We start from the raw sequence: 41629 nt of genomic DNA on the forward strand, positions 1-41629 counted from the left end.
AACTTTTTATAAAGTGCGCAGGTTCGTGCATCAACATGCTGTTGAAATACGTCCAATTCTAACACTGATTGGCTTACTCGTTTTCCTGCTGTTTTTCTAAGCTTAAAAACTTGAACATCGAGTAAAAGATTATCCGGCTTGGGTCATTAATCCCTGAAATTATCGTATTGCAGCGGCATTTCCAGTTTTTCATCTTTTAGCATTTGAATAACCTCTTGCAGGTCATCGCGTTTTTTTCCGGTCACTCTGACTTTATCGCCTTGAATGGCCGCTTGCACTTTGAGTTTTTTATCTTTAATTAATTTAACTATTTTTTTTGCCAGCACGCTCTCAAGGCCTTGCTTTAAGGTGATTTCCTGGCGCATCATTTTGCCGCTGCCCTTGGCATCACCAACGTCCATACAGCCCACGTCAACGCCGCGTCGACTGAGTTTTGTACAGACTACACTGAATATTTGTTGTAACTGAAAGGTTGATTCAGAAATCATGATCAGCTTGTCATCAGTCAGTTCAATGGATGAATTTGTGCCTTTAAAATCAAAACGGGTGGCAACTTCTTTATTGGCCTGGTCGATAGCGTTTTTAACTTCGTGGGTATCAAATTCGGAAATAATATCAAAGGAAGGCATGGCGTTCAGTTCAAGGTTGGTTAAAAGTTACAGGTATTTTACAGTGCTTTAAATGTATTGATAACCTCGGCAACGACTTTAATGCGTAAACGACGAATTGCTGTGCCGATTTGTGGGCCTTTAAGTTCACTGTTTAAAATAGCCGAGGTGTCTACAGAGGCAGCTGATTTCGCGGCCAGCTTTATCAGTTCTGCCTGAGGGTAGGGAGTTTGTTCAAGTCCGGTTCTGCCTTTGGCATCAGCTTCGCAAGCCAGTAAAAATTCATTTAGCGTATTGTTGGATTTAAACGCGCCTAATATATTTAAAACATCAGTTAAGGTTGCTGCGCGTATTTCAAATACTTTATGGCAATGGGTATGATATTGCATGACGTGCATGGCTAATGCTTTAAACGCATTAGGTACACGTAAGCGGCCACATAGTTTTTCCAGAATGGGCAAGCCAATTTTTTCATGACCATAATGATGTGGCCAGTTTTCCGGTGGCGTGATGCCTTTGCCCAGATCGTGGACCAAAGCTGCAAATCTGACTTCAGGACTGGTTGACAATTGAACGGCCTGTTCCAGACACAGCATACTGTGGAGACCGGTATCAATTTCAGGATGATATTTTTCCGGTTGTGGTACACCAAACAGGCAACTTATTTCCGGGAAGATTATTGCCAATGCCGTACAGCTTTTTAAGGTATAAAAAAATGCCGAGGGCGATTGTTCTTTGAGTACCTTATATAATTCAGCCCAAACCCGTTCAGGCACAAGGTAATCGACTTCACCTGCTGCGACCATAGCTTGCATAAGTTCTCTGGTTTCTTCAGCGAGCGTAAAACCCAGATGTCCGTAGCGTGCTGCAAAACGTGCGACACGGAGGATGCGCACAGGATCTTCAGCGAAAGCGGGTGAAATATGTCGAAAAATTTTATTTTTGATATCTTGTTGGCCTCCGTAAGGATCAATAAGTTCGCCTTTTGGCGTCATTGCTATGGCATTGATAGTCAGGTCACGACGGATTAAATCCTGTTCCAGGCTGACTTCAGGGGAGGCATGCACGGCAAAACCTTTATAACCGGGTGCGGTTTTTCGTTCTGTTCTGGCCAACGCATATTCATCATGACTTTGCGGGTGTAAAAATACCGGAAAATCTTTTCCAACCGGTTTAAATCCTTGTTTTATCATTGATGCTGGCGTTTCACCAATCACTACCCAGTCTCTTTCTGTGACTGGAAGCCCAAGTAACTGATCGCGAACTGCACCGCCAACAAGGTATGTTTCCATGAATTTATTATAAGTTGTTTGTCTATTCAACCTAGAATAGCACAAGCTTACCCAAAAAAGTTTCATAAGTAAGGCTAAACGGCAGGTTACTCAATGAATAGAGTTTGATATTGGTTATTAATAAGTCAGGTGCATTGTGATAGAAATTTTTTTGGTAAGTATTTTATTAGGTATGGTCACAGGATTATTGGCTGGATTATTTGGTATCGGGGGGGGCTTGGTTATTGTACCGGTTCTGATTATTTTGTTTACGGCTCAAGGTTTTCCGGCAGAGTTGATAATGTTGATGGCGGTAGCTACTTCTTTAGCGTCCATTATTTTAACGGCAATTGCCTCTATTTCAGCCCATCATCGCTTGGGATCAGTGGTGTGGGTTAAAGTGTTCTCTTTAAGCCCCGGGATTATTATCGGTGCAGCGGTTGGAGCCGTCATTGCCAAACATATAAATACTGACACTTTACGGATTATTTTGGTGGTTTTTTTATTATATGTTGCGATACAAATGGCTTTTCAAATAAAGCCAAAATCTGATCAGATAAAGCAATCCAGGATTTTGGATTTTTTGGTGGCAAACGCTATTGGTTTATTGTCGTCCATTGTTGGTATCGGTGGTGGTACGTTAACTGTACCGTATCTGGTGCGAGGTCAAATGCTTATGCGTAATGCCGTGGCAGTATCGAGTGCCTGTGGATTACCGATAGCGATCGCCGGCACGGTCAGTTACGCAATTTTGGGCTGGAATACCTTGGATCTACCCGAATGGAGTTTAGGCTATGTGTATTTACCTGTTTTTGTCGGTACCGGGTTAAGCAGTATCGCTACAGCACCCATAGGAGCCAAGTTGGCTCACAAGTTGCCGGCAGCAAAATTAAAACGTTACTTTTCATTACTCCTTTTTGTCATGGCGGCAAAGTTAATGTGGTATTAAAAAACTAAAAATAGTTGATAGTGGTCATGTCGTTCAACTTTTGGCGATGCTGTTGTCATCGCGTACAATGAACGCTTTGCATCGTAGGGGGACATGTATAACCATGACAGATAAAAAACACACCAATAATGATGAGTGGGCGGATAAGTTAACGCCGGAACAATTTAGTATTTGTCGCTTAAAAGGCACCGAGGCACCTTTTACAGGAAAATATAACGATTGTAAAAAGATCGGTATTTATCATTGTATTTGTTGCGGTAGTCCCTTGTTTGATTCGGAGGCAAAATTTGACTCAGGTTCAGGTTGGCCAAGTTTCTGGACCGATTTACCGGAAGGTAGTGTGACCGAACATGTTGATGTCAGTCATGGGATGCGTCGGGTTGAAGTGATCTGTAAAGTCTGTCATGCGCATTTGGGGCATGTGTTTGAAGATGGTCCTGAGCCCACTGGTCTACGTTATTGCATTAATTCCGCGTCGCTTGATTTAAAAGAAAAAACGTGAGCGCCCGGCAACAGGTACAAAACTTACTGGATTTTATTGATGCCAGTCCCAGTCCCTGGCATGCGGTTAAAAGTGTGGAAACTCAACTTTTGGCTTTTCAGTTTGTAAAACTCAATGAAACCGTCAAGTGGCAATTACAGCCAGGCGGACGATATTATGTTATCCGTGATGATTCCTCGATTATTATTTTTGTGCAAGGCCAAAGACCGTTGGTTGACACGGGATTTAAAATAATCGGCGCACATACTGATTCCCCGGGTTTAAGAATAAAACCGAATGCTGCCAGTGGTCTGGATGGTTTATTACGGTTGGGAGTTGAAGTTTATGGTGGGCCCATTATTGCCACATTTACCGATCGGGATTTGAGTCTTGCCGGACGGATCAGTTATAAAAATAATCAAAATGTTATTGTTAGTTTATTGGTAAATTTTGAAAGGCCTTTGTTACGCTTACCCAATCTGGCCATTCATATGAACAGGGCGGTTAATGAAGAAGGCTTAAAGCTGCATAAGCAGAATGAACTACCTTTAATCTTATCAACATTGGCTGAAGAATGCTTGCCCCAAGCTTATTTCTCAGAGCTCATCCAGCAGCAATCAGGTTGTGATGCCGAGCGTATTTTATCCTGGGATCTGGCGGCGTATGATACGCAAAAAGGCGTCTTTTGGGGTGCCGAAAACGAGTTTTATGCCGATAGCCAACTGGATAATTTGGCCTCTTGTCATGCTGCTTTGCAAGCATTGCTGGATGATTCGGTGTTGGATAATGATAACACCCTGGTTTGTGCGTTCTTTGATCATGAAGAAATTGGCAGTGAAAGTAATAAAGGTGCCGATGGCAGCTTTCTTGCTGATGTGCTTGAGCGTATTGCTTTAGGGTCTGAAAATAATAGAGAAGATTTTGCCAGAGCCTTGGCGAAAAGTTTTATGGTTAGTGCCGATATGGCACATGGCTATCACCCTAATTTCCCTTTAGCCTACGATCCTGATCATAAAGTAACCGTCAATAAAGGACCGGTCATTAAAGTTAACGTTAATCATCGGTACAGCACCGAAAATATTTCACAAGCCATGTTTGCTGATTGGTGTGAGCAAGCAGGCGTACCTTATCAAAAATACTCTCATCGTAACGATTTGGCTTGTGGCAGTACTATTGGGCCGATAACATCAGCCAGATTGGGTATTCGTTCAGTCGATGTTGGTAATCCACTATGGGCCATGCACAGTATCCGGGAAAGCGCCGGGGTATTGGATCATGGTTATATGATAAAAGTGATGAGAAAGTTTTTTGATGATGTTAATTTGGCCAATTTAGATTAAAATCAGCATTTTCAATAATTCAACACAAAGGCAACAGAATTAATTTACCACTCCCTACTTTTAACAAGCTAAGTAAACTTAAGCAATGACAGTTATCAGAGTATTTTTTGCTTTGGTTTGTATAGCGTTTTTGCCGGTACTTTTGGCAGACGATGCTGTGGTTGAATATAAGGTAAGGGCCGGTTATTTGTACAACTTTACCAAATTTATAACTTGGACTGTCGATAATTCCAAAACGTTTAATCTGTGTGTTTTGGGGGACGATCCTTTCGCTGAACTAATTGATCCCATTGAAAAATTATCAGTAATGGAGCGAGTTATTAAAGTATTTAGATTTGATAGCTTTAAAAGTATGGATAAGCAGCCGCACTGCCATATTCTTTATATAAGTTCCTCTATTAAAGAGGGCCTCCATCTCCGAAATTTCAATGACACCTTGGTAGTGGGCGAAAGTGAACAGTTTATAGATCAAGGCGGAATGATTGGCTTTGTTAACCGGCAGGGTAAAATAAAATTACAAATTAATTTGGAAATGATAACCCGAAGCGGCTTGAAAATCAGCGCAAAATTATTAGAGGTCGCTGATGTCGTCAAGGGGGCTGAATGATTAAATCTATTGAGAATCTGTCGATAAGACGCAAGTTATTGCTGACGTTGGTTTTTCCTAGCGTTATCTCGTTATTATTTGCCAGTTTATTCTTGGTGTTGCTTGAAATTTCAGAATTTCAAAAAAATACCCGTGATGATTTGTTAACGCTGGCAACCATTATAGGTAACCGTAGTACCGCTGCATTGCTGTTTCATGACACAGATTTGGCCAAAGAGAATTTGGGCGTACTTAATAGCTTACCCTATGTGCAAGTTGCCTGTCTTTATGATGGGCGAGGCAGTGTTTTTGTCAAGGTATCGAAAAATAACGATGAAAACTTTAAATGTCCGCTATTTATTGAAAGTGAAAAGTCTCGCTTTAATGCCGCTAATTTATCTATAGTCCAGCCGATTAAAGATAATACCGAAATACTGGGTACTGTTTATATTTATGCTAATTTGGTTGAGCCATATTGGCGAAAAATACAATTTACCGGATTGCTGTTTTTTGTCTTGGTTAGTGTAACAACATTGACCTTCTTTTTAACAACACCGTTGTTACGGCTTATTTCAATACCCATCAAAAAACTGCTGGATACCGTCACAGAAATCAGTGATAGCAAAGATTATTCGTTGCGTGCTGTTAAAGTCAATAATGATGAAGTGGGTGTTTTGGTTGATGCCTTCAATGCTTTGATTGGTACCGTTGAAGCCCAAAATCAGTCTCTGACATGGGCTAAAGATCGTTATCTGGCTCTTTATGATGATAACCCTACGATGTTATTTAATATCTCCAAATCCGGCCTTATCTTATCGGTTAACCGTACCGGTGCCAAACAGCTGGGTTTGATTGTTGATGATTTGCATGGTCGTTCGATTTTTCATTTTATGCATTCAGATGATTTACCAATAATGCACGCTTTGGTTGAAGATTGCCTGATGAATCCCTTATCCATACATAAACAGGAATTTAAGCTGGTTTGTTACGATAAACGCTTTATTTGGGTTAAGGCAACCGCCAAGCTGGTTGACAATGAAAATCAGCAATGTAGTTTATTGGTGGTTTTTGAAGATGTAACCGAAGCTCACGATTTGACTGAGACAATTATTTTTCAGGCCAGTCATGATGCCTTGACCGGGCTGGCAAATCGCAGTGAATTTGATAAACGTATCAATCAATTGGTTGCCTTGCGTGCCGACGGTTCTGAAAATGTTTTGTGTTATCTGGATCTGGATCAATTTAAAGTCGTTAACGATACCTGTGGGCATCTTGCCGGTGATGAGTTGCTCAGGCAATTAGGCGACGTGTTAAGAAAGAATTTACGTAAAAATGATTTTATAGCGCGTTTGGGTGGTGATGAGTTTGGTTTATTAATGTATCAATGTTCGTTGGGACAAGCGTTTCAAGCCTGCGAAAAAATACGCGATATAATTAACGATTTTCAATTTTGTTGGGAAGACAGAAGTTTTAAAGTCGGTGTCAGTATTGGTATTTCATCGATTAACGCCACGAGTAGTAATGCTGTAGATCTTCTTAAAGAGGCCGATTCTGCCTGTTATGCCGCAAAAGACAGAGGCAGAAATCGGGTGCATATTTTCTTGCCTGATGATGAAGAATTAGCGCAACGGCATGGGGAAATGCAATGGGTATCAAAAATACAGCGGGGCCTCGAAAAAAACAGCTTTTGTCTTTATGGGCAACCGATAGTTTCAATTGCCGATAATGAAGAAAAGATGCACTTTGAAACGTTGGTTCGTTATCGCGATGATAACGGCTTTATTATTCCGCCTGGCGCATTTTTGCCGGCTGCCGAACGTTATAATATGGCCTCTGCACTGGATCGATGGGTTATTAGTCATCTATTTGAGTGGCTCGCCAACAAGCCTGATTTTTTGGAAAATTTGTCGCTTTGCTCGGTTAATTTGTCTGGTGTCTCGCTATCGGATGATATCATGCTGAAGTTTATTACCGAACAATTTAGCTTGTGGGCCATACCAACTCATAAAATCTGTTTTGAGATAACAGAAACCGCTGCCATTGCCAATTTATCAAGTGCCACTAACTTTATCAATCATTTAAGGGAGGGGGGATCTTTATTCTCACTGGATGATTTTGGTAGCGGTTTGTCTTCGTTTGCTTATTTAAAAAACCTGCCGGTCGATTTTCTTAAAATTGACGGTTTATTTGTTAAAGATATTGTCGACGATGAAGTTGATTTGGCCATGGTGAGAGCCATTAATGAAGTCGGACATATTATGGGTAAAAAGACCATTGCTGAATTTGTCGAAAATGAAAAAATCTTCAACCTGCTTAAGGAACTGGGTGTTGATTATGCCCAAGGCTATGGTATCAGTAAGCCGGTGCCTCTGGATGAACTTATTTTGATAAAGCCTTTTACACCGGTATGAGTATGAAGGTTAAAATTATTTTTTATATGAAACGCCTGGCTTTTATTAGCTACCTGAGTTCAGGTATAGCCGCTGCTGCTGAAGAGAGTGTGGAGGATTTTTTTGCTATGTCGCCGGCACAACTGGCGGCAACGCCGGTGACTATTGCTACCGGCACACCAACACCGGTTTTTCAATCTGCGGCATCGACCAGTGTGGTGACCGCCGAGCAAATTAAATCCATGGGTGCAACCGAACTGCATGAGGTGTTGGAAACCATCCCCGGCGTCCATGCCAGTCTCCAACCCAATTCCTATGATTATAACTACAGCATACGTGGTATCGCCAATTCGACCAACTCGGAGGTTTTGATACTGTTAAACGGTACCCGGATTACTACGCCTTCCGGTGGTACATTAATGACCGGTACGGAGATGCCTCTTGAGGCTATTCAGCGCGTGGAAGTGATTAGGGGGCCAGGCTCTGCTTTGTATGGCGCAGATGCTTTTGCCGGTGTTATCAATATCATTACCAAAAAAGCCAAAGATATCAACGGCTCGGTATTGGGAGTACGTGCCGGCGATCATGGTACTCAGAGCGGCTGGGGGCAGCAGAGCGCTGAATGGGCCGGTTGGGATATTGCCACCAGTCTGCAATATCAGCGTAACGATGGCGATCAGGGACGCATTGTGACTGCCGATGCTCAAACCGGTTTTGATAATGCGTTTGGAACTCATGCCTCTTTGGCTCCGGGGCCTATGAATACCAATTATGAAACCTACAACGGACATCTTAATTTACAGCGCAAACATTGGGATATCGGTTTTTGGGCATTTAATACCAATGGCGGTACTCGTGCAGGGCTTGTCGGTGCCTTGGATCCGAATGGTAACGCCAACGGTCAACAATTTTTAGGTGATGTGCGGTTTTCGACTGAAGACTGGCTGGATAACTGGGAACTGACGGCTCATGCCAGCTATCAGCAAGCTGATTTTCAGGCTCAAACACACGCTTTCCCAAATAATGCCGAGTTACCTATAGGCTCTAACGGTAATATTAATGCCTCTGGTAGCAGTGCATTGGTTGTATTTCCTAATGGTGTTAATACTGATCTAGGACGAAAAGAGACAATTCCCTCGCTGGAATTGGGCTCAATTTACAAAGGACTGGACAAGCATATCCTGCGTTTTAGCACCGCATTTCGATATGAAAAAATGGCTACAAATCAAAGTAGTAATTTCGGATATGGTGTTCAGAATGGTATTGGTGGTGCATTAGTCAATGTAACCGGTACGCCCTATGTTTATTTGCCGGATACACATCGGACTATCGGCTCTTTGGTCGCGCAGGATGAATGGCAGCTTGCCGCTGATTGGCAGTTGACCGCAGGTCTGCGTTATGATCATTATTCCGATTTTGGCGGAACTTTTAACCCGCGTGCCGCTTTGGTTTGGGACATTAACAAACAACTCACCAGTAAGTTGATGTATGGCAAAGCCTTTAGAGCGCCCACTTTTTTAGAGCTCTATACCCAGAATAGCCCGGTTGTGGCAGGTAACCCCGATTTAAAACCAGAAACCATCAATACTTATGAATGGGCTTTAAATTACCGTCCAATATCATCACTGAGCACTTCAGCCAATGTTTATTATTATCAGATTAGTAATCTGATAGCACAAGTAGCTAATTTAGGTACAGTTGCAAGCAACTATCAGAATAGTGGTAATCAAAACGGCTATGGATCAGAGGTTGAAGCTAATTGGCAATGGAATGAGCAATGGAATGTAAAAGGTAATTATGCCTGGCAACATGCCATTAACGAGACAACCAAAAGTAGTGTGATTGGCGTGCCTGCACAGCATCTTTATGTGGCGCTGGTTTGGAAATTTTTGCCCCAGTGGCAATTACAACCCCAGCTTAACTGGATCGGTAGTAGAACGGGCAATGTCAATCAGCAGTTGAGCGATTATGAAACCATCGACTTCACGTTGCGAGGTCAAAAGCTGTTTGGCCATCTCAATCTGGCGGCGTCTTTACGTAATGCGCTCGATGCGCAATATTATGAACCAACATTTATATCATTGCCTGCAACGCTGCCGATGCAGGGAAGAAGCTTTTATCTCGAAGCGTCAATTAATTTTGATGCCTTCTGATCTTGTTGCTTTAATTTGAGTTTTCCTGACCTTTGCTCATGCATTTTCAATCATAGCCAATATGTGAGTGATACGATAAAAGCCTGATTAGTTCGTGTTGATCTACGTTAAAGAATGAACAGCTTAAGCAGTATAAAAAATTTGCAAGGACGGCTAAAGTATGTCGCTTCCCAAGCCTAATTTGCAGCAATTCTCATTATGGAAAATACTTTTAAATCATAATGTTATGATTTAAATTTACAAACTTTTTTTAAATCCTACAGAATCCTGTTTTTCACCGATGCTGTAAAGCCTTATAAAACAGGGATGCTAATATTATTACCAATTCGGCTCTTCGATTACTTTGCAAGTATTGCGGTAGAATACACACGTACTTTCAAAGCCTAACCGCTATCTATTTGATTTTATTTATCTTTCCATAATGAGAATTGCTGGCCTAATTTGGCTAATTGATTAATTAGTATTGCTGTGAGTTATAATGCTTGGCTTGTAAAAAAGCGCCGTTATTCGTGAGTAAGTGCCATATATCCGGATTTTTTTTAGCGACGGAATCAATCATATCGGTTACTTTTATTATAGCCGGCCAGCGTTCGCCATGATAATCCACCAGTGGACCAATTTTTTTAAAATTGATGCCTAGTGCTGACACTAGACGAAACCACGGCGGCTCCATAGAGCCATATGAATAGTGAATTTGGTTTTCATAGCTTGCTTTTACGGTGCAAGCAATTAAAGCGACACTAATCAGGGAGAAAGTACGTCTCTCGTCGAGCGAAAAAAAATCCTGCGGATCAGAATCATTAGTGACTAAAGCCTGCGGATCATTTTTTCTTTTTCTAAATGCTTTAGACACACAAAGCCGCGATACTTCTCCCAGATGCTGTCTATCAATAAGTTGCATCATGGCAATATTATCAATTTCACAATGGATTTCTAGAGGAAATAGTTTGTCCGGGTTATTGGCATCAGGAAGGATAAGCCGTACGGTTGCGGCGTATTCGCCAGACTTGCGGTGACGAATCAGGTAATGAACCGAGTGCTCGTCAAATTCGTCAAATTCCAGGTTATCAGGATAATCATCAGGATTTTCAAAGCTATTTTCAATGCAATATACTTGATAACGCAGTTTATACACTTCATGTTTAAGTGCATCAGAAAGCGCTGGCACCATCTCAAAATAGCCATTAAAAGCCTCAATACTATTATTAGCTAAAGGCTCGTCTCTTAATTGAAGCGGGGGAATGCTATAAGTATCTAATTTCACAGATTTTTGGGATAGTTTAGAAAAAGTGTTGATGACAGTATACGATTTAAAAATTACCAATAGAAGTAATCAATAAGCGAGATGATAAAAAGACTAATCAGCCAGATTTTTTGTACAAAAAAATTATGATGCTATCGATAATAAATTATTACGCCAGCTTGTTCAGATAAGAAAAATATCACAGTAAACCCATAAACAAAAACAAAGAATTGTTTGCTGAGATATACTCTACAGTCTTGTTAAAGCTTGTTACTGCTGGTAGACAGGTTTTAAAGCAATCGTTATACGATACATAAATGGCTAAGGATAAAAATGTCACAACCCAAAGGTTATGTCGATCCGGAATTTCTCCGTGTCATTGGCAATCATCTCAATGACATTAAGCAAAATTCCTATACTTTGATGCAAATCGAGTTGGGTCATAAAGTGCTGGATTTGGGCTGTGGGCCCGGTACTGACACAATACCGTTAGCACCCTTGGTGGGTGCTAACGGTATTGTCATCGGTGCGGATTACGATGCGGCTATGATAGACGAAGCTGAGCAACGCGCTGAGCAAGCAGGTGTTAGTGCTTGGGTTAGCCATCAATGTATTAATGCCATATCGCTGCCGTTTGCAAAGGATTATTTCGATTCTTGCCGTAGCGAGCGGTTGTTTCAGCATTTACATTATCCTGAGCAAGCGCTATCTGAAATGGTCAGGGTAACAAAACCCGGTGGATGGGTGGTGGTTTTGGATACCGATTGGGGGAGCTTATCTACGGATACTGATGACACCGATATTGAACGTCGCCTGACTCGATTTACGGCCGAGTCCTTTTTGCATAATGGTTACTCAGGGCGAAAATTATACCGCTTGTTTAAACAACAAAATCTGGTGGATATTTCCTTTGAAGTATTTCCTGTTGCGACACCCAGTTATACGGTGGCGCGTCACGGAATGCAGGCAGAAAGAATTGAACAGGCAGCGCTTAAGGCAGGCGTTATTACCGCTGAAGAACTTAAACACTGGCAGACTGGTCTTGAACAAGCGGATTCAGACGATACCTATTTTAGTAGTGTAAACATCATGATGCTTGCCGGGCGTAAGTCTTGAATTTACTATTATTGACGATAGATATAATTTTCTTAAAAGTTAAAAATAATTAACAACATTATGAAAAACCTTGCCCCTTTTGATGGCGAGCTTTATCTGTTTAAACAGTTTTATTCGTTGCCGGAATCTGATCAGTTATTTACAGCATTTGAAACCGGTTTGGCTTGGCAGGAAGAAACTATTTTTATTTTTGGAAAACGGGTTAAAGTTCCCCGTTTGATGTGCTGGTATGGTGATCCCGATGCTTGCTATCAGTATTCAGGGGTTAATCATCAACCCAAGCCTTGGAATGAAGCATTACAGTCAGTCAGGGCAAAATTAGGGCAGCAATGCGGGTGTGCTTTTAATAGCGTTTTGGCCAATCTGTACCGCAATGGTAAAGACTCGATGGGGTGTCATGCCGACGATGAAAAGGAGCTGGGACACAATCCGCTGATTGCCTCGTTAAGCCTGGGTGATGGGCGCTTGTTTAAATTGCATCATAAAAAAAGTAAAGAAACCGTCGATATTATTCTGGGTCATGGCGATTTGTTGGTGATGGCGGGTACTCTTCAGCATCACTGGGTGCATTCGCTGCCTAAAACCCGAAAATTTAAAACACCACGAATCAACTTGACGTTTCGCAACATTCTGGTTGATTAAGTATTTTTTATTGTCTACGAAAAGTACGAAAGACACGAAAAATATAAGTAAAAATTTTCGTACTTTTCGTGTCTTTCGTGGAACTTGTTATTAGTCTTTTATCGCTTTAAAGCCAATATCTGTGCGGTAATAGATGTCATTCCAGTGGATTTTATTGGCAAGCTCATAGGCTTTGGTTTGCGCTTCTTTAATATCCTGTCCCAGCGCACAGGCGCATAAAACACGTCCGCCAGCGGTAACGATATCATCGCCACTTTGCCGAGTGCCGGCATGAAATATTTTGCTGTCTTCCTGTTCTTCTGTGGGTAATCCCGAAATAACGGCACCTTTTTGATAATCATCCGGGTAGCCACCGGCAGCCAGAACCACGCCCAATGCGACACGTTCATCCCATTCAGTCGTCGTTTTATCGAGTTCTCCGGCCAAGGCGGCCTCACAAAGTTCGACCAGATCGCTTTTCATGCGCATCATAATCGGTTGTGTTTCAGGATCACCAAAGCGGCAGTTATATTCCAGTACTTTAATCGTGCCATCGGCTGAAATCATTAAACCGGCGTAAAGAAAGCCGGTGTAAGGCAGGCCATCGTCAACCATGCCTTTTAAAGTCGGCTCAATGACATCACGCATAACCCGGTCATAAATTTCGGGGGTAACAACCGGCGCTGGCGAGTATGCGCCCATACCGCCGGTATTAGGGCCTTTATCACCATTGTCACGGGCTTTGTGATCTTGCGATGTCGCCATAGGCAAGGCGTGTTTGCCATCGGCAATAACAATAAAGCTGGCTTCTTCACCAGTCAGAAATTCTTCAATGACCACCCGGTTGCCCGCTTCGCCATAGACATTTCCGGAGAGCATGTCTTCAACCGCACCGATAGCCTCTTGCTCGGTTTGTGCGACAATAACACCTTTACCTGCCGCCAAACCATCGGCCTTAACGACAATCGGTGCGCCTTGTTGCCGGATGTAGGCAATCGCCAGGTCTTTATTGGTAAATGATTGGTAACTGGCCGTCGGGATATGATGACGAATCATAAAATCTTTGCAAAAAGTCTTGGAACCTTCTAATTGCGCAGCTTTGGCAGAGGGTCCAAAACAGCGTAAACCGGCTTGTTGAAAGCTGTCAACGACACCCAGCACCAAAGGAATTTCCGGGCCGATAATCGTCAAGTCGATCTGTTCTTTTTGGGCAAAGGCCAGTAATCCTGAAATATCGTCGACGGCGATAGCGACGTTTTCAATAGCCGGTTCAAGCGCGCTTCCCGGATTACCGGGTGCAACAAATACTTTTTTAACTTTAGGTGATTGTTCGGCTTTCCACGCGAGAGCGTGTTCACGACCACCGCTACCGACGATGAGGATTTTCATAATATAGTTTCCGTATTGTAGATGTAAGGTAAATTGTAAAAATCCCCCTTTCACAGTTGGGATTAACAACTTAAGGTGATATCCGAGAATTAATATACCCAAGTGGCACAGGATTTTTGTTTATTTACAACGCAGTAAATGAATAAAAAGACCAGTAAGCTGGGTATATTATTCTCAGGAAATCACCTAAGTCGGGGCAGATACCATCCCTTCAAGGGATGTTATCTGTAAGATCCTCTTACTTTAAATTGGGTAGCCACAGTTGCCATAGATTCACAGGCTATAAATAATATTTAGTCTCGCCTGTGTTTCAGCTTAAGCGGCAATACATGGGTTTATTCTGTGAATTTGTGGCGGTTTATATTTTGCGAGTTTAGAGCCTTAAATTAATTAAGTACGCAGGGCGTCACTGCCATTAAGTTAAGCACAATACCACCGTAGGAGCGGGTCATGCCCGCGATATTTGGGCTGCAATATTTGGTTTTAGCTTCTTCATCGCGGGCATGGCTCGCTCCTACAACGCTTAATTTAATGCCGAAAATGGCGCATACCCGTAAATACCATGGCTATATTGTGTTCATCTGCGGCAGCAATCACTTCGTTGTCACGCATCGAACCACCGGGCTGAATAATAGCGGTTATACCGGCTTCTGCGGCGGCATCTATGCCATCTCTAAAAGGAAAGAAGGCGTCTGAAGCCATTGCAGAACCTTGAACAACCAAGCCTTCGTCAGCGGCTTTAATACCGGCAATTCTTGCCGAATAAACCCTGCTCATTTGACCTGCACCGACACCGATGGTCTGGCCACTTTTGCAATAAACGATGGCATTGGATTTGACGAACTTGGCAACTTTCCAGGCAAATAACAAATCGGCAAGCTCTTGTTCAGTCGGAACGCGTTGACTGACAATTTTAATATCGGCACTGGTGATTGTGCCAAAATCCTTGTCCTGAACCAATAAACCACTGGCAACACGTTTAAAATCAAGGGCAGACTGGATAGTGCCACCCCATTCGCCACAGGCCAATACCCGAATATTTTGTTTGCCGGCCAGAACCGCTATTGCCGCCGGATTAATGGTGGGTGCAATAATTACTTCGACAAATTGACGCTTGATAATTTCAGCGGCTGTTTGCTCATCCAGTTCCCGGTTAAAAGCGATAATGCCGCCAAATGCAGACGTTGGATCTGTTGCATAAGCTTTATCATAGGCAGTAAAAATATCATCAGCTTCAGCTACGCCACAGGGGTTTGCATGTTTAACGATAACGCAAGTCGGTTTATCCGTGAAGGATTTAACACATTCCAGCGCTGCATCGGCATCAGCAATATTGTTGTAGGATAATTCCTTGCCTTGAAGTTGCCTGGCTGCAGCAATCGTACCTGATGCTGGGGATTTTTCCCGGTAAAAAGCCGCTTTTTGATGAGGATTTTCTCCATAACGCATGGTTTGGTTATGATAAAACTGTAAATTAAGTGTTTCCGGAAATTGGCTGCCGTTGATGTTAGCTAAATAAGTGGCAATTGCCGTGTCGTAACGTGCGGTATGCTCAAAGCTTTTTAGCGCCAGATTAAAACGAGTCTGGTCAGACAGGCTGTTATCAGTACTTTTAAGTTCAGCGATAGTTGCCGCGTAGTCGGATGGATGAACAATGATGGCAACGTCGGCATGGTTTTTAGCTGCGGCGCGGATCATGGTAGGACCGCCGATATCGATGTTTTCGATAGCCTTTTCCAGATCACAATCCGGGTTGGCTACCGTTTGTTCAAACGGGTATAGATTGACGACGACCATATCAATAGGGTTAATGCCGTTAGCTGCCATAATCGCATCATCGATTCCCCGACGGCCTAAAATTCCACCATGAACTTTGGGATGCAAGGTTTTAACACGACCATCCATCATTTCCGGAAAACCCGTGTAATCAGAGACTTCAGTAACCGGTATTTTATGTTCAGCCAACGTTTTGGCAGTACCGCCAGTGGACAGGATTTCAATGCCCATTTGGCTTAATTCGCGACAAAAATCGACGATACCGGATTTATCAGAAACGCTGATCAGGGCGCGAGTGATTTTTTTGTTCATGCAGACCTTTTTGTGGTGGATGTGTTGGTGAGAAAGTGCCAGGATAAAGCCAAGCCGAATCCGACCGGGCTTTAGGATATACCGTACTGATCCAGTTTTTTGCGTAAGGTACTACGGCTTAGGCCGAGTGCTTTTGCGGCTTTGGTTTGGTTATATCCTGAATGTTCCAGGGTTGCTTCCAATAAGGGTTTTTCAACTTCGCTGATGACCATGGCATGTAAACCTACGGCATCATGACCACTTAATTGTGAAAGGTATAACTCTACTGTTTGTTTGACATACGCAGACAAGGGCAATAGCACTATTTTTTTGCTGTCTATATTAATTATTTCAGCACTATTTTGAGAGGCGGTCATATTATGCAGCACTACCTGTTGATAAAAGATTAAATGCTGAATTAATCAGTACTAGTTGTTGGGATGGGCATTGAGCCTGGTTGATGTTGTTTTTTGTCTCCTGGCTTATGGTGCCAAGATGTTTAAAATACCAACCGATATGTTTCCGAGCTATTCTAACACCGGAGGCATTACCATAGAAGCTATATAGTTGTTCCAAATGACTGAGAAGCGTGTTGTGAATAGTCGAATTCATTGGTTTTTCAAGGGATTTTCCGGTTTTAAGAAAATGACTGATTTGATTAAATAACCATGGATTTCCCTGAGCCGCACGTCCGATCATGATTGCATCAGCACCGGTGGCATCAAGCACATAACGGGCTTTTTCCGCCGAATCAATATCGCCGTTGGCAATAATGGGCATACTGACTGCTTGTTTAACTTGTTTAATCGTTTCATATTCAGCTTGCCCGTTAAATTTACAGGCACGCGTTCTGCCATGCAGGGTTAAGGCAGCAATACCTGACTGTTCTGCTATTTTGGCGATTTCAACGGCATTACGGCTATCCAAATCCCAGCCGGTACGGATTTTTAGTGTGACAGGAATATTAACGGCATTAACAACTGCATCCAATATTTTCTTCACCAGTACCTCGTCTCTTAATAATGCCGAACCTGCTGCTACGGAACAGACTTTTTTGGCCGGACAACCCATATTTATATCAATAATTTGGGCACCGCGCTGCGCATTAAATCTTGCTGCATCAGCCATTTGCTGAGGATCTGTACCGACAATCTGCACGGAACGAAAGCCTGTTTCGCCATTGTGATCTGCTTTTAATAGTGTTCGTTTATTGTGACGTAAAGCCGGATTGGATGCCACCATCTCCGATACAGCCAAGCCTGCACCGAATTGCTTACATAATTCCCTGAAGGGACGGTCACTGACCCCGGCCATAGGTGCCAGAATTAGATTGTTTTTAAGTTGATAGGGGCCGATGTGCATAAGGCAGGTTCAAGGTTAAAGATGCAAGGTTAAAGGTATATCGGTGAGATGGCTGGTTTTTACTTTATCCCTTGAGTCTGAGTTATTTCTCGTAGGATCATTTCAGATGTGATTGTGCCGATCTTCTTGTTTTTGTTGCCGGTCGGGGTTTGCAACCCCGACCGAAACGTTTGAAGGCTTAAGTAGATTTCAAAACGTGAGTAACGGGTTACAAGCCCCGTCACGCGCTTTTTTTACCTTGAACCTTTGCCCTTGAGCCTGAGTTATTTATCGGCAGCATCATTCCAGATTGGATTATCCCGATCTTCCGGATCCAGTTTGGCTACATCTTCGGGATAAATATGCCAGAATGACTGATCAATCTTGGCATTGCTATAGCCTTCTTTTTTCTCATGGGTGAACGGACACCACCAGTTCTCAACGATTTTGACCAAATAAGCATGCCATTCAAAAAGTGCAACACTGACCGGACAATACCAGGTGCAATTTAATATCCAGTACAACTTTGATTGTGCCAAGCTGAATTTGAATGAACCATCCATGGTAATCTGGTTTTTCAGATTATAGCGATGTGAGCTTCTTTCAGGCAGAAAATCAGCCAGGGTTTTAATATTTTCCCCACCGATCATTCGTAAATGATAGTAAGTCAGATAGGCGCTGAGAAATACAAACGGTAATGTCAGTATCGGCAGATAAACAAGAAACAGGCCTATCGATCTTTGCAGGATAGGGACTTTTTTATGATTTTTACCGATTTCAGCCCGGCCAGAACATGAATCGCATGCTTTCATTTTTTAGGTATCCTTATTGGTTTGGTGGTGTTTGTTCAGTCGATATTATTAATTGGTATTCATTAAGAAGCTGATAAATGCTGAGACAACCGGTGCAGCAAAACCGTAGCAGGCCATTGGTTGTATTTAAGTTAAGGCTTTCAATTACCGCTCGTTGTCCACAAAGAGTACATGATTTTTCATATTCTATAATGGGCATTCAGATGTCTCAATGAATTTATAAGCTGGATGAAACCGAGCAAAAGAAGGTTTTTAAATAATCAGTCTCAGGCGCTGCAGGATCTATTGGGTGATCAGGTCCTTGGCCACCACTGGCAAAAAATACCAGATGTCGATCTATATGTCGTCCTGATCCGCGTAAGATCTCATGCAGATTTTCACGAGTCAGGTGATAAGAGCAAGAGGCTGATACCAGGATACCGTTCTTTGATAAAACCTGAAGGGCAAGATGATTTAATCGGCGATAAGCTTCATAACCTTGTTTAAAATCTTTTTTTCGTTTAACCAATGCCGGTGGATCGAGGACAATAATATCATAAAGTTGGTTTTCCAGACGGGCCTGCTTTAAAAACTCAAAAACATCACTGCGAACAAAATGCATTTTATCATCGACCTGATTAAGTTCGGCATTTTCTTTTGCCAGTGCCAATGCGCCTTCAGAGGCATCAACGCAAGTCACTTCAGAAGCTCCGGCCATGGCAGCAGGAATTCCCCAAGCTCCAGTGTAGGAGAATAAATCCAGTACCCGCTGATTTTTGGCAACCGTTGTCAATAAAGCGCGACTGCTTCGATGATCATAAAACCAACCGGTTTTTTGGCCACCCAAAATATCTACTTTAAATTGTGCGCCATTTTCTTCAATGATTAAGGTATCAGGAAGTTCACCGTAGGCGATTTCAGATTCCAGACTTAAACCTTCGAGTTCTCGTTGGCTGTTGTCATTTTTTAAAATGATGGCAACGGGATTTAATAATTCAACCAGTGCGGCAAGCAATACTTCTTTACGTTGTTCAATGCCGGCAGTCGTTATCTGTACCGATAATACCGCGCCAAAACGATCAATGACCAGGCCGGGCAAGCCATCACTTTCACCAAAAACCAGGCGATAGAAAGGTTTGTCAAAAAGTTTTTCCCGTAACGACAGGGCAGTAGTCAGGCGCTCTTTAAAAAAATTGATGCCACATTTCAGATTGGGTTTTCTTGATAGTAGTCGAGCACAAATCAGGGTTTGTGGATTGATGTAAGCAGTACCCATGATTTTGCCATCATCACTTTTAACCTGTACCAGGTCACCAGCGGAAAACTGTTCGAGTGCCGTTTTTTTTGTGTCAACTTCATTACTAAAAACCCACATATGCCCTTTGCGCAGGCGTTTGTCTTCGTTCTTTTTTAAATAAATTTCAGGTAGTGACATATTGATGTGATGTTTTTAGGGTAAAGGTTGATGTGAGTAAAATATTAGCGCTTGATGCCGTCCAGTCTGATCCAGTCTTCTTGCTGTACCAAAGGCTTAAAGATTATGTAGGGTTGGTAAGCGCTGATGACGGCTTCGGCTTGTTCGTACAAAATCCCCGATAATACCAGTTGGCCACCGGAAACAAGCAAAGCACAAATCTGCTCTGACATATCGATTAAGGGTTTTGCCAGAATATTAGCCAATACAATATCCGCTTGTAAAGGGGTAAATTGTTCAGGTAAATAACAGTTAATTTTATCCTGAACCTTATTTTTTAAGGCATTACTTTGTGTGGCAGTAATGGCCTGTGGATCAATATCTACCGCATGGGCAACTTTGGCATCGAGTAATATCGCGGCAACTGCCAGAATCCCAGAACCACAGCCGTAATCAATGACTGTCTTATCGACCAAGTTATGACTGGCCAGCCATTCCAGACACAGGGCCGTAGTTGGATGCGTGCCGGTGCCAAAGGCAAGGCCGGGGTCCAGTGTCAGACAAACCGTGCCGGGTTCAACTTGTTCCTGATCGGTTGGGCAGACCCAGAGTTTGTCTGCAAACTTCATGGGTTTATAATATTCCATCCAGGCACGTTCCCATTCCTGATCGGCAACGGCTTCATACAGCCAGTTTTGTAAGTTATCTTCTTTAAATTGCTGAAAAACCAACGTTTTTATCAGTTCTGGATCAGCATCCAGTTCATAAAGCGCGATAACTTGCGTGTTACTCCATATCTTGGTTTCGCCGATAGCCGGTTCGTAAACCGGTTCGTCTTCAGCATCCATATACGTGACGGATACGGCACCCAGATTACTGAAAAAATCAGCAAGTTGTGGAGCGATGTTTTCAGTGGTAATAACAGAAATTTGATGCCAGGCCATAATGTAGATGATTTATTTAAAAGGATGATTTATAGGTTGGGTTAGGCGACTAATTTACAACCAAGACGATAGCTGTCACGCTACAAGCAGAATGAATCTTGCGTATTTATTTTTGCTTCAAAAAATAGGTACCGTCAAATTTATAGTTGATAAATTTATCGGTAACTCTTCCTCCGTTATTAAAATTCTGATCCTTGAGGACGACAGGTATTTTGACTGTTTTCGTTTCGTTATCGTAAAGAATAAGTTTTATCGGCCTTTCTTTTCTATCCATAACCGAGCCAAAATCATATTCAAAACCAAGTGAGTTTGTCAGGCCGGATTTTGTTTTGATTAATTTTATCTGGTCGTTCAGCGAATTGCCTTCGATTCCCAATAAATTTATTGACTCATAACAAAGTGCACCAGACAAAACTGAAGTAAAACGAGCCAGATAAATTTTTCCGTTCTTGGTGTCAAGATCAAAAATATCGGAAATGAATGCGCCAGAGTCGCCTTCTTGCAAAGTGTTGCTTTTTGAATAAACTTTGCCGTCCTTATCTTGAAACTGATAAATATTATCAAAAAAGTGCATGCTTCCTCCTATTTCGGTATCCCAGGAATATATGCGCAATTTCCCGTCTTCAGAGGTTGTGAGATGCAAATAACTATTTAATTCGCTGAATGGATAATTTAGCGTTGAATCAATTTTTGTATATCCCAATAGTTTTTTCTTGAAAAGTTCGTTTTCTTTTACAAGCAAATCTTCATTGAAATCACTTTCGTAACTCGACCATTTTTTAATATTTTTGATATGCCCGACAAGCTCTTGTTCAATTTCTGCATTGGTTTGTCCAAATGCAGAAAAAGCTAAAGCCAATAAAAAAAACGTAATAAAACAGGATGATTTGATTGTTTTCATAATTTAAACGTTTGCCAAGCTTGCGTTTAGGCATGTGTACGATTTAACTCGACAAAGCTAATACTTCGATAAGGCTGACACTAACTATATCTATGCTTTAAGTCGAGTAGGGTACGCATTGCGTACCATTTTAAATATCACTTCAATTCCAATAAAGGTACGCGATGCGGACCCTACCTGACTTTGGCTTTTTCTTCGTGTCCTTCGTGCCTTCGTGGTGATATATCCTTAAGTTGTTTCGCCTTAATGAATACCCAGTTTCTTTTCCAGATAATGGATGTTTTGTTCGCCAATAGCAAAAGCGCTATCATTGATAATATCTTGCTGTAGCGGGATATTGGTCTTAATGCCATCTATGATTATTTCGCTTAAGGCTGTATTCATACGGGCAATAGCACTTTTTCGGTCATCGCCGTGAGCAATCAATTTGCCTATCATTGAATCATAATAAGGTGGTACTTTATAACCATTATAAATATGTGTCTCGCAACGAATGCCGGGGCCGCCAGGCATGTGAAACTGGTCAATGGTGCCGGGGCAAGGCATAAAAGTCTTGGGGTCTTCGGCATTTAAACGGCACTCAATGGCATGGCCGGTTATTTTGACTTGATCTTGGGTGATAGAGAGTGGTTCTCCTGCTGCGATGCGCAGTTGCTCTTTAACGATATCAAAGCCTGTTACCATTTCTGTTACGGGATGTTCGACCTGGACGCGAGTGTTCATTTCAATGAAAAAGAATTCACCTTTTTCAAATAAAAATTCAAAAGTACCGGCACCCAGGTAGCCAATATCAATACAGGCTTTTGCACAACGTTCACCGATGGTTTTGCGCTGCAATTCTGTAATGCCCGGTGCGGGCGCTTCTTCAACCACTTTTTGATGGCGACGTTGCATGGAGCAGTCGCGCTCACCCAAATGGATGGCGTGGCCGTAGGCATCGGCCATTACTTGAAACTCAATGTGGCGAGGATCTTCAAGGAATTTTTCCATATAAACCGTCGGATTACCGAAAGCGCTTCCTGCCTCGGCTTTGGTTAGCGTAATGGCATTGATCAGTGCTGATTCTGTATGCACGGTGCGCATACCTCTACCACCGCCTCCGCCAGCCGCTTTGATAATAACCGGATAACCAATTTCGCGGGCTATTCTGAGGTTTTTCTTGTCATCGTCCGATAAGGGGTCGTTATTGCCGGGAACGCAAGGAATTCCAGCTGCCAACATCGCTTTTTTGGCAGAAATCTTGTCCCCCATCATGCGGATGGTTTCTGCATTCGGACCAATAAAAACAAAGCCGCTTTGTTTTACTTTTTCAGAAAAATCAGCATTTTCAGACAGGAAGCCATAACCAGGATGAATAGCTTCTGCATCGGTGACTTCTGCCGCACTGATAATGGCGGGAATATTTAAGTAGCTGTCAGCCGATGCCGCAGGACCAATACATACTGATTCGTCAGCCAGTCGGACATGCTTAAGATCGCGGTCTGCTTCAGAATGGACAGCGACCACTTTAACGCCTAATTCCCGACAGGCGCGTAAAATACGTAATGCGATTTCGCCACGATTAGCGATGACTATTTTGTCAAACATGATTGTCGCCCGTTTTCCGTGTTATTCAATGATGAATAAGGGTTGGCCATATTCGACCGGTTCAGCATTTTCAACCAGAATTTGAGTAACAATACCGCTTTTATCGGCCTCAATCTGATTAAGGATTTTCATTGCTTCGATAATACACAATGTATCTCCGGCCAAAACGGCTTGACCTATCTCTACGAAAACTTTAGTACCGGGTGAGGCTGAACGGTAAAACGTACCTACCATAGGTGACTTGACCACATGGCCGGTTATTTTTTCTTCGGCTGGTGTCGTGGTAACTGCTGCCGCAGCTTGCAGAGCAGGAGCCGGTGCATAAGCTATCTGTGTGGGAGCTGCAGAATAACGGCTAATGCGGATAGACTCTTCGCCCTCTTTGATTTCCAGTTCGGCGATGTCGGATTCTTCGATAATTTCGATGAGTTTTTTTATTTTTCTAATATCCATTGCTTATGGTCTCTCGGTTAATATCTGATGAGCGGCCTGTAGGGCCAGTTCGTATCCTGTGGCTCCTAATCCACAGATAACGCCGATGGCAATATCTGAAAAATAGGAATGTTTTCTAAAAGGCTCACGTGCGTGGACGTTTGATAAATGAACCTCTATAAACGGGATTTTGGTTGCCAGTAGGGCATCTCTTATGGCGACACTGGTATGGGTAAACGCAGCCGGATTAATAATGATAAAATCAACCTCGCTTTCGTAACCTTTATGTATCAACTCAATAATTTCATGTTCTGCATTATTTTGATGAAAATCGAGTTGATGGTTTAACTCAGCGGCTTTTTTTTCAAGTAATTGCCGTATGTCAGTAAGCGTTTTTTTTCCGTAATGCCCTGGCTCGCGAATACCTAATAAATTTAAATTCGGGCCGTTTAAAACAGAAATAGTTGCCATCTATGAATGTTACAGTAAGGTTAACGTTACAATAACCGCTAATTTTACCGTGTTTACCTGTTTTGTCCAGAGTTTATGCTTTTAACAAAAGATAGCTACAGGATGTCAGTTGTTAAGAGTGGGTTCTTAACTTATACGCTATTTTAAAGTTTATTGATCAACTTGAAAATGTTAGCGAATTATGGTTATTAATTTTGTACGAGATACCTAAAAGCACTGGCAATCAGCAAATTGGGCTTTGCGGGGACATGGCAGCATTGAGAGCGCCGGAACTGAAATCAAGCAGGGACGACGATGTTAACAATGCACCAGCAGAATTTAATGTAGCACTACACGGTAAATCTTATCATGGTAAAGTGATAAATACCGGGCCAAAATAAGACCGGATGTTACGGTGTTTTTTATTTTACCGCACTAATGGACCTGACGATTTGGTGAATCCTGATGAAGTTATTACTGTTACCTAATTTAAAAATTGCAACATGAAACCTATTTTTGCAGATGCCGCTGCTATTGAGAATGCGGTCAAGTTATTGCGGCAGGGCCGTCTGGTCGCCTTTCCAACCGAGACGGTTTACGGTTTGGGTGCTGATGCTGCCAATCCTGATGCCGTTCGGCGAATTTTCCAAGCTAAAGGTCGCCCTACCGACCATCCACTGATTGTTCATATTGCCAGTGTTGACAGTCTTACCGATTGGGCGCAGGCAGTACCTGATGCGGCGCTAAAATTGGCGGCTCATTTCTGGCCCGGGCCTCTGGCATTGATATTGAATAAAAAGCCCGATGTTTCCCCGGTGGTTACTGGTGGCCAGAATACCGTTGGCTTGCGTGTGCCTGATCATCCGGTGGCCTTGAGTTTATTACGGGCATTTGGTGGTGGTATTGCCGCTCCGTCAGCTAACCGTTTTTGTCGTATTAGTCCGACGCAAGCTCGGCATGTTGAAGAAGAATTAGGTAGTGCTGTCGATCTTATTCTTGATGGCGGCGCTTGCCAGGTTGGGGTTGAATCAACCATTGTTGATTTGAGTGGAACCCGGCCAAAGCTGTTACGACCAGGCTATATTACCCAGTTCGATATTGAAGCTGTTTTACAAACCGAACTGCTCGTTGTTTCTTCTCAAACGGAGCCAACCAATCCATCAGAACTGCGTGCGCCTGGCATGATGGCTGTTCACTATGCGCCAATAACAGTGGCTATGCTATGTCCTACAGACCGTTTGCCGGAAATAATTCAGACGTTGAATTTTCGGAATAAAAAAGTGGGTATATTGGCGTATAGTTTAAAGCAGGCAGAAAACAGTTTAACCCTTTTGATCCATATGCCGAAGCAAGCAGATGACTATGCACAGGCTTTATACGCTTCATTACGGGATCTGGATAGTTTGCAGTTGGATATTATTCTGGTGGAGCAGCCACCTGAAACAGCAGCATGGCGGGCGATAAATGACCGCCTTGGCAAAGCCACCTCAGCAAGCCAATAAAAAATAATCCTGTGCAGACACTCTCAGCTTTTGTTGGCTGATGTTGCGCAGTGGTTCGTCGTAATCCCGTTGAGCTCGTTGCCAAGTTCCGGCTTGGGAATGCCATTTTCTTTGGTCGGACAAAGAAAAGATGTGTGTAACCCAAACAACAAAACCCGGCGCGATAAGGATACTAAAGCTGACTATCTAATTATCTGCGTAACACCAATTGTTAACTTAAATTACATCGTTAAACGCACGCCAATCCAGCCAGCTCTTGGAGCACCGGATGATACAAAACGGCCATCGTTATAGCCGGGTAATACTTCAGACGCATTTCCATAAACACCAAAAGAATTATAGTGCGTATCAAATACGTTATTAAGCTTGCCAAACACGGCGAAATTTTTGGTTACTTTATATTCTGCGGTACTGTTAAATACCCAGTAACCACTTAATTGAGCGGTATTATTGGCTTCATCACCTCTAAAATACTTATCGCCACTGTATATTCCGTCAAACCCCAATAATACTTTTTTCCATAAATCAACGTTAATAGCCGCTTTATAGATATGTTCAGGAATGCCGGGAATTCTGTCGCCTTTGGTAACTCCGGCAATTTGGTCATGATTTAACGGGTCTTGAGTATCAAAACCATCCATAAATCGGGCGTTTAAATAGGTATAGTTGGTTGTAAAATGCCAGTCATCAATCTGGCTGAATACTTGCGGATAACTGGCTATTGTTCCGGCTTCTATACCATAACGTTGGGTTTTTCCTACATTACTGAAATAGCCTTGATTGGTAAGGCCACCGGAACGGGTAAAAATAATATCGTCATTATTCATGGTGTGGAAATAGCCCAGATTCCATTTAAGATCACCTTTGCCTAACAATTTATTCAAATCCCCTCTAAAGCCACCTTCCCAGGTTTTAGCAACGACCTGTTCCAAGGGTGGATCAGACACAAAAGAATTAGGTAATTTACAAGGTGCATCCGGATTGGCGCAACTTAATTCCATCGGTGACGGTGCCCGCGCTGATTCGCTGTAACTACCGTACACATTCAGATTATCAAGAATTTGGTAGGTTAAGCCTCCGGAAGGATTAAGCCGCTCAAAGGTGTGCGAGCCATCTAAGGTATTTCCAGGGTCGTTTTTATACATGTCGTTCATGTTGACATGAATATAGTTATAACGCCCTGCAACGGTCGCTGTTAAATCCTTGGTAATGGAAAAGCTGTCGGTTAAAAATACGCCCACTGTCGAGGTATCGGTATGCAGGCGTACTTTGGATTCATCGACAAAAATACCACTTTGCGTGGTACCACGGGTATCGGTTAGCGAGCCCAGTTCGGTATCTGAATTAAAATGGGTTTCGGCATAATCATAACTGGTACCGACCGTCAGATTATTTTCATGCTTGAATAAATCTTGGGCAAACGCTGACTGCAAGGTGCCGCCACGACTGCGCATATTAGTTTGACTGGAATTATTGGTGGCACCTTCGACTGCATCGTGGGCCTCGACATCGTGACCATTGGTATCTTCAACTATTTGCTCATTGATGCCCGGGTTTTCACACAGCAATGTCGGGTCAGTTAAACAGGCTTCATAGTCACTGTTATCGCCATTAAATGTGCCAATCCGGTTTTGCCTGAAATAGCCGTTACCACTGACTTCAATAGCATCCGTTACATCATAACTACCTGCTAATTCAGAAAAGAACATACGGGTGATGGTTTGGTCAGGATGGGTAAATACGGCGGCTCTGTTTTGTTCCTGTAACTGGATAGGTGCGGCACCGTTACCCTTCATTTTATTATCATTGCCGCCCAGTGTCAGATCCAGAGAGCCTTTGTCGCCACGCCAGCTCAAGGTGCCGAAGGCTTGATCGGCCTTGGTGGGTGAAAAATCCCGCCAACCTTGCTCAGCAAAATGATGCAGATCGATAAAATAACCCCAGGTGCCGTTATTCCAGCCGCTACTTAGTTCTTGCGATTGTCTGTCCCAAGAACCGCCGTAAGCTTCAAACTCATGCCCTGGAGCTGAAAATCCGGTTTTGGTTTTAATTGATATGGCGCCGCCCAAGGTATTTAAACCATAGACCGGATTAGAGCCCGGAAATAAAGCCATGGTATCAATCGCTCCTTGGGGAATTAAGTCCCAATTAACCGTGTCACCAAATGGTTCATTAAAGCGGACACCGTTAACATAAGTTGATAAGCCTTGCGGCAATCCCAGTAGCGGAGAAGCGACAAAACCACGGTAATAAATGTCCGGCTGCAACGGATTGTTTTGTGCTTCATTAATGCTGACGCTACCTAAATAACGATTGATATACTCTGCCAATGACAGGCTTTGGCTATCTTCCAGTTGCTTTGCAGATACCGTTTGAATATTTGCCGGTATTTTTAAGGCAGCAACGCCGTTATTTTGTAAAGGGGTCACACCGACAATGTCGATGATACCCAAGTCCAACGGTTTATCTTTTTCCTGCACTGCACCTATCGCTGAAAGGCTAACTAGCCCAAGCATCCCACACAACACCTTTTTCATCTTTTATCCAAGACTTTATTATAAATCGCAGCATCATAGCGAAATCATTAATAAACGCCTAGATGCGCACCATGAAAAGGAAATATTCCTAAGCGTACATTTCAATTGTTGTGGTTTTCAAGGGTTTTTGACAGAAATCTGTCCGGACTTATTTATTGACGCTCTGGAGTGTTTTCTTCAAGAATGACCAAAAGAAAATCAGTATTCTTTTTGCGGTTGGTTGTTTGAATTGTGTTGACAGTAATTCGACTAACCTATATACAGAAGTCAACTTTATCAATCTGAATTATCGGCTTCTATTCATGCGTGTACTTTTTCTTAATTTCAGCATTTTTCTGGCATTGTTGTTTGTCCCTGTTAGCGGATATGCAGATGGCAACTTTGGCGAGCTCTCAATTATTGCTACCAGTCTTGGCTTTAAGCAGGCGGATCAGAAAAAACTGTTAGCCGGAAAAATCATAACGGCCGATTTACCTGAAACGACAGATAATATGCTGGCACAATCGTTTGCCATCTATGCGCCAATTTATACCTATAAACTTGCCGATCTGGTGCTGTCTGCCCGGATCTTTGAGGCTGATGCCAATGTGATTGCTTCAGGGCGTATTGATCCGCTTAAGATTGATGCCAGTTTGGCTAAAGCAAAATTTACCTCAGCAGATGCTGCTGAACTTAAGAAACTGAAAAATTTTACCGGAGGCAACACGTTTAATCTGTCCACCAAAGAAATTGCCACGCTGAGAGCATCCGGGCAAACGTCAACCCAGGGAGTATCTAAAGTTTATCGTGACATTTTGGCTGGACGAATAAAAGCCTATCTTAAATCAGGCATTAATGGCGTTGCTGATTATGATAGGGGGAAAGGGGGCAAAGCCAGTGCAAAAAACGATTTAGTCGAAATGACCAAGGCTTCTACGATGCTGGCTAAAGATGTTCCTGGAGTCTATCGAAGTTTTCTGGAGTATCCTAAAAATCAATCATTACATATTGAACATGGTTTTTTTTGGGTTAAGAGAAAAGTTCAAAATCGTCCGACTTTTGTGCTGGAGCATCGTATTTTAGAACAAGATCCTGCCAGTCTGACCATACTAAGGCGCGAGTTTTTTGTGGGACATTCCTATAATGCCGCTCAAGCCGTCTCAGGGGCTTTCACTGTATCCAATAAGGGTACTCTTGTCTTTTCGACTATCCGAAGCTCAAGCGATCAGGTCGCAGGATTTATGAGTAGCACGCGTCATGCTGTAGGCAGGAAAATGATGCGAGATGAAATTGTCACGCGTTTTAAAAATTTGCGTAAACGCTTTGCCAAATGAGTTGCCTTTATGTCATGTTACTCTGCGCCGAAAATAACCTCTGTTGTAACTGAAACTTCTTGTTCGCCTGCTTGTATTGGTGTGGAATTGTCAGTTGAGGTCGCTTTTCTCATAACGCTCATTTCTGCATAAGGCACCGACATTGGTTGCATACTATTGCCTTCGCTGATATGCATGACACGACCTAAAGTAAGCCCTGCCAATTTGGCATATTGTTCGGCTTTGGCATGTGCGTTGGCGTAAGCTTTTTCACGGGCTTGTGCCAGCGCGGCTTCCGGATTATCAATGGCAAAATTTATAGCTTGTAAGCGGACTGCATTACCACCCGCTGTTACCGCAGAATCAATGATGGTACTAACCTTACTGATGTCACGTACGCAGATCGTTACGCGATTGGCGAGTTGATAGCCGTTGATTTTATTGGCAGCATCTTGCTTGTAGATCGGATACAAGGAAACTTGGCGGGTTTGAATATCCTTATCTGCAACGTTTGACTCTTTTATTGCTTTTATAAGTGCTGTCATTGTTGCTCCCGCTTGATCGCGTGCAATCTCGGCGCTTTTTGCCTGTATTTCGATGGCCAAGATTAAGTCAGCTTTGTCTGGTGCAATCAAGACAATACCCATGCCGTTTACCTGAATGGAATGTGGATGGTTATGATCGCTATTTTCAGCGTGTACGGAGGAGATAAGGCCAATAACTATCAACGTGTTGGTCATTAAAGCGACAAGTCGTGAAGGGGTAAAATAGAACATAAATAACCTTTTTGGTTTAAAGCGTTAAGGAATGATTAGTGCTGTTGGCGAAAAGCGATCAACACAATGATCTTAACTCAAAAATGGTTGGTACTATACATTTTACCGTATCAAAACAGGTCTCTGCTGTTCATTGGCTGAGGGATTTACACAGGTGGCTGTGCCTTTTTATGGAGGAATCGTAAGATTGATTCCTCTCATGATTTAACTATAATTTTATTGATTACATTCGTGACTTTAGATGGGTTCTTGTTTTTCAATGCGTTGAGTAGTGAGTTATTCTGCCCCTTATCGTTACTATTGCAAGGGGCTATATGTTGAAGTTAATGTTGTATAAGAGAGAGGAATGTTATGAATAAACCCTATGCTAAAAAGTTTTTAATTACTGCTATTTCGCTATGTTATACGGTATTGCTTCCTGGAGTGGTGCAGGGCGATATTGTGGTTTATCCGGCAAAAGGCCAGAGTAGCGAGCAACTTTCGAAAGATCGTTATGACTGTCACCTGTGGGCAGTTAAACAATCCGGTTTTGATCCGGCTAACGTACAAGCGCCACAACCCAAGCAGAAAGGGGAGGTAATTCGTGGCGGCGCACGTGGAGCTGCGGCAGGGGCGGCAATTGGCGCTATCGCCGGCGATGCGGGTAAGGGGGCGGCCATCGGAGCAACGGCAGGCGGTCTGAAGAGAGGATTTCAAAAAATTGACAGCAAAAAAACCGAACAAAGTCAGGTGGTTGCACCTTCCTCAGCACAAGATGTTTATAACAGGGCTCTTGGTGCTTGCCTGAGCGGACGTGGTTATTCCGTAAATTAAATTATCGTATAGGCTTGGTAATAATTTTTCTTCATTCATTCTTTAATGAGGATGAGCAGGGGAAGATGTCTTATCCAAGTATAGCTATTTAATTACACCTACAGCGATTAAAAAATACCTTAAATCAGTAATTAAATACAGGCATAGCAAAAATGTTAATGATTATGTCATGCCTGTATGTTTTAATTTAAATCAATATTTTAGCTAAATACTATTAAGTACACCTTATTCATGACAGTTATGACCGTAAACAATGTGCCTTGTGAAATTAATGTGAGCCTTGCAGGGCATACGTTGGAAGCTGCTATTGTCGGTGATTGGGTGCTGGAGGCAGAGATTCCTTCGCTTGATGTTGTCTTGGAGCGATTGGGTGATAGATCGAATGTTAAGCGGCTGGTTTTTTCAACTGAAGCTTTGGGGCATTGGGATAGCTTATTAATGACTGAGTTGATTCGTCTGGTTGATTATGGCGTAAAACAGGGTATTGAAGTAGACACCACAACGTTGCCTGAAGGTATTCAAGGATTATTAAGCTTGGTCTATGCCGTGCCTGAAAGGGTTGGTGCGCGGCGTCATGAAACTAAAATGCCATGGTTTGAAGTTATTGGTAACGGTGGAATACGCATTTTTAAAGATAGTCAGGCGCTTGTGGCATTTATCGGCGAGACGGCGCTCAGTGTCTTTGCGTTGACACGTGGCAAGGCACGCTTTCGCTGGGTCGATTTATGGACAAATATTCAGGATTGTGGGCCTTCAGCACTGCCTATTGTTACACTCATTAGCTTGTTGGTGGGGCTGATTCTGGCTTTCGTGGGAGCTGTGCAGTTGGCATTGTTTGGCGCACAAATTTATATTGCCGATCTGGTGGGATTGGGGATGACACGAGAAATGGGTGGTTTGATGGCAGCCATTATCATGTCTGGCAGAACAGGTGCATCTTATGCGGCTCAGTTGGGCACGATGCAGGTTAATAGTGAAATCGATGCGCTTAAAACTATGGGCTTTGATCCGATGGAATTTCTGGTTTTGCCGCGTATTTTGGCACTTGTTTTAATTATGCCATTGCTTTGTCTTTATGCAGATTTGATGGGTATAATTGGCGGTGCGCTGGTGACGGTGAGCTTTTTTGATGTATCGCTGGTGGAATACCTTAATCGTACTGCAAGTGCGGTTCATATAACGGATTTTAGTATTGGTGTTGCAAAATGTGCCGTATTTGGCGTGTTGATTGCGCTTTCTGGTTGTATGCGTGGCATGCAATGCGGACGGAGTGCGTCGGCTGTGGGTGACGCAGCCACTTCTGCCGTGGTGACCGGTATTATTTTTATTGTTATTGCTGACTCCTTGATGACGGTGATGTGCAACCGTCTGGGAATTTAAGTCATGACCACTGTGTGTCTTACCATAAAAAACATGACCATGGCTTATGGTGATTTTGTTATTCAAAAGGATTTGGACTTTACTGTTAATCGTGGCGATATTTTTATCATCATGGGCGGTAGTGGTTGTGGCAAGAGTACTTTATTGATGCATTTGATAGGCTTGCAAAATCCGGCTAAAGGCGATGTGTTTTATGGCGAAGAAAGTCTTTGGCAGGCCGATAACAAGGCTCGGCAACGCATTTTAAAGCGTACCGGTGTATTATTTCAAACGGGCGCACTGTTGAGTTCAATGACGCTGGCCGAGAATATAGCGCTGCCTATTAGCGAGCACACGCTTTTGGGTGCTCAGCGAATACGCGAACTTGTCTCCTATAAACTGGCGCTGGTCGGGTTGGCAGGCTTTGAAGACTATTATCCTTCCGAGATCAGCGGCGGAATGCAAAAGCGTGCGGGATTGGCCCGAGCGATGGCGCTGGATCCTGAAATTCTTTTTGTCGATGAACCCTCAGCGGGACTGGATCCTGTTAGTGCCAAGCTACTGGATGATTTGATTCGTAGTCTGCGCGATAATCTGGAGACCACTGTGGTCATGGTAACCCATGAATTAGCCAGCATTTTCGCGATTGGTACCAACTCGGTCTTTCTTGATCCGGAAACCAAGACCATGATCGCCAGTGGCCCTCCCAAACAACTGCTTGCTGAATCCAGTGATCTTAAAGTCATCCAATTTCTTACTCGTGGAGAAACGGAAAATTGGGCAGCTAATGTAACAAAAAATCAGGAAGCGTGTAGCTTATGAGTAAACCAGTTAATCCTTATACCATCGGTGTTTTTTTGGTGGGGGCGCTTACGTTACTGATAGCTGCTATCCTGATTTTTGGTGGCGGGCAGATGCTTAAGCAAAAAACCCAGTTCGTCATCTATTTTGATGGCGCTTTGAATGGTTTGAATATTGGAGCGCCGGTCAAGTTACAAGGAGTGCAGATTGGCACTGTTAAAGAAATTTCTTTGGAGCTTAATCAAAAAAAATCGCAAATTATCAAGCCTGTAGTGATTGAGATTAGTCCGGAAATGGTGTTGGATTCCAGCGGCTATCCTTTTAGCGCTGCGCCAACATTGGAAGAACGTCAGAAAAATGCCCAGCAATTAATTGATGCCGGACTTAAGGCTCAGTTACAAACGCAAAGTTTGTTGACGGGATTGCTCTACGTAGAGTTCAACTTTTATCGAGGCGAGCCGGGTAAATTAAAGGGACTTAATTATAAAGATATACCGGAATTACCTTCTGTTCCTGCGACAGCGGATCAAATTAAGACGACTGCTGATGAAATGCTGAATAAATTTCGTCAGTTACCTCTGGAAGAAATTGTTAAAGACTTTGCCGCAATTTTAAAAGAGGTTCGTGAAATAGCAACTTCTGACGAACTTAAGAAAAATCGCGCAGCCTTGGCCCAAACGCTGGACGAAACTGAAAAACTCATGACCAACCTGAATCGCAATCTGACACCATTACTTAATAATATGAACGGTACCGTGACTGATACCCGAATGATGGTTCAGGAACTTACCCGCGAAATGCGTCCAGTGCTTAGTGCCAGTGAGAAGACTCTTAATACGGCCAATAATTTGTTACTGGAATCAAATCATGCGTTAGGTTCGGTGGAAGGGCTGACTGCACCGGATGCGCCTTTATGGCAATCGCTTAATGCACTGCGTGATGCTGCCCAATCAACAAAGGATTTGACTGATTACCTTGAGCGTCATCCTGATTCGATTATTTACGGAAAGGAGTAACAGTATTATGAAATTTGGCGTTTATGGTATGGCGAAGTATAGATCTATTTTTGTCTGGGGTATGGCTGTTTCGGCAATTTTATTAAGCGGGTGTGCGCGTGATAGTAAGCCGGTACAGTTTTATATGCTTAGCGCTGATTCTGTTTTGGTTGCTGTGCCTTCGCCGGTTGCCGCAGCTCAAATGCCGGTAGTTGGGCTGGGGCCAATACGGATTCCTGAATATCTAAACCGGCCACAGATGATTGTGGCAATCACTGATAATCAGTATCAAATTTCCGAAGATCATCGCTGGGCAGAGCGTTTGGATCAAAATATCTCTCTCGCGCTATTCAAAGCCTTGCCCCGGCAGTTGGGTACGGATCGGATAATCCGTTATCCCTGGTCACAGCGGCAGGTTGTCGATTATCAAGTAGGTATCGATATACTGGAGTTTAATGTGAACGCCAGTGGACAGAGCCGGTTGGTTGCCCAGTGGTTTATTAAGCATAAAGATAAACCGGCCATCGATAAACGTTCCGAATACGAGTTTCCGGCATCGACCACTGACTACGGGGTGATGGTTAAGATGCAAAGTCAATGTCTTACCAAGCTGGGCGAAGAAATTGCCGTAACTCTACGCCAGCTGATGGCGTCAGAAAGCGCTATTGAGTTAAGTAAAAAGCCGCTGGTCGAGTAAAAGACTTAATGGTAAAAATATTTATTCACCACGAAGGACAAAAAGAAATAAAAATATCAAATCCTTCGATGGCATCACTTTTTGATATTTTAATAAGTTACGTTACGGCCGGTCTCAGCATCGACGTTTTTCCCACCATAACATCCACTGCTTTCAATAGCCTTTTAAAAACAGACTGTTGGAGATAAGTAATATTATGTTTTTTGCACAAAGCCATGACTTGTGGCTGCATTTTTTGATATTGACTTAATGGCATATTCGGCCATAAATGATGTTCGATTTGGTAATTTAACCAGCCATAAAAAAAATCATTCAAATTAGAGCCTGTTGGATAATTCACTGATCCTAAAATCTGCCGAAGATAAAATTCGCCTTTGCTGTTGGCTTTTTCGTCAAACATCATTACATCATCGCCTGCGTGATTTGGAATCATCACCAAAAAACTGTGCATATTGGTGAGGATTTCCGCCAGAATTGAATTAATTAATACACTGATAACAGCAAAACTTCCTAAGGGGGAAAACAGCAAAGGCAGCAATACAAAACGATAGGCTGTGTAAGGTAAAATGCTATGCAGCCATAATCCTCTGCCCTGTTTGGTAAATAAACTCCATGCTCCAAGGCGGGTCATCACCGGTTCAGGTTCGCCCTGCTGCCTGGCAGAATTTAAGCGCAATTCCTTATGGGTTCTGGGTGTGTAATAGACAATTTTCCATATTCCGGAAAAAAGCGCCACAATCACATAGCGTTGCCACATTGGCAGGCTTGATTGCCTGAGCCATTCCATATTGTGTTGCGCATTGTTTGGGTCTTTTTTTTCACCCAATCTGTAATGATGCAGTACGTCATGCTCGTGATGCCAGCCTGCCGGAGTCATCCAATCCGGCCAATCCATAAAACGTCGCCAACCTTGTGCAAATTTCTTGCTGGTGTAATTGCTGTTTACACCTTCAATTTTATCGTATGCTTTATGAGTAACCGGATGTCCTACTTGTGTCCAACGTGTGAAGCTGCCCTGGCTGATTAGCAGTGCGGAAATGGGGTTGGGGAAAATCCAGGCCGTGCCATAGCCGATAATGGAACAAATTTTGCCCCAGCGTTCCATTCTTGTTAAATGCTTAAAATCGTCAATACCAATATTGGCTAAAGCTTGCTGGTGAAGTTCGCGGAGGTCTTTGGCCAATTGTTCGCGATCTACCGATTGATAACTGTCTAAACTCAAAACGTTTTGCCCTTTTTAAATGCAATGATGGGAGGTTGAATCACTTTGCTGTTACAGTGAAATCTGAAGTAATTAAAAAATTACACAGAATAAAGCGTTATTGATTATTTTCCAAATTAAATTAATGCCCCATCGCTCTGTGGTGCTGCTTGTAATTAAGAATGTATCCTGCCAATTTAAATCAGGACGATTTTACCGAAACCATCCCTGTAATGGCATTGCTATCCATACAACTTTTTGCATAATAAAATAACGTGTAGAACAATCGCCAAGCTTGCTTTCCTGTTGGAGAGGGTTGGGGTGACGAGTGCATGGATGCAGGGCAATGCAGGAGCCGTTGCCGAGGAGAATAAACTCAAGCAGTTTAATCTCCGTCAAGGGAGAACTATCGGGGGTTACAGTGGTTTCTACTTGGGCAAATATCTATGCTGCAAAGAATGGTATCTGTGTTTTTAAGTGTCTATTTACGCGATTTATCGATGTAAAATCAGTTCCAGAACCAGTTTGCTACCAAAATAAGCCAAAAGCAGCAATACAAAGCCAATTAAAGTCCATTGTATTGCTGTTTGTCCACGCCATCCGTAACGACTCCTGCCTATTAACAGACCGGTAAATATCACCCATGCCAGCAAGGATAAAACGGTTTTATGTACCAAGTGCTGTGCAAATAAATCTTCTATAAACAAAAAACCACTAATTAATGAAATAGTCAGCAATACAATTCCTGCGCCGAGCATTTGAAATAATAAGGCTTCCATGGTTTGTAGTGGCGGCAATGACTGAATAAAGCATTTCGGTGGATGTCTTTTTAGTTGCTGGTCTTGAATGGCGAGCAAGATGGCCTGTAGGGCAGCGATGTTTAAAAGGCTGAAAGCAATAATTGAGGTCAGAATATGAGCGCTCATTGCCCAGTTGTAGGTGATTAATAGTTGTGTTTTTTCGGTAAAGTTAAGATCTAATGCCAGCATGCAGGCAGCAATCGGAAATATTACGATGCCTAATTTTTCTACAGGTTTATTGAGTGCTGCTATTAATAAAAGCAGGGCAACAATCATGGCAATGAGTGAACCGGTACTAAAAAAACTAAAGTTAAAGCCGCCATTCTTCTGGAAAATAACAGCTTTAAATAAAAATTGTGTAAAAACCGCTGTCCATGCCAGATAAAGGGCTGTGCGCTGCATTTTGCTCTGGTTAAAGTGGCGGACAATAAGCAGGGTACTTGCCAGGTAGGTACCTATTGATAGAGTGGCTAGTGTGGTGGTTATCATTGGTTTATATAAAAGCTGGCAAAATTATCGGGTAAGCTATCTTAACTTAATCGGCAGGGTTTAAATTGTTCAGTTATTGCAACGGGTGCAAAGGTCTTAATGGATATGGTAATATACCAGATTAAATAGTCCTAGCGCATTTGTACTAGCGGGTAGTTTTCTTAGATTAAACAATAAAGACATAGATATGTTTGATAATTTAACCGATCGATTAAGTAGTACTCTTAAAAAACTTAAGGGTCAGGGTCGCCTGACCGAAGATAATATCAAGGAAACACTACGTGAAGTGCGTATGGCTTTGCTTGAAGCTGATGTGTCTCTAGGGGTTGTTACGGACTTTATTGAACGCGTCAAAGAAGGTGCTTTAGGGCAGGACGTGCAGGCAAGTTTGTCACCCGGTCAGGCAATGATCAAGCTGGTTCAGGCTGAGCTTGTCAAGGTCATGGGGGCTGCGAATGAAGGGCTTAACCTCAACGCGGTTCCGCCTGCAGTGATTTTAATGGCAGGTTTGCAGGGCGCAGGTAAAACCACAACCGTTGCTAAGTTGGGCCGTTGGCTGCAAGAAAATCAAAAGAAAAAAGTCGGTGTGGTCAGTGCTGATGTTTATCGTCCTGCGGCTATTAAGCAACTGGAGATGTTGGCAAATGAAGTTGATTTAGTTTTCTTTGACAGTGATTTGTCGCAACAGCCTATTGATATTGCTAAAAATGCAATTGAAGCGGCCAAGAAAAAATTTCTTGATGTCATTATTATCGATACTGCCGGTCGTTTGCATATTGATGATGAAATGATGGGCGAAATTAAAGCCTTGCATGCAGCAATAAATCCTGTCGAAACATTATTTGTTGTTGATAGTATGACGGGGCAAGATGCCGCCATTACCGCAAAAGCTTTTAATGATGCCCTGCCATTAACAGGTGTTATTCTTACTAAAGCCGATGGCGATGCCCGAGGCGGTGCTGCGCTTTCTATTCGGCATGTTACCGGTAAGCCTATCAAGTTTATTGGTGTCGGCGAAAAAACCGATGCCTTGGAACCTTTTCATCCTGACCGTATAGCCTCCCGTATTTTGGGTATGGGCGATATGCTGAGTCTGATTGAAGAGATTGAGCAAAAGGTTGATAAGGAAAAAGCTGAAAAATTTGCCCGCAAAATGCAGAAAGGCAAGGGCTTTGATCTGGAAGATTTTCGTGAACAGTTACAGCAAATGCAAAGTATGGGTGGTGTCAGCTCTTTGCTGGATAAATTGCCCGGCATGAGTAGTGTTCCTCAGGAAATGAAAGATAAGATTAATGATAAGGAGTTATCTCGCCAGATCGCTGTTATTGGTTCCATGACCATGCAGGAAAGACGTTATCCTGATTTGATAAAAGGTAACCGAAAAAAACGTATTGCAGCAGGTTGTGGTCAGCAGTTGCAGGATGTTAATCGTATTCTAAAGCAATTTCTGATGATGCAGAAAATGATGAAGAAGTTTAAATCAGGCAATATGGCTAATATGATACGTGGCATAAAAAGCAATGTACGAGGCATGAGGAAGTAGTTTTTTTTGTTGCTTTACCAAGTGGTTACGCGAAAAAAACAGATTAAGTGTTGATTCTTTCCAATTTATTCTTCACTTATAGTAAAATTCGCGTAAAATAGGCAGATTAAATTTTGACTAAACGTTTTTGAGGAAATTAGATGGTAACCATTCGTCTTTCAAGAGGCGGCGCTAAAAATCGCCCTTTTTATCATGTTGTTGTAACCGATAGCAGAAGCGGCCGCGATGGTCGTTATATAGAGCGTGTTGGCTTTTTTAACCCGTTAGCTCGTGGTAATGAAGAAAGATTGCGTTTGGATAGCGATCGTGTTGACTATTGGAAAGCCAATGGTGCCCAACCTTCAGAACGTGTTGCAAAATTGATTAAAGACGCACTTAAAGTCGCTGCATAATCTGTTGTCTAAGCAGCAGGAAATAAACGTTGGGAAAATTTCCGGCGTTTTTGGCATAAAGGGATGGGTTAAGGTATTTTCTTTTACTGAGTGTAAAGAAAATATTTTAAATTACTCGCCCTGGTTGTTGAAAAAAAGTGGCGAAACTAAATCAGTTAATGTTGTTGACGGCAAGTTACAGGGCAAGGTGGTAGTTGCTCAGCTTGACGGTATTACTGATAGGGATGAGGCCGCAAGTCTTATGGGTTGGGATATTTTTATAACCCCAGACCAATTACCAAAAGTAGCAAAAGACGAATATTACTGGTCTGATCTGATTGGTTTGGCTGTTGAAACCAATCTGGGAATTCAGTTAGGCGTTGTTGAAAGTATGTTGGAAACCGGTGCCAATGATGTTGTTATTGTTAAAGGAGAGCGGGAGCGGGTCATTCCGTTTTTACAGGGACAAACAATAATTGCTATTGATCTGGATGCCGGCAGGATGATTGTAGATTGGGATCCTGACTTTTAATTATCATCATGCATTTTGATGTTGTAACATTATTTCCTGAAATGATAGCCGCAGCTGCAAGTTATGGCGTAACAGGCAGGGCAATAGAGCGAAAAATAGTCAGTTTGTCAGTATGGAATCCACGAGACTATACGCACGACAAGCACAGAACAGTGGATGATCGTCCCTACGGTGGTGGCCCTGGAATGGTAATGAAATGCCAGCCCTTGCACGATGCAGTCAAAAGCGCAAAGCAGGCTGGTAGTGAAGCTGCAAAAGTAGTTTATTTGAGCCCGCAGGGTAAGCCGATTACCCAGGCTTTATTGTCAGAAGCTTGCGATATTTCGCAATTGATTTTGGTTGCAGGGCGCTATGAAGGTGTAGATGAGCGTTTTGTCGAGCTGGATTGTGATGATGAATGGTCTATCGGTGATTATGTTATTAGTGGTGGTGAGCTTGGTGCATTAATTGTCATTGATGCCATAACTCGTTTATTACCAGGTGTACTTGGTCATGAGGAATCTGCCAAGCAGGATTCTCATATGAATGGCTTGTTGGATTATCCGCATTTTACCCGGCCTGAGCAACTTCCTGAATGTTCAGTGCCAGATGTTCTATTAAGCGGTAATCATGCTGATATAGAGCGCTGGCGCATGCAGCAGGCGTTGGGTAGAACATGGCAAAGACGACCGGATTTGTTAAAAAACATGAATTTAAGTGCAGAGCAGAAATATCTCCTGCAACAATTTAAAAGTGAAGTTGAATAGGGTGTGGTAATGAGCAATATTATTGATGAATTGGAAAAAGAACAGCTAAGACAGATTCCTGAATTTAATCCAGGTGACACGGTTGTTGTTCAGGTTAAAGTAAAAGAAGGCGAGCGTGAAAGAATTCAGGCTTTTGAAGGTATTGTAATTGCAAAGCGTAATCGCGGATTAAATTCTGCTTTTACCGTTAGAAAAATTTCTCACGGTACCGGCGTTGAGCGTGTTTTTCAAACCCATAGTCCTATTATCAGTGAAATTGCTGTTAAGCGTCGCGGCGATGTCCGTCGTGCTAAATTGTATTATTTGCGTGATCTGACAGGTAGAGCGGCTCGTATTAAAGAAAAGCTGTAAGTAGCTTTTGTTTTTACACCGTTGAAAAAGGCAGCTTATAGCTGCCTTTTTTTATGTTTAAATTTAAGGGTTTTCATTTTTTAACATAAGGTTATTTGTATTTAAATCTTTGTTATGAAGCGTGATTCTTAAATAAAATATGGGGGGAGTCTTACTTTACAATCGCCGATTACCTTGTGAAAATGTCTGCATGTTAACGTCAATCACGCTTCATTTATCCAGCTCAGAAAGATCGCGGGTATTAAGTGAAGCTTTTAGTGTAGTCATACAGGCGAGCATTACTGATCAACTTACTGTAGTCATAGTCGTGATTTTCCAGGGGTGTACTGCGACTAAAAATATTCACTGATTAGTAAGGAGTCTCAACCAGTGTCTATAGGGGTATCAATAACCGTACGGGTAGTCACTTGTGGTTGTCCTGAAGGCATGTACAATAAATATCTTCCTCCTTACCTGTCGAATGGCAAGAGCCATATTTGATTCCGGCATTTCCCTTCATGTTGATGCCCATTTCACGCCAAGTCTTGATTTGGTAAATCCAGATACCATACTATATTTCCTTGGCAATTTTTGGTGGCTCCGTGTTCATATTTGAATAAATTTCACCATCCCTTAGCAATACAGTAAGCACGTAGCGCCACCATCTTAAAACATTTTAAATGCACTGGTATCCTTCAGTTTTTTTCTGAGGATATCTCATGGCATTAACTGAACAGCAACTAAAACATATAAAAACATGGCAAGCGTGTG

At 42.7% G+C, this 41629-nt stretch carries 38 protein-coding genes; 20 read left to right on the forward strand and 18 right to left on the reverse strand.

The window, feature by feature from the left end; genetic code table 11:
- Positions 1-146: 146 nt before the first annotated feature.
- Both N7974_RS14340 and N7974_RS14345 read right to left on the reverse strand, forming a co-directional pair.
- Complete coding sequence (locus N7974_RS14340) at positions 147-629, reverse strand: YajQ family cyclic di-GMP-binding protein (protein ID WP_262966280.1); 483 nt, start codon at positions 627-629, stop codon at positions 147-149.
- 38 nt (positions 630-667) lie between these two features.
- Complete coding sequence (locus N7974_RS14345) at positions 668-1900, reverse strand: multifunctional CCA addition/repair protein (RefSeq protein WP_262966281.1); 1233 nt, start codon at positions 1898-1900, stop codon at positions 668-670.
- Between the two features lie 136 nt (positions 1901-2036).
- Here N7974_RS14345 and N7974_RS14350 point away from each other — a divergent pair, with 136 nt between their 5' ends.
- The 6 genes from N7974_RS14350 (at position 2037) to N7974_RS14375 (ending at position 9778) form a co-directional block, all read left to right on the forward strand.
- Complete coding sequence (locus tag N7974_RS14350) at positions 2037-2828, forward strand: sulfite exporter TauE/SafE family protein (RefSeq protein WP_262966282.1); 792 nt, start codon at positions 2037-2039, stop codon at positions 2826-2828.
- A gap of 103 nt (positions 2829-2931) precedes the next feature.
- Positions 2932-3330: a peptide-methionine (R)-S-oxide reductase MsrB gene (gene msrB, locus N7974_RS14355; protein ID WP_262966283.1), complete on the forward strand. Its 399-nt coding sequence runs from the start codon at positions 2932-2934 to the stop codon at positions 3328-3330.
- Positions 3327-4649, forward strand: coding sequence for a M18 family aminopeptidase (locus N7974_RS14360; protein WP_262966284.1), 1323 nt, complete (start codon positions 3327-3329; stop codon positions 4647-4649). Before msrB ends, N7974_RS14360 begins: the two co-directional genes overlap by 4 nt.
- 85 nt (positions 4650-4734) lie before the next feature.
- Complete coding sequence (locus tag N7974_RS14365; RefSeq protein WP_262966285.1) at positions 4735-5256, forward strand: YfiR family protein; 522 nt, start codon at positions 4735-4737, stop codon at positions 5254-5256.
- Positions 5253-7646 (forward strand): EAL domain-containing protein, encoded by a 2394-nt coding sequence (locus N7974_RS14370; RefSeq protein WP_262966286.1) that lies wholly within the window; start codon positions 5253-5255, stop codon positions 7644-7646. The genes N7974_RS14365 and N7974_RS14370 overlap by 4 nt, the downstream gene beginning before the upstream one ends.
- Before the next feature lie 2 nt (positions 7647-7648).
- On the forward strand, positions 7649-9778 hold the full coding sequence (locus N7974_RS14375) for a TonB-dependent receptor plug domain-containing protein (RefSeq protein ID WP_262966287.1): 2130 nt from the start codon (positions 7649-7651) through the stop codon (positions 9776-9778).
- Between the two features lie 457 nt (positions 9779-10235).
- Here N7974_RS14375 and N7974_RS14380 read toward each other — a convergent pair whose 3' ends face one another.
- On the reverse strand, positions 10236-11102 hold the full coding sequence (locus N7974_RS14380) for a PEP-CTERM/exosortase system-associated acyltransferase (protein ID WP_262966288.1): 867 nt from the start codon (positions 11100-11102) through the stop codon (positions 10236-10238).
- Between the two features lie 252 nt (positions 11103-11354).
- On the opposite strand from N7974_RS14380, the gene N7974_RS14385 reads away from it, so the two are divergent.
- A complete protein-coding gene (locus N7974_RS14385) occupies positions 11355-12137 on the forward strand; it encodes a methyltransferase domain-containing protein (protein WP_262966289.1) in 783 nt (260 codons plus the stop codon).
- Between the two features lie 60 nt (positions 12138-12197).
- On the forward strand, positions 12198-12779 hold the full coding sequence (locus tag N7974_RS14390; RefSeq protein ID WP_262966290.1) for an alpha-ketoglutarate-dependent dioxygenase AlkB family protein: 582 nt from the start codon (positions 12198-12200) through the stop codon (positions 12777-12779).
- 90 nt (positions 12780-12869) lie between these two features.
- On the opposite strand, the gene purD is transcribed toward N7974_RS14390, so the two are convergent.
- The 11 genes from purD to aroQ all read right to left on the reverse strand — a co-directional run bounded on the left by purD (position 12870) and on the right by aroQ (position 24095).
- Entirely contained in the window at positions 12870-14147 is a 1278-nt protein-coding gene (gene purD, locus N7974_RS14395) for a phosphoribosylamine--glycine ligase (RefSeq protein ID WP_262966291.1), read from the reverse strand.
- 528 nt (positions 14148-14675) lie between these two features.
- A complete protein-coding gene (purH, locus tag N7974_RS14400) occupies positions 14676-16235 on the reverse strand; it encodes a bifunctional phosphoribosylaminoimidazolecarboxamide formyltransferase/IMP cyclohydrolase (RefSeq protein WP_262966292.1) in 1560 nt (519 codons plus the stop codon).
- 71 nt (positions 16236-16306) lie between these two features.
- Positions 16307-16591: a helix-turn-helix domain-containing protein gene (locus tag N7974_RS14405; protein WP_262966293.1), complete on the reverse strand. Its 285-nt coding sequence runs from the start codon at positions 16589-16591 to the stop codon at positions 16307-16309.
- 1 nt (position 16592) lies between these two features.
- Positions 16593-17576, reverse strand: coding sequence for a tRNA dihydrouridine synthase DusB (gene dusB, locus N7974_RS14410; protein WP_262966294.1), 984 nt, complete (start codon positions 17574-17576; stop codon positions 16593-16595).
- Positions 17577-17839: 263 nt separating this feature from the next.
- Positions 17840-18367 (reverse strand): hypothetical protein, encoded by a 528-nt coding sequence (locus N7974_RS14415; RefSeq protein WP_262966295.1) that lies wholly within the window; start codon positions 18365-18367, stop codon positions 17840-17842.
- A 217-nt stretch (positions 18368-18584) separates the two neighbouring features.
- Entirely contained in the window at positions 18585-19781 is a 1197-nt protein-coding gene (locus tag N7974_RS14420; protein WP_262966296.1) for a class I SAM-dependent rRNA methyltransferase, read from the reverse strand.
- A 44-nt stretch (positions 19782-19825) separates the two neighbouring features.
- The gene (gene prmA, locus N7974_RS14425; protein ID WP_262966297.1) at positions 19826-20704 is read right to left on the reverse strand and encodes a 50S ribosomal protein L11 methyltransferase; all 879 of its coding nucleotides are present in this window, start codon (positions 20702-20704) and stop codon (positions 19826-19828) included.
- 106 nt (positions 20705-20810) lie between these two features.
- Positions 20811-21605, reverse strand: coding sequence for a hypothetical protein (locus N7974_RS14430; protein ID WP_262966298.1), 795 nt, complete (start codon positions 21603-21605; stop codon positions 20811-20813).
- A 243-nt stretch (positions 21606-21848) separates the two neighbouring features.
- Positions 21849-23192, reverse strand: a complete 1344-nt coding sequence (gene accC, locus N7974_RS14435; RefSeq protein ID WP_262966299.1) for an acetyl-CoA carboxylase biotin carboxylase subunit — start codon at positions 23190-23192, stop codon at positions 21849-21851.
- A 21-nt stretch (positions 23193-23213) separates the two neighbouring features.
- Positions 23214-23645, reverse strand: coding sequence for an acetyl-CoA carboxylase biotin carboxyl carrier protein (accB, locus tag N7974_RS14440; protein ID WP_262966300.1), 432 nt, complete (start codon positions 23643-23645; stop codon positions 23214-23216).
- A gap of 3 nt (positions 23646-23648) precedes the next feature.
- Positions 23649-24095 carry a type II 3-dehydroquinate dehydratase gene (gene aroQ, locus N7974_RS14445; RefSeq protein WP_262966301.1) on the reverse strand — a complete coding sequence of 149 codons (447 nt, stop codon included), beginning with the start codon at positions 24093-24095 and terminating at the stop codon, positions 23649-23651.
- A gap of 482 nt (positions 24096-24577) precedes the next feature.
- Here aroQ and N7974_RS14450 point away from each other — a divergent pair, with 482 nt between their 5' ends.
- Complete coding sequence (locus tag N7974_RS14450) at positions 24578-25576, forward strand: L-threonylcarbamoyladenylate synthase (RefSeq protein WP_262966302.1); 999 nt, start codon at positions 24578-24580, stop codon at positions 25574-25576.
- Between the two features lie 221 nt (positions 25577-25797).
- Here the strand turns inward: N7974_RS14450 and N7974_RS14455 are convergent, their stop codons facing one another.
- Positions 25798-28113, reverse strand: a complete 2316-nt coding sequence (locus tag N7974_RS14455; RefSeq protein ID WP_394813122.1) for a TonB-dependent receptor — start codon at positions 28111-28113, stop codon at positions 25798-25800.
- Positions 28114-28415: 302 nt separating this feature from the next.
- Here N7974_RS14455 and N7974_RS14460 point away from each other — a divergent pair, with 302 nt between their 5' ends.
- A complete protein-coding gene (locus N7974_RS14460; protein ID WP_262966304.1) occupies positions 28416-29426 on the forward strand; it encodes a hypothetical protein in 1011 nt (336 codons plus the stop codon).
- Between the two features lie 17 nt (positions 29427-29443).
- Here N7974_RS14460 and N7974_RS14465 read toward each other — a convergent pair whose 3' ends face one another.
- The gene (locus N7974_RS14465; RefSeq protein ID WP_262966305.1) at positions 29444-30181 is read right to left on the reverse strand and encodes an SIMPL domain-containing protein; all 738 of its coding nucleotides are present in this window, start codon (positions 30179-30181) and stop codon (positions 29444-29446) included.
- Positions 30182-30532: 351 nt separating this feature from the next.
- Between N7974_RS14465 and N7974_RS14470 the strand changes: the two genes are divergently transcribed.
- From N7974_RS14470 to N7974_RS14490, 5 genes are all read left to right on the forward strand, one after another.
- The gene (locus tag N7974_RS14470; RefSeq protein WP_262966306.1) at positions 30533-30994 is read left to right on the forward strand and encodes a glycine zipper family protein; all 462 of its coding nucleotides are present in this window, start codon (positions 30533-30535) and stop codon (positions 30992-30994) included.
- Between the two features lie 240 nt (positions 30995-31234).
- Positions 31235-32374, forward strand: a complete 1140-nt coding sequence (locus N7974_RS14475) for an MlaE family ABC transporter permease (RefSeq protein WP_262966307.1) — start codon at positions 31235-31237, stop codon at positions 32372-32374.
- Between the two features lie 3 nt (positions 32375-32377).
- Positions 32378-33175 carry an ABC transporter ATP-binding protein gene (locus tag N7974_RS14480; protein WP_262966308.1) on the forward strand — a complete coding sequence of 266 codons (798 nt, stop codon included), beginning with the start codon at positions 32378-32380 and terminating at the stop codon, positions 33173-33175.
- Positions 33172-34170, forward strand: coding sequence for an MlaD family protein (locus tag N7974_RS14485; protein WP_262966309.1), 999 nt, complete (start codon positions 33172-33174; stop codon positions 34168-34170). Before N7974_RS14480 ends, N7974_RS14485 begins: the two co-directional genes overlap by 4 nt.
- A 7-nt stretch (positions 34171-34177) precedes the next feature.
- Complete coding sequence (locus N7974_RS14490) at positions 34178-34846, forward strand: PqiC family protein (protein ID WP_262966310.1); 669 nt, start codon at positions 34178-34180, stop codon at positions 34844-34846.
- A 97-nt stretch (positions 34847-34943) separates the two neighbouring features.
- Here N7974_RS14490 and N7974_RS14495 read toward each other — a convergent pair whose 3' ends face one another.
- Positions 34944-36068 (reverse strand): fatty acid desaturase family protein, encoded by a 1125-nt coding sequence (locus N7974_RS14495; RefSeq protein WP_262966311.1) that lies wholly within the window; start codon positions 36066-36068, stop codon positions 34944-34946.
- Positions 36069-36541: 473 nt separating this feature from the next.
- On the reverse strand, positions 36542-37336 hold the full coding sequence (locus N7974_RS14500) for a cytochrome C assembly family protein (RefSeq protein ID WP_262966312.1): 795 nt from the start codon (positions 37334-37336) through the stop codon (positions 36542-36544).
- A 187-nt stretch (positions 37337-37523) separates the two neighbouring features.
- Between N7974_RS14500 and ffh the strand changes: the two genes are divergently transcribed.
- The 5 genes from ffh to rplS all read left to right on the forward strand — a co-directional run bounded on the left by ffh (position 37524) and on the right by rplS (position 40879).
- Positions 37524-38879 carry a signal recognition particle protein gene (gene ffh / locus N7974_RS14505; protein WP_262966313.1) on the forward strand — a complete coding sequence of 452 codons (1356 nt, stop codon included), beginning with the start codon at positions 37524-37526 and terminating at the stop codon, positions 38877-38879.
- A 140-nt stretch (positions 38880-39019) separates the two neighbouring features.
- Positions 39020-39271 carry a 30S ribosomal protein S16 gene (gene rpsP, locus N7974_RS14510; RefSeq protein WP_262966314.1) on the forward strand — a complete coding sequence of 84 codons (252 nt, stop codon included), beginning with the start codon at positions 39020-39022 and terminating at the stop codon, positions 39269-39271.
- 4 nt (positions 39272-39275) lie between these two features.
- Positions 39276-39782, forward strand: coding sequence for a ribosome maturation factor RimM (gene rimM / locus N7974_RS14515; RefSeq protein WP_262966315.1), 507 nt, complete (start codon positions 39276-39278; stop codon positions 39780-39782).
- Positions 39783-39790: 8 nt separating this feature from the next.
- Positions 39791-40528: a tRNA (guanosine(37)-N1)-methyltransferase TrmD gene (trmD, locus tag N7974_RS14520; RefSeq protein WP_262966316.1), complete on the forward strand. Its 738-nt coding sequence runs from the start codon at positions 39791-39793 to the stop codon at positions 40526-40528.
- Positions 40529-40537: 9 nt separating this feature from the next.
- On the forward strand, positions 40538-40879 hold the full coding sequence (gene rplS / locus N7974_RS14525; protein WP_243219660.1) for a 50S ribosomal protein L19: 342 nt from the start codon (positions 40538-40540) through the stop codon (positions 40877-40879).
- Positions 40880-41629 lie beyond the last annotated feature (750 nt).

The sequence above is a fragment of the Methylobacter psychrophilus genome (genome assembly GCF_025583945.1).
Lineage (GTDB): Bacteria > Pseudomonadota > Gammaproteobacteria > Methylococcales > Methylomonadaceae > Methylobacter_C > Methylobacter_C psychrophilus.

What these genes read in the sequence shown, in the direction of transcription:
- N7974_RS14340 (WP_262966280.1), bottom strand. Translation starts at nt 629, where the DNA reads ATGCCTTCCTTTGATATTATTTCCGAATTTGATACCCACGAAGTTAAA.
- N7974_RS14345 (WP_262966281.1), bottom strand. Translation starts at nt 1,900, where the DNA reads ATGGAAACATACCTTGTTGGCGGTGCAGTTCGCGATCAGTTACTTGGG.
- msrB (WP_262966283.1), top strand. Translation starts at nt 2,932, where the DNA reads ATGACAGATAAAAAACACACCAATAATGATGAGTGGGCGGATAAGTTA.
- N7974_RS14365 (WP_262966285.1), top strand. Translation starts at nt 4,735, where the DNA reads ATGACAGTTATCAGAGTATTTTTTGCTTTGGTTTGTATAGCGTTTTTG.
- N7974_RS14370 (WP_262966286.1), top strand. Translation starts at nt 5,253, where the DNA reads ATGATTAAATCTATTGAGAATCTGTCGATAAGACGCAAGTTATTGCTG.
- N7974_RS14375 (WP_262966287.1), top strand. Translation starts at nt 7,649, where the DNA reads ATGAAGGTTAAAATTATTTTTTATATGAAACGCCTGGCTTTTATTAGC.
- N7974_RS14385 (WP_262966289.1), top strand. Translation starts at nt 11,355, where the DNA reads ATGTCACAACCCAAAGGTTATGTCGATCCGGAATTTCTCCGTGTCATT.
- N7974_RS14390 (WP_262966290.1), top strand. Translation starts at nt 12,198, where the DNA reads ATGAAAAACCTTGCCCCTTTTGATGGCGAGCTTTATCTGTTTAAACAG.
- purD (WP_262966291.1), bottom strand. Translation starts at nt 14,147, where the DNA reads ATGAAAATCCTCATCGTCGGTAGCGGTGGTCGTGAACACGCTCTCGCG.
- purH (WP_262966292.1), bottom strand. Translation starts at nt 16,235, where the DNA reads ATGAACAAAAAAATCACTCGCGCCCTGATCAGCGTTTCTGATAAATCC.
- N7974_RS14405 (WP_262966293.1), bottom strand. Translation starts at nt 16,591, where the DNA reads ATGACCGCCTCTCAAAATAGTGCTGAAATAATTAATATAGACAGCAAA.
- dusB (WP_262966294.1), bottom strand. Translation starts at nt 17,576, where the DNA reads ATGCACATCGGCCCCTATCAACTTAAAAACAATCTAATTCTGGCACCT.
- N7974_RS14415 (WP_262966295.1), bottom strand. Translation starts at nt 18,367, where the DNA reads ATGAAAGCATGCGATTCATGTTCTGGCCGGGCTGAAATCGGTAAAAAT.
- N7974_RS14420 (WP_262966296.1), bottom strand. Translation starts at nt 19,781, where the DNA reads ATGTCACTACCTGAAATTTATTTAAAAAAGAACGAAGACAAACGCCTG.
- prmA (WP_262966297.1), bottom strand. Translation starts at nt 20,704, where the DNA reads ATGGCCTGGCATCAAATTTCTGTTATTACCACTGAAAACATCGCTCCA.
- N7974_RS14430 (WP_262966298.1), bottom strand. Translation starts at nt 21,605, where the DNA reads ATGAAAACAATCAAATCATCCTGTTTTATTACGTTTTTTTTATTGGCT.
- accC (WP_262966299.1), bottom strand. Translation starts at nt 23,192, where the DNA reads ATGTTTGACAAAATAGTCATCGCTAATCGTGGCGAAATCGCATTACGT.
- accB (WP_262966300.1), bottom strand. Translation starts at nt 23,645, where the DNA reads ATGGATATTAGAAAAATAAAAAAACTCATCGAAATTATCGAAGAATCC.
- aroQ (WP_262966301.1), bottom strand. Translation starts at nt 24,095, where the DNA reads ATGGCAACTATTTCTGTTTTAAACGGCCCGAATTTAAATTTATTAGGT.
- N7974_RS14450 (WP_262966302.1), top strand. Translation starts at nt 24,578, where the DNA reads ATGAAACCTATTTTTGCAGATGCCGCTGCTATTGAGAATGCGGTCAAG.
- N7974_RS14455 (WP_394813122.1), bottom strand. Translation starts at nt 28,113, where the DNA reads ATGAAAAAGGTGTTGTGTGGGATGCTTGGGCTAGTTAGCCTTTCAGCG.
- N7974_RS14460 (WP_262966304.1), top strand. Translation starts at nt 28,416, where the DNA reads ATGCGTGTACTTTTTCTTAATTTCAGCATTTTTCTGGCATTGTTGTTT.
- N7974_RS14465 (WP_262966305.1), bottom strand. Translation starts at nt 30,181, where the DNA reads ATGTTCTATTTTACCCCTTCACGACTTGTCGCTTTAATGACCAACACG.
- N7974_RS14470 (WP_262966306.1), top strand. Translation starts at nt 30,533, where the DNA reads ATGAATAAACCCTATGCTAAAAAGTTTTTAATTACTGCTATTTCGCTA.
- N7974_RS14475 (WP_262966307.1), top strand. Translation starts at nt 31,235, where the DNA reads ATGACCGTAAACAATGTGCCTTGTGAAATTAATGTGAGCCTTGCAGGG.
- N7974_RS14480 (WP_262966308.1), top strand. Translation starts at nt 32,378, where the DNA reads ATGACCACTGTGTGTCTTACCATAAAAAACATGACCATGGCTTATGGT.
- N7974_RS14485 (WP_262966309.1), top strand. Translation starts at nt 33,172, where the DNA reads ATGAGTAAACCAGTTAATCCTTATACCATCGGTGTTTTTTTGGTGGGG.
- N7974_RS14490 (WP_262966310.1), top strand. Translation starts at nt 34,178, where the DNA reads ATGAAATTTGGCGTTTATGGTATGGCGAAGTATAGATCTATTTTTGTC.
- N7974_RS14500 (WP_262966312.1), bottom strand. Translation starts at nt 37,336, where the DNA reads ATGATAACCACCACACTAGCCACTCTATCAATAGGTACCTACCTGGCA.
- ffh (WP_262966313.1), top strand. Translation starts at nt 37,524, where the DNA reads ATGTTTGATAATTTAACCGATCGATTAAGTAGTACTCTTAAAAAACTT.
- rpsP (WP_262966314.1), top strand. Translation starts at nt 39,020, where the DNA reads ATGGTAACCATTCGTCTTTCAAGAGGCGGCGCTAAAAATCGCCCTTTT.
- trmD (WP_262966316.1), top strand. Translation starts at nt 39,791, where the DNA reads ATGCATTTTGATGTTGTAACATTATTTCCTGAAATGATAGCCGCAGCT.
- rplS (WP_243219660.1), top strand. Translation starts at nt 40,538, where the DNA reads ATGAGCAATATTATTGATGAATTGGAAAAAGAACAGCTAAGACAGATT.